At 67.0% G+C, this 57671-nt stretch carries 50 protein-coding genes and 1 pseudogene (1 of these 51 only partly in view); 23 read left to right on the top strand and 28 right to left on the bottom strand.

What is annotated here, in order from left to right:
• Window positions 1–248 carry the end of a nuclease-related domain-containing protein gene (locus tag ACFQGD_RS10995; protein ID WP_345399470.1) on the top strand. 823 nt of this gene lie to the left of the window's left edge, so the window shows 248 of its 1071 coding nt (coding positions 824–1071); the start codon falls outside the window, past its left edge; its stop codon occupies window positions 246–248.
• Between the two features lie 112 nt (window positions 249–360).
• Here the strand turns inward: ACFQGD_RS10995 and ACFQGD_RS10990 are convergent, their stop codons facing one another.
• The 3 genes from ACFQGD_RS10990 to ACFQGD_RS10980 are packed head-to-tail and all read right to left on the bottom strand — an operon-like array spanning window position 361 to window position 6156.
• Window positions 361–3447, bottom strand: coding sequence for a type I restriction endonuclease subunit R (locus ACFQGD_RS10990; RefSeq protein WP_345399467.1), 3087 nt, complete (start codon window positions 3445–3447; stop codon window positions 361–363).
• Window positions 3448–3449: 2 nt separating this feature from the next.
• Complete coding sequence (locus ACFQGD_RS10985; RefSeq protein ID WP_345399464.1) at window positions 3450–4649, bottom strand: restriction endonuclease subunit S; 1200 nt, start codon at window positions 4647–4649, stop codon at window positions 3450–3452.
• Entirely contained in the window at window positions 4642–6156 is a 1515-nt protein-coding gene (locus tag ACFQGD_RS10980) for a type I restriction-modification system subunit M (protein ID WP_345399462.1), read from the bottom strand. Before ACFQGD_RS10980 ends, ACFQGD_RS10985 begins: the two co-directional genes overlap by 8 nt.
• 676 nt (window positions 6157–6832) lie before the next feature.
• Here ACFQGD_RS10980 and ACFQGD_RS10975 point away from each other — a divergent pair.
• Genes ACFQGD_RS10975 through ACFQGD_RS10965 form a run of 3 tightly spaced genes read left to right on the top strand, consistent with a single transcriptional unit; the run spans window position 6833 to window position 9332 of the window.
• On the top strand, window positions 6833–7054 hold the full coding sequence (locus ACFQGD_RS10975; RefSeq protein ID WP_345399459.1) for a FitA-like ribbon-helix-helix domain-containing protein: 222 nt from the start codon (window positions 6833–6835) through the stop codon (window positions 7052–7054).
• A complete protein-coding gene (locus ACFQGD_RS10970; RefSeq protein WP_345399456.1) occupies window positions 7051–7434 on the top strand; it encodes a type II toxin-antitoxin system VapC family toxin in 384 nt (127 codons plus the stop codon). Before ACFQGD_RS10975 ends, ACFQGD_RS10970 begins: the two co-directional genes overlap by 4 nt.
• Complete coding sequence (locus tag ACFQGD_RS10965; protein ID WP_345399453.1) at window positions 7431–9332, top strand: FUSC family protein; 1902 nt, start codon at window positions 7431–7433, stop codon at window positions 9330–9332. The genes ACFQGD_RS10970 and ACFQGD_RS10965 overlap by 4 nt, the downstream gene beginning before the upstream one ends.
• A 31-nt stretch (window positions 9333–9363) precedes the next feature.
• Here the strand turns inward: ACFQGD_RS10965 and ACFQGD_RS10960 are convergent, their stop codons facing one another.
• The 6 genes and pseudogenes from ACFQGD_RS10960 to ACFQGD_RS10935 form a co-directional block, all read right to left on the bottom strand.
• Window positions 9364–10074: a GntR family transcriptional regulator gene (locus ACFQGD_RS10960; protein ID WP_345399450.1), complete on the bottom strand. Its 711-nt coding sequence runs from the start codon at window positions 10072–10074 to the stop codon at window positions 9364–9366.
• Window positions 10075–10087: 13 nt separating this feature from the next.
• Window positions 10088–11863 carry a gamma-glutamyltransferase family protein gene (locus ACFQGD_RS10955; protein WP_345399447.1) on the bottom strand — a complete coding sequence of 592 codons (1776 nt, stop codon included), beginning with the start codon at window positions 11861–11863 and terminating at the stop codon, window positions 10088–10090.
• 103 nt (window positions 11864–11966) lie between these two features.
• On the bottom strand, window positions 11967–12338 hold the full coding sequence (locus tag ACFQGD_RS10950) for a hypothetical protein (RefSeq protein WP_345399444.1): 372 nt from the start codon (window positions 12336–12338) through the stop codon (window positions 11967–11969).
• 16 nt (window positions 12339–12354) lie between these two features.
• Window positions 12355–13986 carry a hypothetical protein gene (locus tag ACFQGD_RS10945; RefSeq protein WP_345399441.1) on the bottom strand — a complete coding sequence of 544 codons (1632 nt, stop codon included), beginning with the start codon at window positions 13984–13986 and terminating at the stop codon, window positions 12355–12357.
• Between the two features lie 55 nt (window positions 13987–14041).
• Window positions 14042–14900: pseudogene (locus ACFQGD_RS10940) on the bottom strand (IS5 family transposase).
• Window positions 14901–15494: a hypothetical protein gene (locus ACFQGD_RS10935; protein WP_345401263.1), complete on the bottom strand. Its 594-nt coding sequence runs from the start codon at window positions 15492–15494 to the stop codon at window positions 14901–14903.
• 178 nt (window positions 15495–15672) lie between these two features.
• On the opposite strand from ACFQGD_RS10935, the gene ACFQGD_RS10930 reads away from it, so the two are divergent.
• The gene (locus tag ACFQGD_RS10930) at window positions 15673–15954 is read left to right on the top strand and encodes an Lrp/AsnC family transcriptional regulator (protein WP_345401260.1); all 282 of its coding nucleotides are present in this window, start codon (window positions 15673–15675) and stop codon (window positions 15952–15954) included.
• A 6-nt stretch (window positions 15955–15960) separates the two neighbouring features.
• Here the strand turns inward: ACFQGD_RS10930 and ACFQGD_RS10925 are convergent, their stop codons facing one another.
• Window positions 15961–16797, bottom strand: coding sequence for a PP2C family protein-serine/threonine phosphatase (locus ACFQGD_RS10925; RefSeq protein ID WP_345401257.1), 837 nt, complete (start codon window positions 16795–16797; stop codon window positions 15961–15963).
• Between the two features lie 308 nt (window positions 16798–17105).
• Here ACFQGD_RS10925 and ACFQGD_RS10920 point away from each other — a divergent pair, with 308 nt between their 5' ends.
• Window positions 17106–17384, top strand: a complete 279-nt coding sequence (locus ACFQGD_RS10920) for a hypothetical protein (protein WP_345401254.1) — start codon at window positions 17106–17108, stop codon at window positions 17382–17384.
• Between the two features lie 12 nt (window positions 17385–17396).
• Here ACFQGD_RS10920 and ACFQGD_RS10915 read toward each other — a convergent pair whose 3' ends face one another.
• The 4 genes from ACFQGD_RS10915 to ACFQGD_RS10900 form a co-directional block, all read right to left on the bottom strand.
• Window positions 17397–17954 (bottom strand): FAD-dependent oxidoreductase, encoded by a 558-nt coding sequence (locus tag ACFQGD_RS10915; protein ID WP_345401251.1) that lies wholly within the window; start codon window positions 17952–17954, stop codon window positions 17397–17399.
• 156 nt (window positions 17955–18110) lie between these two features.
• Window positions 18111–18797 (bottom strand): DUF429 domain-containing protein, encoded by a 687-nt coding sequence (locus tag ACFQGD_RS10910; protein WP_345401248.1) that lies wholly within the window; start codon window positions 18795–18797, stop codon window positions 18111–18113.
• A gap of 142 nt (window positions 18798–18939) precedes the next feature.
• Window positions 18940–19902: an Acg family FMN-binding oxidoreductase gene (locus tag ACFQGD_RS10905; protein WP_345401245.1), complete on the bottom strand. Its 963-nt coding sequence runs from the start codon at window positions 19900–19902 to the stop codon at window positions 18940–18942.
• 72 nt (window positions 19903–19974) lie between these two features.
• A complete protein-coding gene (locus ACFQGD_RS10900; protein ID WP_345401242.1) occupies window positions 19975–20421 on the bottom strand; it encodes an SPW repeat protein in 447 nt (148 codons plus the stop codon).
• A gap of 207 nt (window positions 20422–20628) precedes the next feature.
• On the opposite strand from ACFQGD_RS10900, the gene ACFQGD_RS10895 reads away from it, so the two are divergent.
• A complete protein-coding gene (locus tag ACFQGD_RS10895) occupies window positions 20629–21531 on the top strand; it encodes an oxygenase MpaB family protein (RefSeq protein ID WP_345401239.1) in 903 nt (300 codons plus the stop codon).
• A 37-nt stretch (window positions 21532–21568) separates the two neighbouring features.
• Here ACFQGD_RS10895 and ACFQGD_RS10890 read toward each other — a convergent pair whose 3' ends face one another.
• The 4 genes from ACFQGD_RS10890 to ACFQGD_RS10875 all read right to left on the bottom strand — a co-directional run bounded on the left by ACFQGD_RS10890 (window position 21569) and on the right by ACFQGD_RS10875 (window position 25664).
• Window positions 21569–22543: an Acg family FMN-binding oxidoreductase gene (locus ACFQGD_RS10890; protein ID WP_345401236.1), complete on the bottom strand. Its 975-nt coding sequence runs from the start codon at window positions 22541–22543 to the stop codon at window positions 21569–21571.
• Window positions 22544–22652: 109 nt separating this feature from the next.
• Window positions 22653–23948, bottom strand: coding sequence for a TMEM143 family protein (locus tag ACFQGD_RS10885; RefSeq protein ID WP_345401233.1), 1296 nt, complete (start codon window positions 23946–23948; stop codon window positions 22653–22655).
• Between the two features lie 93 nt (window positions 23949–24041).
• Window positions 24042–24947 carry a universal stress protein gene (locus tag ACFQGD_RS10880; RefSeq protein WP_345401230.1) on the bottom strand — a complete coding sequence of 302 codons (906 nt, stop codon included), beginning with the start codon at window positions 24945–24947 and terminating at the stop codon, window positions 24042–24044.
• 138 nt (window positions 24948–25085) lie between these two features.
• Window positions 25086–25664, bottom strand: a complete 579-nt coding sequence (locus ACFQGD_RS10875; protein ID WP_345401227.1) for a CBS domain-containing protein — start codon at window positions 25662–25664, stop codon at window positions 25086–25088.
• A gap of 264 nt (window positions 25665–25928) precedes the next feature.
• Between ACFQGD_RS10875 and ACFQGD_RS10870 the strand changes: the two genes are divergently transcribed.
• The 3 genes from ACFQGD_RS10870 to ACFQGD_RS10860 all read left to right on the top strand — a co-directional run bounded on the left by ACFQGD_RS10870 (window position 25929) and on the right by ACFQGD_RS10860 (window position 28149).
• Window positions 25929–26633 carry a response regulator transcription factor gene (locus ACFQGD_RS10870; protein ID WP_345401224.1) on the top strand — a complete coding sequence of 235 codons (705 nt, stop codon included), beginning with the start codon at window positions 25929–25931 and terminating at the stop codon, window positions 26631–26633.
• A gap of 112 nt (window positions 26634–26745) precedes the next feature.
• Entirely contained in the window at window positions 26746–27258 is a 513-nt protein-coding gene (locus tag ACFQGD_RS10865) for a hypothetical protein (RefSeq protein WP_345401221.1), read from the top strand.
• 3 nt (window positions 27259–27261) lie between these two features.
• Window positions 27262–28149 (top strand): hypothetical protein, encoded by an 888-nt coding sequence (locus ACFQGD_RS10860; protein ID WP_345401218.1) that lies wholly within the window; start codon window positions 27262–27264, stop codon window positions 28147–28149.
• 20 nt (window positions 28150–28169) lie between these two features.
• On the opposite strand, the gene ACFQGD_RS10855 is transcribed toward ACFQGD_RS10860, so the two are convergent.
• Both ACFQGD_RS10855 and ppsA read right to left on the bottom strand, forming a co-directional pair.
• The gene (locus ACFQGD_RS10855) at window positions 28170–30881 is read right to left on the bottom strand and encodes a cation-translocating P-type ATPase (RefSeq protein WP_345401215.1); all 2712 of its coding nucleotides are present in this window, start codon (window positions 30879–30881) and stop codon (window positions 28170–28172) included.
• Window positions 30878–33253 (bottom strand): phosphoenolpyruvate synthase, encoded by a 2376-nt coding sequence (ppsA, locus tag ACFQGD_RS10850; protein ID WP_345401212.1) that lies wholly within the window; start codon window positions 33251–33253, stop codon window positions 30878–30880. The genes ACFQGD_RS10855 and ppsA overlap by 4 nt, the downstream gene beginning before the upstream one ends.
• Before the next feature lie 169 nt (window positions 33254–33422).
• Here ppsA and ACFQGD_RS10845 point away from each other — a divergent pair, with 169 nt between their 5' ends.
• Window positions 33423–34427 (top strand): Acg family FMN-binding oxidoreductase, encoded by a 1005-nt coding sequence (locus ACFQGD_RS10845; RefSeq protein ID WP_345401208.1) that lies wholly within the window; start codon window positions 33423–33425, stop codon window positions 34425–34427.
• Between the two features lie 74 nt (window positions 34428–34501).
• Window positions 34502–35848: a GAF domain-containing protein gene (locus ACFQGD_RS10840; RefSeq protein WP_345401205.1), complete on the top strand. Its 1347-nt coding sequence runs from the start codon at window positions 34502–34504 to the stop codon at window positions 35846–35848.
• A 16-nt stretch (window positions 35849–35864) separates the two neighbouring features.
• Here the strand turns inward: ACFQGD_RS10840 and ACFQGD_RS10835 are convergent, their stop codons facing one another.
• Both ACFQGD_RS10835 and ACFQGD_RS10830 read right to left on the bottom strand, forming a co-directional pair.
• Window positions 35865–36272: a CBS domain-containing protein gene (locus tag ACFQGD_RS10835; RefSeq protein ID WP_345401202.1), complete on the bottom strand. Its 408-nt coding sequence runs from the start codon at window positions 36270–36272 to the stop codon at window positions 35865–35867.
• 138 nt (window positions 36273–36410) lie between these two features.
• Window positions 36411–37997 (bottom strand): peptide chain release factor 3, encoded by a 1587-nt coding sequence (locus ACFQGD_RS10830; RefSeq protein ID WP_390183698.1) that lies wholly within the window; start codon window positions 37995–37997, stop codon window positions 36411–36413.
• Window positions 37998–38284: 287 nt separating this feature from the next.
• On the opposite strand from ACFQGD_RS10830, the gene ACFQGD_RS10825 reads away from it, so the two are divergent.
• Entirely contained in the window at window positions 38285–41497 is a 3213-nt protein-coding gene (locus tag ACFQGD_RS10825; protein WP_345401196.1) for an arabinosyltransferase domain-containing protein, read from the top strand.
• Window positions 41498–41610: 113 nt separating this feature from the next.
• On the top strand, window positions 41611–42975 hold the full coding sequence (locus tag ACFQGD_RS10820; protein ID WP_345401193.1) for a WS/DGAT/MGAT family O-acyltransferase: 1365 nt from the start codon (window positions 41611–41613) through the stop codon (window positions 42973–42975).
• A 46-nt stretch (window positions 42976–43021) separates the two neighbouring features.
• Here ACFQGD_RS10820 and ACFQGD_RS10815 read toward each other — a convergent pair whose 3' ends face one another.
• Window positions 43022–43885, bottom strand: coding sequence for an SAM-dependent methyltransferase (locus ACFQGD_RS10815; protein WP_345401190.1), 864 nt, complete (start codon window positions 43883–43885; stop codon window positions 43022–43024).
• A gap of 195 nt (window positions 43886–44080) precedes the next feature.
• Window positions 44081–44881 carry a GGDEF domain-containing protein gene (locus ACFQGD_RS10810; RefSeq protein ID WP_345401187.1) on the bottom strand — a complete coding sequence of 267 codons (801 nt, stop codon included), beginning with the start codon at window positions 44879–44881 and terminating at the stop codon, window positions 44081–44083.
• A 156-nt stretch (window positions 44882–45037) separates the two neighbouring features.
• Here ACFQGD_RS10810 and ACFQGD_RS10805 point away from each other — a divergent pair, with 156 nt between their 5' ends.
• The 3 genes from ACFQGD_RS10805 (at window position 45038) to ACFQGD_RS10795 (ending at window position 47350) form a co-directional block, all read left to right on the top strand.
• Window positions 45038–45277 (top strand): DUF397 domain-containing protein, encoded by a 240-nt coding sequence (locus ACFQGD_RS10805; protein ID WP_345401184.1) that lies wholly within the window; start codon window positions 45038–45040, stop codon window positions 45275–45277.
• A 70-nt stretch (window positions 45278–45347) separates the two neighbouring features.
• A complete protein-coding gene (locus ACFQGD_RS10800) occupies window positions 45348–46256 on the top strand; it encodes a helix-turn-helix domain-containing protein (protein ID WP_345401181.1) in 909 nt (302 codons plus the stop codon).
• Window positions 46257–46357: 101 nt separating this feature from the next.
• Window positions 46358–47350: an alpha/beta hydrolase fold domain-containing protein gene (locus ACFQGD_RS10795; RefSeq protein ID WP_345401178.1), complete on the top strand. Its 993-nt coding sequence runs from the start codon at window positions 46358–46360 to the stop codon at window positions 47348–47350.
• 6 nt (window positions 47351–47356) lie between these two features.
• Here the strand turns inward: ACFQGD_RS10795 and ACFQGD_RS10790 are convergent, their stop codons facing one another.
• Entirely contained in the window at window positions 47357–48769 is a 1413-nt protein-coding gene (locus ACFQGD_RS10790; RefSeq protein ID WP_345401175.1) for an amidase, read from the bottom strand.
• A gap of 10 nt (window positions 48770–48779) precedes the next feature.
• Window positions 48780–49706 (bottom strand): D-2-hydroxyacid dehydrogenase, encoded by a 927-nt coding sequence (locus tag ACFQGD_RS10785; protein ID WP_345401269.1) that lies wholly within the window; start codon window positions 49704–49706, stop codon window positions 48780–48782.
• 177 nt (window positions 49707–49883) lie between these two features.
• On the opposite strand from ACFQGD_RS10785, the gene ACFQGD_RS10780 reads away from it, so the two are divergent.
• The 4 genes from ACFQGD_RS10780 (at window position 49884) to ACFQGD_RS10765 (ending at window position 53357) form a co-directional block, all read left to right on the top strand.
• Window positions 49884–50633 carry a maleate cis-trans isomerase family protein gene (locus ACFQGD_RS10780; RefSeq protein ID WP_345401172.1) on the top strand — a complete coding sequence of 250 codons (750 nt, stop codon included), beginning with the start codon at window positions 49884–49886 and terminating at the stop codon, window positions 50631–50633.
• A gap of 90 nt (window positions 50634–50723) precedes the next feature.
• The gene (locus tag ACFQGD_RS10775; protein ID WP_390183699.1) at window positions 50724–51482 is read left to right on the top strand and encodes a maleate cis-trans isomerase family protein; all 759 of its coding nucleotides are present in this window, start codon (window positions 50724–50726) and stop codon (window positions 51480–51482) included.
• Window positions 51472–52185: a GntR family transcriptional regulator gene (locus tag ACFQGD_RS10770; RefSeq protein WP_345401166.1), complete on the top strand. Its 714-nt coding sequence runs from the start codon at window positions 51472–51474 to the stop codon at window positions 52183–52185. Before ACFQGD_RS10775 ends, ACFQGD_RS10770 begins: the two co-directional genes overlap by 11 nt.
• A 233-nt stretch (window positions 52186–52418) precedes the next feature.
• The gene (locus ACFQGD_RS10765; protein WP_345401163.1) at window positions 52419–53357 is read left to right on the top strand and encodes a S1 family peptidase; all 939 of its coding nucleotides are present in this window, start codon (window positions 52419–52421) and stop codon (window positions 53355–53357) included.
• Between the two features lie 141 nt (window positions 53358–53498).
• On the opposite strand, the gene ACFQGD_RS10760 is transcribed toward ACFQGD_RS10765, so the two are convergent.
• Entirely contained in the window at window positions 53499–54968 is a 1470-nt protein-coding gene (locus tag ACFQGD_RS10760; protein ID WP_345401160.1) for an NAD-dependent succinate-semialdehyde dehydrogenase, read from the bottom strand.
• A 206-nt stretch (window positions 54969–55174) separates the two neighbouring features.
• Between ACFQGD_RS10760 and ACFQGD_RS10755 the strand changes: the two genes are divergently transcribed.
• The gene (locus tag ACFQGD_RS10755) at window positions 55175–56428 is read left to right on the top strand and encodes an aspartate aminotransferase family protein (RefSeq protein ID WP_345401157.1); all 1254 of its coding nucleotides are present in this window, start codon (window positions 55175–55177) and stop codon (window positions 56426–56428) included.
• Between the two features lie 7 nt (window positions 56429–56435).
• Window positions 56436–56936, top strand: coding sequence for a DUF3830 family protein (locus tag ACFQGD_RS10750; RefSeq protein ID WP_345401154.1), 501 nt, complete (start codon window positions 56436–56438; stop codon window positions 56934–56936).
• Between the two features lie 92 nt (window positions 56937–57028).
• On the opposite strand, the gene ACFQGD_RS10745 is transcribed toward ACFQGD_RS10750, so the two are convergent.
• Complete coding sequence (locus ACFQGD_RS10745; RefSeq protein WP_345401151.1) at window positions 57029–57616, bottom strand: helix-turn-helix domain-containing protein; 588 nt, start codon at window positions 57614–57616, stop codon at window positions 57029–57031.
• Window positions 57617–57671: the final 55 nt, after the last annotated feature.

Raw genomic sequence — 57671 nt, 5'->3', positions numbered from 1 at the left:
TGCTGCCCAGGTGCGACGTGCACGGCATCGTGCTCATACACCCCAACCGCAACGGCGCCGTCACGATCTCCGCTCACCCGGGTGCAGGCGTGCAGGCTCTCACCTCGGAGCAGGTCCTCCTCGACGTCTGTGCCTGGTTGGCCGAACAGCCCTACGTGATCGACACCCGGGCCGTTGCACTACTGAAAAGCATGACCCACTCCTGTGGCCCGGTTACGGGCAGACCGGCCGCAGGGGCCAACAAGTAACCGATACCCGACGATTGGCTGCTGAATCGGCTCCAACGAACGAAGCGAGTAGCGCCCGGTCCAGCGATCAGAAACCCTTGCTCCTATTGGAAGCACACAACCTCGGAGAGGATCAGTAATTTTCTCGCACGTACTCGTAGGTCCTGTTGAACAGCTCGCCCTTCACGGGCAGGCCGAAGTCCTTCAGTGTGCCGCGGAGTTCTTTACGCACGCGCTTGTCTCCGGTGTCGCTCTCGGTCCAGCCGGAGTAGGCGACCTCGACCACGATGGCATCGATCCGGTCCACAACCTCGGGGACGATCTGGTGCAACCCGGGAGGGGTGTTCTGCTCGACGATCTGAGTGAGTGCCCCACGTTTGGGGTCAGCGAGACGTTCGACCTCTTCGAGGTTCCCGTCTTCGGCGGCCCGGTCGGCTGCGACGACGTCTTGGGCGATCTTTAGCGCCTGCTCCAAGAATGCGAGGGAGTCTTCGACATTTGTGATGGACTTCTCGCGTAGCTTCTCGATCCGCTCGGCCAGCGACCTGTAGACGGGACTGTCTGACTCCGCGAGGCGTCGTTTCAAGCGAGCCTCGATACTGTCGAGAACCTCCTGATAGATGTCGCCGGGCTGATTCTCCGGTGATTCGTTCTCGGGGATCTTTAGTTGCTCGGCGATCCTCTTGACCAGTTCGAGCCCGGCGGCGTCCAGAGTTACATTCTTAGCAGCGCTCCCTCGGACCCGAACATTGTCCATGTGGCCGTGGATCAACGCGGTTGTCTTGGCACCGAGTCGTTCCCAGAGGAAAGCTTTCGAGACGTCTTTCGGGCGAATGGACTCGTACACCTTGGCAAGCCAGAGATGCTGGTTCCTAAACGGACTCAACATCGGATGCGGATCGAGGAACTCCCACACCGTCTGCAAGGCGACGAACGTTTCGATGAACTCGGTCCGCTGCGGAGTGCCTTCTTTGATTCGTTCATGTGCCTCGGCGAGCGCCTCGAACGAAGAGTCGCTGGTATCGATGCCGTCGAACAACGCCATCAGGCGGGTGAGATCCTGAACGAACTTGCCGGCCAACTGAGAGGCGTCGGTGACGTTGAGTTCTCGCTCCTCGGCGCTCTTGGCCTCCGGGCCGCGGATCGCCTCGCCGATAGCCTTGGCCAGGCCGATGTAATCCACGACCCGGCCATATGCCTTCCGTTGCCCAGTGATCGGGTTCTTCCAGGGCCGGTTCGGACGAGTGATCGTCTGAAACAGGTTCGCACCCTTGGCGGGCTTGTCGAGATACAAGACGCCTTCGATAGGAGCATTGAAGCCGGTCATCCACTTGGCGGTGACGACGACGAACGACAGCGGATCCTCCACTTTCTTGAACCGCCGTTTCAACGCTTCTTCCTGTTCTGGTGTCAGGAGGTACTGCTTGCGCTCCTTCGGGGTGTCCTTCGAATCGGCTACGTGCATGACAATCGCAACCTCACGAGGGTGACCGTCCGGCATGCACGCGCCACGACGGTCTAGCTCGGCCTCGATAGCCTTTGCGTAAGCCACAACAAGTTGCTGGTTGAAGGCGACCACCTGGGCCTTTTGTCCGAGCGGGGCAACATAGGTGAGGTAGTGGTCGACAATGTCGGCGCATACCGCAGCAATTCGTTCCGGGTTCGACAGGATCGTCTCGATGTGCGAGGCCTTCCCCGACAAGTAGACTTTCTCGTCTTCGTCTAGCTCTTCTTCGGCGGCCAGCTGATCGAAGGCTTCGTCCAAGTCGTCCTTGTCCAGGTCGAACCCGACCGATCGGCCTTCCACAATCACGGGCTTGGTAAAGCCGTCTGCGATGGACTGTTCCGGGGTGTAACGGGACATGACGAAGTCCGGGTCGTCCGGGTCGCCAAACAGGCGGAACGTCGACCGGTCCTTATCTTCGATAGCCGTGCCGGTCGCGCCGAAGAACTTCGCGTTCGGGATCGCCTCTCGCCACGCCCGCCCCAACTTTCCTTCCTGGGACCGGTGAGCCTCGTCAACCAGCGCAATGATGTTCGACCGGTCATTGAGGTGACCGGCTTCGGCAAACTTGTGCACCGTCGTGATGACGATCCCGGGCTCGTTCTTGCGTAACATCATGCGTAACATCCGTCGCAGATTGGCCTTCGACTCCGCGACCGTCATACGTGGCATCCCGGCCGTCTCGAACATCTCGGCCGTCTGTCGCACAAGATCGGTACGATCAGCGATCACCACGACCGTCGGCGGAGCACCGTAGAAGTCCACGATCTTCGGGTCGCGCAGAAGCCGGGCCGCTGCGAAAGCCATGAGTTCGGTCTTACCCGAGCCCTGATGATGCCAGATAAGGCCACCTGGACGGTCGGCGAGAACCTTGTCGTGGATGGCGAGAGCCGCCTCGAACTGCGGGTAGCGCGGCAGGAACTTCACATCCGTTTCCGAGGCGTCCCGCGCGTGCCGAAACATCGCCAGGTCCTTCAGCATTGGTAGGATTGTCTGCGGCGTCAGCAACAGCCGGGCTGCCCGCTCAACGCGCGCAAGCCCGGTGAGCTTCATGGGCGCGTCCTCGGAGGAACCCCACGGGGACCAGAACTCCGAGTCCGGGTCCGGGAAAGTCCGGACTGGAGCCATCCGGAACTCGAGGCCCTCGGTCGCCACCACAAACAGATTCGGGGCGAAGAACTGCGGGTACTCCTCTTCATAAATGTCGTGGAGGTCCCTCGCAGCGTTGACCCACGACACCTGATGCTTAACGGGTGTCTTCGTCTCGGCAACGACCAATGGGAACCCATTGACGTAATAGACGACATCAAAACGTCGCTGCTCCGCAGCACCCGTAATCGTCACCTCGTCGGCGACCGTGAACCGATTGCTAAACGGATCTTTGAAATCGATGAACCTGCGGGGAACATGCTGGCCATCAACCGTTACGAACGAATGGTCGCCACGTAGCATCACGGTTAGCAACTCGTTAGCCGCCACGAGCCCATTCTGGGCATCCAGGATGGCCTGCTCCACTTCGTGCAGCACCATATCGGCCGACTCCGGGTCGTCGGCCAGATCCGGGTTCAACGCCAGAAGGGATTCCCGAGCCCACGACTCGATCACCACATCGTGTGTGTCCCGCGGCAGGTCAACGCCTCGGACGTGTTCCCAACCGGCTTCCTCAGCCCACTCGACCAGGGATCTTTGGATGGTGCTCGCCTCGGTAAAGCCCACGGTCAGGACACCGCATCCAGAAAAGCGTCGTACGACTCGGGAATCTCGATCTCTTGGCTGAGCAGGCCGGTCAGTAAAGCCGAGCGGTAGGTGCGGAAACGTGCGAGCTCAGCTTCAAGGTCATCCACGGCGGCCTCCAGCGCACGGAGCTCAGCGACGGCCATCTGCTGGGCCGCAAGGTCAGGCAGGAAGACGGTGGTCTCCATTAGTCGTTTGCGATTGAGTGTGCGGTTCCGGCCCGCACCACCCGGTGAGCAGTTGCCCAGTAGGGCCACGCCATCTGTGGTTGTGAAATAGTAACGAAAGAAATCGATCTCGCCGTCGTCAATGCGTCGGTATGTCGGGAATCGGTGCGAGCCGCAGTAGCCTTCAAGTCCATCAGGCATCAATGCAACGGCCCCTTCCCAGGCGAAGACGATGTTGATGACGAGATCGCCGGGCTCGACCCAGAATACTTTTTTGGATCCGAGTTCCTCCCCGGTTACAGGTTCCTTGGTGAAGATGCCGCGACCGTGTGAACGAACACCAATCTGCCGGTACGATACTGTTGGGTCGACCACGATCGGGCGCTTGATCTCAGCTAGGACGCTGCCAAGCCGACAGGGGGTTCCTTCCCTAGTGAAGTCGCCGTACACCTCGTCCTTACGGCGAGCAAAGGTCACGCGCAACTTGTCGACCTCATCGGAAAGGGCGACCAGATGCCCGTCTACAGCCGCCATCAAATTGGCGATGCGCCGCTGTTCGGAAATCGGCGGAAGAAGAACCGGGATGGCGGCAAGCGTCTTCGCGGAAAGCTCGGTTTGATTCGTGCTGCCAGATTGGAAGGATTCGAGATCAGCTTGACGGGCCGACAAGTTCAATGCCACAAATTCTGGAGTTGCCTTATCCTGGTCAACCCTGACGATCGCCACGTGGCTATCGACGGTGACCGGCTCATTGATTCGTGGGGCAAGGCTAGCTCGTCCAAGTGTCCCACGCCCAGTCGAGTTGACGAGCACATCCGAATCGGTCAAGAGTGCCCAATCATTGACTGGACGTTTATCCGCGTCAGTCCTCCGGGCAAACGACAGGTCCACGCGATTTTCAGCGCGCACGCACTTCTGGTTAAGAACGAGGAGCCCGTTGTCCGCATATAGTGGCGCCTTCCCCCGCTTGACCACGAGCGAAATATCTCGCAGAGTTGTTTCGCGCCACTCACTCACCGGGAACTCCGAACACGCTCAAGTCGATTCCCGCAGCCGCGAGTCGGTCAAACATAACGGTCTCAGTCTCCAGTCGCTTCTGCCTCGCGTCGGCGTATGCCACGAGAGCCGTGCCCAGATCCGCGGTTTCCTCGGCGGCGACCTTGATGTACCGGCTTATATTGAGGTCGAAGCTGTTGTCCTTGATCTCGTCAAACGAAACCAACCGGACGTTCGCATTGCTTTCGTTATCGGAGGCTTCACCAGTCATGTAGGCGTGGATGAGAACCTTGATGTCATCGCCGGTCATCCGGTTTCGGTTCTTATCTTTCACGAACCTGGCTGAGCCGTCGACAAACAGGACACTGTCTTTCCGATCTCCGGATTTCTGATCCCGAAAGACGAGGATGCAAGCCGGGATACTCGTCGAGTAGAAGAGGTTCGGAGGTAGCCCGACGACCGCCTCAAGGAGGTCCTTCTCGATGAGACACTGCCGGATCCGAGCCTCGGCTCCACCCCGGAACAGGACACCGTGCGGCATGACGACTCCGACACGTCCGCTACTCGGCCTCATCGACGAGATCATGTGCTGGATGAAGGCATAGTCGCCGGTCCTTGCTGGGGGCACACCGCAAAAGGCACGTGGATCGGCTGGCCATCGGTCGGCTCCCCAGTCAGCCAGCGAAAAGGGCGGATTGGCGATCACCGCATCGAAGGTTCGAACGGCACCCTTGGCATCCTTGAAGGCAGGGCTGCGGAGCGTGTCTCCACGCTTGATGTCGAAGTCCTCGATCTCGTGCAGAAAGAGGTTCATCCTCGCGATCGAGGCGGTCGTCAGGTTGACCTCCTGGCCGTACACGCGCAAGGTCCGATGGTCCTTGCCCGCGTCTCGAACCTGGTTAATCGTCGCCACCAGCATGCCGCCCGAGCCGCAGGTGGGGTCGTAGACGGACTCGCCCGGTTCGGGCTCAAGGATGCCGACCAGCAGGGTGACAACTTCGCGCGGCGTGAAGAACTCACCTGCCTTCTTGCCGGACTCGTCAGCGAAGTTTTTCAGCAGGTACTCGTACCCGGCGCCAAGCAGGTCGTGCGAGACCGTGGACGGGTCGAGCCGGACCTCGTCGAACGCCTTGATGAGGCTGAGCAGGGAACGTTCAGGCAGCCGATCCTTGTTACCCCACGCGGCGTCACCGAAGATGCCGGCCAGGTGCTTTGGGTTGGCCTTCTCGATTCGCTGGAACGTCTTGCCGATCTCAGCACCGAGGTTGGTGACCTTCGTGGTGACCTCGCTCCAGAGTGTCCCCTCGGGCATGTCGAAGCGGTGGTAGTCCGCCTCGATCTCGTCATCGAGATCGTCTCCGTAGTCGTCGAGTGCCGTGTCATGTTCATACACCCACGTGTCGCTGATCCACTTCCAGAACAGCATCGGAAAGACGTAGGTCTTGAAGTCGGCGGGGTCAACCGGCCCACGAAGCGCGTTCGCCGCTGCCCAGAGACGGGACTCGAGTTCTTGCTGGGTGATCGTCACAGGTTGCCGTACTCTTCCTTGGTCGCTGGTCGCCCTATTCTGCCGGATCACTGGGCCTGGGTGGCTACCTCCAGGCCGGTGTCGCGCGATGGATCCGAAGTCCCTGGTACGGGCGATGTCCAGTACCGGATAGCCAGGCAGGGAAGGACCACGTGAGCGGGGATAGGGCGTCACCGTTGGCCCGGGAGGCGGGATGTTGTCAGTTACCTCGCACGTTGCGGCCACGAGCGGACCAAGCGAATCGATCGACAACCCCTGGTACTCGAGCTCCTAGCCGCAGTCCACACCGCTGAGGACCGCCTTAGCACAACAGCGAGCATCTGCTCAGCATCTTCGTGCTCCCCATCCACAGCCTGTCAGGGGCCGCAACCCGTTCCGGCATCGCCACCCCGCCCTAGCCAGCCCGGCCATCACCCAGAGTCACCTTTGCGGTTTCGGCGGGCGGGTTGGCGGTATCCGTCGCGCCGAACCTTCGCGTGAGGGGCCTTCACTGAGACCGGCAAGCCGCTGACCAGCAGGTTTAGGTTCGTATACTGGCTTGTTGGGTGCGCTTTCGCGAATAATCTTCATGTTAGCTCCGGTCAGTGAACGCACTGCCGGAGCTTTTTCGTTGTGACCGACGGCCAAATCCCATTCATGCTAGCATCTTGCTAGCACGCTGCTATCATATTGCGACATGAGAACCCTCTATCTGCGGAACGTGCCGGACGACGTCGTCGCCCGGCTGGAACGGCTTGCTGCTCGTGATGGCACGTCGGTCAGCGCGGTAGCGATCCGCGAACTGGCGGATGTGTCGCGCCGAGCGGACAACGCCGAACTGCTGGGGGCACTCCCCGACTTCGACATCGACACGGCGACCATCGTCGACGATCTGGACGCGGAGCGAGCCGATCGGTGATCGTCGTCGACGCATCAGCGGCACTGTCCGCGCTGCTTCGCGCGGGTGAGGCACGCCGAACACTCGCCGCGGAACAAGTGCACGTCCCGCACCTCATCGACTCCGAAGTGGCCAGTGGCCTACGTCGGCGGGTCGCCGCGGAACAGCTTCCCGCCGACGCCGCGTGGACCGCATTGCGCGTGTGGCAACGGCTCGGGGTGACGCGCTACGCGGCTTTCAGCCTGTTGCATCGGGTGTGGGAGCTTGGCGACAACATCTCGGCTTACGACGCCTCCTATGTGGCGCTCGCCGAATTCCTCGGCTGCCCGCTGGTCACCGCGGACGCCCGGCTCGCCAGGGCGCCCGGGCCGCGGTGCGTATTCACTGTGGTACCAAGTTGATTGGCGAGCGACCCGAGCCGTCACCTCGCCCGCTGAGCGAGGTCGCCGCACCGCATTGGCTGGCCCATCTACTCAGCACGACCAAGGTCCCGGTGCATTGGGGGCAGTTGGTGCGCGCCGCGGCGGCGTTGTCCGTCCCGATCGCCATCGGCACCGCCACTGGTCATACCGGAGTAGGCATCGAGGCCGCGCTCGGTGCGCTCTGCGGGACGTTCGTCGCTCGTCGTGGGCCGTACCGGTTCCGGCTGCGGCACATGGGTTGGGGGACGCTAGCGGGCGCCACGGGCTTCCTTACCGGTGGGGTCGCGGCCGGCAACGGCTGGGTGACCAGCGCCGTGATCGTCGCACTCGCCGTCGTCTCGGCGGTGATCTCCACAGTGGGAGCCACCGCATCCGCCGCTGGCCTACAGTTGCTGATCTTCGCCATCCTAGGCGCGGGCCAGCCACTGACCAGCGGACCGTATCTCGCCACCGGGTGGTTCCTCGCCGGCGCCGCATGGGCGGTCTTGCTCGCCATCGCGGCCTGGCCAGTGCGAGCCACCGCGCCGGAACGGGCCGCCGTCGCCGCGGTGTACGAGCAGATGGTCGCGATGCTCACCGCGCGGCAATGGCGGGAAGCCGCCCTGGCACGGCAACGGCTCACCGCCGCGCTCAACGACGCCTACGACGCCCTGCTCACCGCACGATCCCGGCTCGAAGGCCGCGACGAGACGTATCGCAGACTGTTCACACTCCTGTCCAACACCACGCCCGTGATCGAAGCCGCCGTGGCCGCGGTGAAAACCCGGCATCGGACACCACGCCACGAGATTGACATCCTCCGCGCCATCGCCGATGCGATCCGCGCCGATCGCCCGCTGCCCGATCCCAGCCCCACGCCGGAGACGGCCCTCGGACGCGCCATGCACGATCTGCGCCGCGACACCGACACGGACGCCCACACGACGCCGCACACCCGCCGCTCGTACCGCGACCGACTGACCACCTGGCTGGACGACGCGCTCGGCGGACCAGCGACCTGGACCCACGCCGCACGGCTCGCGGCCTGCATCGCCCTCGCGGAGATCGCCAGCAGGCAACTAGATCTGGAGCGCTCCTACTGGGTAGCACTGACCGTGGCGCTGGTGTTGAAGCCGGACTTCGGATCGGTGTTCGCACGCGCCGTCCTCCGGGCGGGCGGCACCGTGATCGGAGTTCTGCTCGGCGCCATCGTCCTGCTCGTCGAACCACGCGATTGGGCGCTGCCGCTCGCCGTCGCGGTCCTGGCCGCACCGCTGCCCCTCGCCAAGGAACGCAACTACGGCCTCTTCGCCATCTCGATGACCCCACTAGTCATCGTGCTCGTCGACCTCACGCAGGCGGGCAGCGCGACATTGCTGAGCGCACGGCTCGTCGACACCGCGGTCGGCTGCGCCATCGTGCTGGTGTTCGGCTACCTGTGCTGGCCGGGCAGCAGACGTCCCCAACTCGGAACCCAGATGGCCGCCGCGACGGACACGCTGGCGCACTATGCCGCGCGCGCACTGGCCGCACACCCCGCGGGGCATTCCACGCTGCGACGCACCACTTACCGGACGTTGTCTGATCTCCGTGTGGCGGCACAGCGACTGATCCCCGAACCGTCGCGCGCTGGCCGTAACGCCGCCGCCTGGTGGCCCACGATCATCGGCCTGGAACGACTCACCGACGCCATCACGCGCGCGGCCGTCGACACGCCATCACCCGCGGCGGACGTCGATCAGGTCGTCACCGCGATTCGGGAGATCGCGGCCGCCATCCGCGCTGACCGTCCACCGGCCGACCAGCCACTGCCAGCCGCCGGCCCCCTCGCCGTGGTGGCCGCCGACATCACCGCCCTCTACGGCGCACTGCGCGGTCCCCTCGCTGCCCAGGAGTGACATCTCGAGGACTTGTGCCAACCCACCGACTTCAGCGCCGAGATTCGAAGTGTGCCGAGATCAGGTCGCGTGCGGTGTCCATGTGGGCGACAGCGAGCTCGCGGGCCTTCTCGCCGTCACGGCTCTCAATCGCCTCGGCGATGTTCGCGTGCTCATCGGCGTTCTGCGCGAGCAAGCGGGGATCCGACCGCAACGCCAGCCAGGTGATGTTGCGTGGCAACCTGTGGTGCAGCATCTCGGCGGACTTCTCAAGCTGGGCGTTGCCGGCGGCGTCGAAGATCGTCGCGTGGAAGCCGCTGTTGGCCCGCTGCCACAACGCTCCGGCTCCGTCCTCGCCCCGGCGGACCATCTCGACTACCTGCCGGAAGGCGTCGACCGCGGACCGTAGATCGACCATCCGCGGTTCGGTAATGCGCGTCGCGGCACGAAAGGCCGCGTGTCCTTCCAGAACCCCGCGTACCTCTGTGACCTCGATGATGTCCAGCAGCGAGGGATAGCGCACCCGAAATCCTCGGTTGGCGATGCGCTCCACGACGCCCATCGCCTCGAGTTTGTTGAGCGCGAGACTCACCGGCGTCCGGCTGACGCCGTACTCCTTCGCCACTTTCTCCTGCCGGATCCAGGTGCCGACCTCGAACTCGTTGTCGGCGATCCGCTCACTCAACGACGTAGTCAAGTACTCGACGACGTACGAGCGCTGGGGTCCGCTGCGCGCGGGCGTCACGTTCTCGGCGCCTTCCATCGACGACCTTCCGTTATCGACCGGTCGCATACCCTTGGCGGCCGCGCGGATTCGCCGCCGCGAACAGCTCATTCGTCGCCGCATCACGGGCAACGGCGGACAGCCGGCCGAGCGACCACGCACCGGAGAGCGTGATGCGGTGGCCACGGTCCCGGAGCTCGTTGACCACTTCCGCCGGCAACCGGTCCTCCAGCACGAGGCCTCCCGGCGTCCACTGGCGCGGCCAGAAGGAACTCGGCAGGTGCGTCGTGTGGAACGTCGGGGCGTCAATGGCGTCCTGCATCGCGTTTCCCTGGATGTATCTGCGCAGCAGGTACGGCAGCTGCCACTGGTCCTGCTGATCGCCACCTGGCGTGCCGACGGCCTCGATCGTGACGCCGTCGCGGCTGATCAACGTCGGCGACAACGTGGTACGCGGCCGCTCGCCCGGCCGCAGCGCAGAGGGAGCGGTGGGGTCGAGCCACATCATCTGTAGGCGGGTTCCCAGGCAGAACCCGAGCTCGGGAATGGTCGGGGACGACTGCAGCCAGCCCCCAGATGGCGTGGCGCTGACGAAATTGCCGTGCCGATCGACGACGGCGAGATGGCACGTGTCCCCTCGGGTCTCCCCCGACGCCCGCACGGTCGGCTCGCCGACGCCAACCGCGTGCGGGTCCACATCGGTTCGTAGCGGCGGCACGTAGGGCTCGCCGCCGTCGGGCGCGCCAGGCCGCCACTCCATCGACGCCTCCGGTCCGATTATCCGTGCCCGCGACGCGATGTAGTCGGGATCGAGCAGCCGCTCGATCGGAACGCTGCCGCGCCATCCGTAGTAGGCCTCGCGGTCGGCGAACGCGAGCTTCATCGCCTCGGTGATCGTGTGGATGCCCCGCGCGGTGGCGGGATCGACGTCGTCGTCGGGGAAATGACTCAGGATCGCCAGCGTCTGCAGTAGGACGGGTCCCGAGGACCAGATGTCGGCCTTGTGCACGGTGATATCGCGGAAACGCAGGTTCACGGCACGTTCGTACGACGGCTGGAAGGCACGCAGATCCGACTCGCGGATGACGCCTGCGTGCTCGATGCCGTCCGAATGCTCGTGCGGCATCCGCACGAACTCGTCGATCGCCCGAGCGACGAAACCACCCTGCCACTCCTCGATGGCACGCGTGATCCGTTCCTCGCGTGAGCCGCCAGCCGATCCAGCCCGCGCGAGGCGCTCAAGCGTCCGCGCGTAGACAGGATTGACGACGCGATCGCCAGGCTCTGGTGGACGTCCGGACGGAAGCCACGTCGCTCGCGACGTCGGCCAGCTCCGGGTGAACAGTTCCGTCACGGTCTCCAGAGCGGAACACAGGCTCGGCGCGGCGGGCACGCCCGCGTCGGCGTAGTCGATCGCGTACTGGAGTACGTCCGGCAACTCCCAGGTGCCGTGATCCCGTAACAACCCGAACAGGGCCACGACGGACCCTGGCACCGCCGCGGCCAACGCACCCGCGCCCGGCACCGCGTCCAAGCCTTCCACACGCATGTGTTCCACGGTCGCTCCGGCGGGCGCCGGGCCCTGCCCACCGACCACCGTCGGACCACCGTTCGCCGGGGAGATGAGCGCCACCATGTCCCCGCCAGGACCGTTGAGGTGCGGTTCAGCCACGTGCAGGACGAATGCGCCCGCGACCGCCGCGTCGAAGGCGTTCCCGCCCCGCTCCAGCACGCTCTGCGCACTCGCGGTCGCCAGCCAGTGGGTCGACGCGACCATCCCGAAGTGGCCTCGTAGCGTCGGCTTCGCTGGCACGTCCCACGTCGACATGGCCGGCATTATCGCATGCAATTCGCTAGGATTGCATGCGATTTCGCACCACTCAGCGGCATATCGCCACAGCCAACACCGGAAGCGCGATCAGCGCCTCGCCTTAGCCGAACGCGTCCCTGACCGCGGTGACCAGCGCGTCTACCGCCGTCACCAATGGCGTCACCGGCCGGACGAACGCGGCGAGCCCGCCAAGCAGGCGTTCGAGCCTGCTCCGGTCCGGCTCCGGACGTGCCAGTTCCTCACGCACGCGACCGTGCGCCAGTTCCGCCGCGAGCGCATCGGTCTCGGAGAGCTCCGCGCGGTGCCGTGCCAGCAACGTTCCCACCTGGTCGAGCAGCGCTTCGACGTCTGGACCCGATGACACGGTGTTGTCGCGGCTGACAGCGTGCGCATTCGGACCGACGGCCTGATTGCCGACGTGACTGCTGCCCCCGGATTGCTGAATGCCGTAGTTCGTCGCTTCTCCGTGCATGATCTGGCTCCTGGATCTAGTTTGGCCGCCCCGCGTCGGGCTGGGTTCCCGTCGCCGCCACGGACGACTGTGTGGCGTTCGCACCGGCGCCAACCGCCTGGTTGCCGATCGAGCTGATCCCACCGGTCTGGATGACGCCCTGGTTGAGGATCGTCATCTGACGGTTGCGGAACTCGGTCGTGTCGACGTCGTGCTCGTCGAGGAAGTCGAGCACCGCGGACAGCGCGTGCCGCTCGACGAGCTTGAGGTGCTTGGCGGCATCGGTGGTCTGGAAGTAGTCGTGATACTCCGTGTCCATCGCCAGCTCGCGCACACAGCCGCGGGCACCGTAGTCGTAGCCGAGGTCCTGAGCGGCAAGCGCACGGGCGCGGGCACGCTCCCGCTCCCAGCGTCGCGACAGCAGCTCCCGCACGATACTGACCGGAGCGCGCGCCAACGTCCCAACCAGTCCGGTCGCCGCCCCGGCGAGCACCTGTCCCATCTGATCGGCACTGAATGTCTCGGTCAGCCGGTCGACGTCGTGATACGGCTTGCGCAGCGGACCGAGCACGGCTTGGTCGCACCGCACATGCAACAGCTTGCCCTCGGTGGAGAAGTGCAGGAACGTCGTCGCTACCACCTCCGCGCCCCAGGACGGCACCCGCACGCAGAGGTGATGGCGAGCAGGACCGCTCGGGTCAGCCGCGATTCGCTCCACATCGGACTCGCTCAGCTCCTGAGTGGGCATGCGGTCACGTTCCGGCAGCACCTTCGGGTACCGCGTGAGCGCATCGCCACGCAGGAACACTCGATCGGTCACGGTCAGGCCGGACAGCTGATCCGGATCGGCGCCGAGTGTGTCGAGCCGTCGCCGCACGAAGTTGATCAGCGCCAACACGTCCAGCGGCACCAAGTCCGAGCCGTTACTCGAGGAACGGTCCTCCTTGCGGCGCGTCGGCAGCGCGAACGACCAGTGCGACACGACAGGGCCGTAGCCCACGAACGGCGAGAAGCCGTGGTAGATCGTCGTGTTCCCGCCGGACGACCGCTCGACGTCGTTCAGCCGGTCGGCCGCCCATGCCCGCGACGCGGGTAACGCGGGCGCATCCGACGCGTCGAACCCGGCTCGGGAGAGTGTTCGCACCAGAATCTGACGGGTCTTCATCTCGTCCGCCACCACGACGCCGTAAGCCGCGAGAATGGCCAACACCGACAACCACGGCATCCCGACCGGCCAGCTCGGCGGTGCCGCACTGCTCTCCGTGGTGTCCAGTACGGACACGAGCTGAGCTGTCACGAGCAGTAGCACGGCGATGGATGCCAACGCCAGGACGACATCGCGGATCCTGCCGAACTGGGCGGTCGCACTCAGCCAGCCACCGAGCGGAAGCAGCAAAACCAACGCCAGGATCAGCCACAGCGGCGACAGAACGAACGCGAGCAGGAGCAAGCCCAACAGCAGCCAGTCCCGCCGGAACCGCTGGCTCTGCGCGTCAAGACAATGCCGCAGCACCGGACTCAGGGAGAACCCCACCGACGGCGCCACCGCATGCAAGTCGTTGCCAAGCAAGGCGGACACGACCTTGTCGCTGAACTTCTCGTCCGTCCGCGCCGCCGCGCACAGGTAGCGCGTAACGTCGTCATTCGAGAAGAAGGAATCGTCTGACATCGATGTCCTCACCATGTCGATTCGCCCTGTGCGCGACTAGAGCGTGTCTCCCGATTCATCGGGCGAGCATGACGGTGGCGGCGAGGAGTACGCCGCCGAAGTAGGTCCGCGCGTACTTGTCGTAGCGGGTCGCGATTCCGCGCCACTGCTTGAACCGGCCGAAACCGCGCTCGACGGTGTTGCGCTGCTTGTAGAGCTCGGGGTCGAAACCCGGTGGCCGACCACCGGCGGACCCCTTGTCCTTACGGCGTTTGGCCTGGTCGGAGCGCTCGGGGATGGTGTGCCGGAGGCGTCGCCGCCGCAGTTCGCGGCGAGTCGACGGGTGTGAGTAGGCCTTGTCCGCCAGCAGGCGATCCGGCCGGTGCCCGGTCGCGGCCAGGGCCTCGAGCAACGGCGCCAGGCGCGGATTGTCCCCGGCTTGCCCGGCGGACAGCAGCATGGCCACCGGGCGGACACCGGAGGTGACCAGGGCGTGGACCTTGGTGGTCAATCCGCCGCGCGAACGACCGATCGCGTGGTCGTCCGGCTCGGAAATCTTGTCATTCGACCTGGCCCCCTGTGTGGTCCGCGGAGGGCGCGCCGGCGGCATGCTGGTGCGCCCGCACGACGGTGGAGTCCACCGACAGCAACCAGTCCAGCTTGCCCGTATCGGCGTGGTCGGACAGCACATGCTCGAAGATCCGCTCGTACGTGCCGTCGCTTGACCAGCGGCGATGCCGCTTCCACAAGGTCTGCCAGGGGCCGAACTCAGCGGGCACATCACGCCACGGCGATCCGGTGCGAAAGCGCCACGCGATCGCTTCCAGCACCTGACGGTGATCACGCCAGCGCGCACCACGCCGCCCAACATCAGACGGCAACACCGGCTCGATCGACTCCCACAACTCGTCCGTGATCACACCAGTTCTGATCATTCACCGATCATCAGCGAACCACCGGCCGATATTCGGGAGACACGCCCTAGTCGGGAACGTCGGTGCCACTCGGGAACCGGAAGCGGCCACCGCCGCGACACCAAGAATCGCGCCGAACAACACCCCGAAGATCGCGGCATCGAAGAGCAGATTGAGCACGAAGTAGTGCTCTGTCGGTTGAACTGGACCCGATATCAGCGAGGGCATATCGGTGACCAACGATGCGAGCACTATGCCGGACACCGAGGCGATCACCGCGCCCAGCACCGTTACCCCCGTCGTAGCGGCGAATGTCGCCATCTTCGACGCCATCACCGGCTGAACCGCGCGGTTGAGTCCGAACACAACCAACAGGACGAACACGATCGTGCGAATATCGGCCATCCAGAACCCCCACACACCGACGCCCTCCAGATCGATGTACCAACGTGGGAAGAAGAAGTAGCTCGCCAGCATGCCACCGACATTGTCGTGCTCGCCGCCCACAGTTGACGCCGTCCGCGATACCCATGGGTTGCCGACGAGCAGCACATAGACCAGCAACGTGCCGACCCCAGGCGCGAACTGACGACGCGCTCCCCCAGCGGTGATCATCTGCCCGACGTTAGCGCCGAGCACTGGACCGTCGCGACGTCCATCCGAGTTATCACGAAACCCGGCGTGCCATCCGCGACCAGCCGCGTGAGTAAGGTGGCGATGACCTCGTCACTACCGACTTCCCGACGGCACGAGGTCGTCAGGACCCGCAGCGACACAGACCAAGGAGCGCCCCGTGATCACCGCAATCGTGCTCATCAACGCTGACACGGACCGGATTCCCGAGGTCGCGGAGTCACTGGCCGACCTGGACGGCGTCAGCGAGGTCTTCTCCGTCACCGGCGAGTTCGACATCGTCGCGATCGTCCGCGTCCACGAGCACGAGGAACTCGCCCAGGTCATTCCTGGCAAGGTGAACAAAGTCGACGGCGTTCGCTCGACCGAGACCCACATCGCCTTCCGGACCTACTCCAAGCACGACCTCGAAGCGGCGTTCTCGCTCGGCATCGACAGCTGAGGTGGATCAGCACCAGCTCGCGGCCGCACCAGTGACGATCGGTGAGCTCGACACGTCGGGATGCCCTTCGACCACATCGGCGACAGCGCATGTGACGTTGTCCGACGATCCCGCTTCCAGCGACGACGTGGCCAGCCGGGCGACGGCGGTCGCAGGTGACCCAGCGGTCAGTTCCCCCGTGATCTCGTCCTCGGTGAGGACGTCGGACACACCGTCGCTGCACACTAGATAACGATCGCCGGGGACGGCTCTGAACACGGACAGGTCGAAGTTCGCCGCGCCGCGCCCGTCGAGCGCGCGCAAGATCATCGAACGACGAGGATCCGCGGCCGCCTCCTCTTCGGTGATCTTTCCAGCGCTGAGCAACGACTGCACGAGCGTGTGATCGGTGGTGAGCTGCCGCAGCACCCCATCACGCAGACGGTATGCCCGCGAGTCACCGATGTGCGCCACGGCGAGCCGGTTGCCACCCGAACACAGCAGCGCGGTCAGCGTGGTACCCATCCCTCGCAGGTCCGGCCGCTCCGCGATCATGTCAGCCAGGCTTTCATTGGCCGTCTGCACCGAGTTCGCCAGCGCGTAGACGATTTCCTCACCGGCGATGTCGCCGTCAAGGGCGGCCAATGTTCTGATGGCGACCGAGCTCGCCACCTCACCGTACGCATGCCCGCCGACACCGTCAGCGACCGCCACCAACGCCTGCCCCGCATAGGCGGAGTCCTCGTTATTGCCGCGTACGAGGCCGACGTCGGAGAGCGCCGCACTGCGCAGCGATAGCGCCGTGCCAGTCGATGCCTCGTCCCGACGTCGCTGCGACCTCAGCAGTTCACCCAGCTTCTGCACGTCGGCAGTCTAGACATCCTTCTCCGTTACACCAAATGGCCTAGTCGATACATCGATCCGTCGGAACACGGCCAAGCCCGCGTGTTTTCCCGCAACAGGTCCCGACGCGCGATGAGGGTGGCGCCTGGCCGCGCGACGTCGTGTTAGCCTGTTGCCATGCCGCGCTACACGACGCCAAGGCGAGACGTACTGAGGCGCGCCAGCTGAACCCAGGTCGCTGGCGCGCAGCGCTGTCGACCGCGGACACGTGGACATCTTCCCGGGACCTGGCCCGATTCCCCGTTAGCTCACAGCTGTGGAGATTCGCTATGTCCCTCTCGCCTGCCTATACGCCGTCGAGCACCCCGTCGTTCCTCGCTCGCCGCCGTATCGCCACCTACTTCACCGGCGGCACCAATGGCGTCCTCACGCTCGTGACCGCCCTGCAGCAGCGCGGCTTCACGGTCCATGACATGTCCGTCGACATCCGCGACGGCGTGCCGGAGAGCAGCATGGTCTGCACGGTCATGGTCACCAGCACCGACATCGACCTGCTGCTGGAGCATCTCAGGGACCTGCCGTCGGTCGTCTCCTCCGAGCTGGTGTAGCTCGGTAACGGCCTACTCGCCGTCCTTCGGCGGCGTGTCCCAGTCGTGGACGTCCTTGCCCGCTTCCCGCGACAGGATGTCGAGCGCGGCGACGGCGCCAGCACCCGCGGAGATGATCGCCTGGCTGCGGCTGGGCCTCGCGAGCCTGCCCACCGCGTAGACCCGATCGACGTTCGTCCGGTTTTCGGTGTCAACCCGCGCGCGGCCGTCAGCGATGTCCACGCCGAGCTCCTCCGCGAGACCCCGCGTCGCCTTGGCGCCAGCGAGGATCACGTAGTCCGCGTCCTGTGTTGCGTCGCCGGCGTGGACGGTGAAACGCCCATCCTGCCGCGTAATCGACTCGACCTGCTCGTCACGGAGATCAGCGCCGAACCCCGTGACTTGCGTGCGCGCAGCGGCTTGGAAGTCCGTGCCGCTCATGTCGTCAAGGCCCAGGTAGTTGTGCAGCTGTGCGGCGTGCATCGCCGTCTTGTCCTGACCATAGACGATGGCCTCGTGGCCGTTCTTCGCCAGGAACAGGGCCGCGCTGAGCCCGGCTGGACCGTCTCCGATGATCGCTACCGTCGTCATGGCACCGAGGATGGCAGACCGAGCACACGATCGCCGAACGGCCTGGGCCCGAAAGGCCATCAATCAAGCCGTCCGCGCCGATCACGAAGACTGGATCGCAACGGTCCAGCGATGGGCCGACGCGGCCATAACGGCAAGCGCCTCGCACTAGGACGTTCAGCTCCAGATCGCGGCGGGCCAGCCGTCGCTGAACACCTCTGGTGGATCCGGCATCGTGACAGCACACCCGACCGCCACCCGGTGGGCGCTCCAAGCGACGACCGCCGCGTCGAGGACATCGTCGACGCCAACTCCGCGCCCCACCGTGCCCAGCTCCTCATCGGTCACAATGCCCGCTTCCCGCAGCAGCTTACGACGTCGTACCACACCATCGTGAGTCCGTTTCCCGACGTCAAGCGGAGCGCCCGCCAGGTGAGCGAAGGACACTTCCGGGTGCACCTCGACGACGTCGACTGCCGCCTGCCGCGCCCAGCCGTCCACCTCCAGCAGCTTGGGTTTGAGACCGTATGCTTGAATGGACATGCCCTGACCAGTCAGTTCGCGGTTTCGGGCGCTGGCGGAAGCATGATCGGAACACCCGAGGGCCGACCGAGTCGGCGTCATGAACACCGAGGACCGCAGTCGCCAGACGGCTTGCCGTGCGAGTTGGTCTGCCTGACGCGGACCGTTGTCGGGAAGCCCGATCGGCATGTCGATTCCGACGACCGCTACTGGACCGTCGGCACTGGCCTGATCGACGAGAGCGGCGATTCCCGATGCGACGTGCGCGGTCATCCGGCCGTTGTCCAGGACGATACCGACCCAGCCCACTCGACACGCATCGACACCGAGAACTCGAACCACTAAGTCAGTGTGCCGTGAACGTTACGACGACCGCAAAGCAGCGCGGGCGAACGTGACGGCGTCCGTACTGGGCCGTGGTCGTCACGGCTCGTCGGGGTTTCACCAAGGGACGCCGACGAACGCCTGACCACGACACCTGACATCACTCAGGAGGCGCCATGACGTCCGCCACCGGACGTCGTGGGGTTGGACCTACCGGGTAGCCGTAGCCGATCCGCAGCAACGTGTGTACCTCACCCGCATCGCGGAACTCCGCCACCAGCTCCCGCCGGGTCTCCGCCACTTCGAACGGCTGCGACAAAAACGACGCGCTCAGCCCGAGCGTGCACCCAGCAAGCAATGTGCGCTGCATCCCTGCGCCCGCCACGACATCGAATCGGGGCCCCGACCCGACTGTGGTCACCGCGACCAGCAACGGCTGCTGCTCGAACAACCGAGGTGGCAGTGGGTTCGGGCGGTAGTACTTCCGCAGTTCCAGCAGCTGCCCGGACAGCGGCGTCGGCCCCACCGCGTCGGTGGGGATGCCATCACGACGACCGGCTGGTCCACCGAGCCACCGCTTGATCTCGTGCTGGTATGCCCCGTCGTTCTCCATGGCTCGTTCCGCGTCGCGGATGAGACGAACCAAGGTGTCGTACCGCTCCGACGCGTCGACAAACACCAGCTCAGCGCCCTCGGTGCGCGCGGCGGCGGCGAGTTTGGCCCGCGCGTCCGGTAGGACGGAACGCTCCAGGAACGGGTGGCGGTTCGTGTGCCGCTTGGTGATGGCGTCGGCTAGCTGTTGGTCCACATCGGACGCCTTGCGCTCCCCCGCGACCCGGACGGTGGCGAGTAGATCCCGTTCGGCGGGGTCGGGGAGCAGGCGCGTCAGGCCCACGCGATTCCGCGCCCGCAATGCCACGCGCAGGTTGCACAGCGCCGCACCGCACGCCAGGCGCGCCTCCCTCGCCTCAGGGTCAGCGACCGTGAGCACGCGGTCCCGGTCAAGCCACAACGAGATCGTGGCGCCGTCGACTTCGAAGAGCCACGGCTGGGCATTGAACGGCGACGGCGCGCGCACGGCGGCTTCCAGCGCCATGTCGATGGCCTGCTGGGCGGTCGTCATGTTCTTAGCCTCCGATTAGATCGCCCCATGAGAAGGTGGCCGGGCTCGCGCTCCGGCCACCGGTACGCGTGATCAACGTGCCGAACGCCGTGCCAGGTACATCGGCAACATCGCGATCAGCCCAAGCACCACCACTGCCGCGCCACCGAGCACGTTGCTCAGCACCGTTTCGGTCGTGGTCTCGGTGCCGATGACCAGCCACAAGGAAATGATCGTCCAGGCTCCGAGCAATGGGCACACCCAGAGCAGCCGGTGGGTGCGCTCGTACGCGGCCGCGAAGCCGGCACCGAGCACAGCGACAGCGAGCCCGATGACGAGGTTGTTCCTCGCCAACCCGGCTGACGTCTCGCTGAACCCGATGATCCACGGCGACAGGGCCACGTACAGCCCGGCGAGAACGGTGAGCGCGTCCGTCGCCTGCGCTGTGAACGATTCGGCCATCCGGTCGTACCGTGCGCTCATCGCCACGATGTCCGGGTGGTCCGTCATCTTCGTCGTGGCACGAGTTCCTTCCGTCATCACGTCACCTCCATGAGGGGTCATCCCGGGTACACGACTCCGCGGGACATACATCAACCCAATGCCGCACGTCAGGATCAGTGCGAGGGCCGCCAGGCCCAACTTGCCGGGACCAAAGCCATGTGTCGCGCACACTATTGACACACTGCCAACAATTCGCTTTCATGGTGCTGGCGGTGCCGGACGGCGCCAACGGGAGGTTGCACCATGAGCTCGGTACCCCCATCGCCGGACGAAGCACGCCGATACGTCGTCGGACCGGATTCGCTATCGTGGGCACAAGCCAGCGACGTCCGCAGGCTCTTGCTCGCGCCGTACGCGCTCATCCTGCAAGTCGCCCACCCGACGGTCGGCGCGGGCGTCGCCGAACACTCGAACTTCGTCAACGAGCCATGGCAACGGCTCACCCGCACGTTGGACTACCTTGATCTGCTGATTTACGGCGGTGACGACGCGATCCAGACCGCCAGCCGCGTCCGCGACATGCATAAGCGCATCAAAGGCGTGCGCACCGACGGCACCAAGTACCACGCGCTCGAACCGCGGGCGTACGCCTGGGTGCACGCGACACTCATGCTCGCGATCGTCCAGCTGCACAACCGGTTCATCCGAGAGCTCGACCAGGCCGACATCGAGGCCTCATACCAGGAATGGCTCGGTCTCGGCCGCCTGCTTGGCATCAGGGAGGGCGACCTGCCGCCGGACTGGGCTGGCTTCCAGTCCTATTGCGACACCATGATGCGCGAGGAACTTGTCGACAACGAGACAGTGCGGCTGGTGCTGCGCACGATCCGCAAACCAGGCGCGCCACCCGGATGGCCGTCCTGGCTGGGTTGGTTGTGGCGAGCTGTGCGCCTACCCGCGGGATACCTGCTGACGCTGACCGGCGCGAGCGCGTTGACGCCCGAGCTGCGAGAGCGGTTCGGCGTGCGGTGGAGCCGGAGCAAACAGCGACAGGCCGACGTCCTCGCCGCGCTTTCGCGGGCGACGACCCCGATCATGCCGCGCCGGGCACGCGTGTCCGGCCCGACCTACCTGCGTCTGCGGCGTAAGGCCATCGCACGAGACGAGTTCGCCCCGGACAGCTACCGCCAAGCCGCGATGCGGTGAATGACGCTCACCCCGTTGAGGGCGGGGGAAGCTCCATTCACTGTACGTGACCACCGGTGTCGATGACCTCGCTGACGGTGCGGCGGGGCGTCACACCGGTCGGATAGCCGTAACCAATCCGCAGCAAGGTGTGCGGGTGACCGTCCGAAGCGAACGCCTGGGTGACCTCGTCCCTGAGATCGGGCACTTCGAACGGCTGCGACAGGAACGACGCGGACAACCCGAGACTGCACGCCGCGAGCAGCGCACGCTGCATCCCGGCCCCCGCGATCACGTCGAAGCGAGGACTGGCGCCCGTCGTGACGACGGCGACAAGCAGTGGCTGCTGTTCGAAGCGACGCGGCGGTAACGGGTTGGTCCGGTAGTAACCGCGCAGCCGCACCAGCTGGTCGTCGACCGGGTCCGGACCGATCGCGTCGACCGGGACGCCATCGTGCCGATCGATCGGGCCACCGAGCCAGTACTCGACCTCATCGCGATACGCCTCGTCGGCGTCCAGGCGCTGCTCCGCCTTGCGGATGAGCTCGACCAGCAGGTCGTAACGCTCCGAGGCATCCACGAACACCAACCGTGCGCCCTCGGCACGCGCCGCTGACGCCAGCGTGACACGAGCGCTCGCACTGACCTGGCGGTCGAGGAACGGGTGTCTGTTGGTGTGGCGTTTGGGAATCGCGTCGGCGAGCCTGCGTTCGCTGTCGGTCGCGGGCCGTTCCCCCGCGATCCGCACCACCGCGAGCAGGTCGGGGTCGTCGCGGTTCGGCAGCAAGTCGACCAGGCCGACGCGATCGAGCGCGCGCAGCTGGATCCGCACGTTGCACAGCGCGGCGCCACAGGCGAGCCTGGCCTCGCGCGCATCAGGGTCAGCGACCTCGAGCACGCGTGCCCGATCGAGACGGAGCTCGATCCGATCGCTGTCGACGTCGAAGCGCCACGGCTGGGTGTTGAAAGGCGACGGCGCCCGGACCGCTGCCTCGAGGGCCAGGGTGGTCACGGACGTCTGTGAGGCGATCATGGCTTTCCTTCCACGGGAACTCTCGCCACCTATCGTGCGCCACGTTACGAAGAGTGACAGCGGAAAATCGTCACTACCTGGCAGGACCAAATACCGCTCTTGGCACTGGCTATCGGCCGGAGGAACTCGCGATGTCGGCCAATTCGTCGTTGTACGAGAACACGTTGTCCCAGATATGATCAATCCGTCGTTTCGCCTCCGGCAACGACACAACGGAAACCGACTCATCGTCATGGTCGATGAGGAGCTTCAGACGGCGTAGCGTGCGCAGGCCATCATCGACGTCGAACCGCACCGGAACACCGGATCGCCGCTCCAACCAGCGATCGGCTCGCGCCCCCAGCTCATCGACCGTCAGCGGGGCATCGGAAAGGCGAAGCAGATGATAAGCGATCACGGCTTCCTTGACCTTGGATTCCTCCGCCGCGTCGAGGATATGATGGAAAACCCCCGCGTCGTTGTCGAGGTTGCGGAAGTACAGGCTTTCCGATAACACTTTCATGAATTTGATTTTGCGGTTCTTGAACTTGGTGAACTGCCGCCAGAGATATCCGCCGAACGCGGCGAGACCCGCGCCTAACGAGATCAACGCCGCCTGGTCGAGATCGACCGGTTGGTCTCGCAGCCCGAGCCAGAACGCGAGCAACAAGAACAACACGCCAAGCGAGGCGATCAGCTTGGTGACCACGACGACGATCCCGGAGACCACAGCGGGCACCCCGATCAGTAGCTTGTCGATCGGCCGCATGCGCACGCCAACGTTGGGAAGCAACATCTCAAGGTCGCGGCGAGGAACATCCTGGAAAAGCTTGAGCATCACCGCGCCGGGCTCGAACGGCAGCTCGTCGCGCTTTTCCTCGTCGACGTTCTCGGGGAACGCGACGTAGAGCAGCACCTTGTCGTAACTGACGAACTCGACGGTCTTGCGACGCAGCCCGAACCAGTGCGGCACCTTCGCGGTACGATCCGTGGCGCCCCTGCGGTAGATCAGGACGTCATCGATGGCGTCGTGGTCGACTTCCATGCGCACCTTGAGCAGCGAGTGGTCGCTGATCGCCCTGCCGAACTCGTCGGCGCCGACGAGGGTGAAGTTGGCGTCCTCGGCGAGCGCGCGGAGCCCGTCGACCAGCTTCCGCTTGGCCTCGGCGCGCTCGGCCGTCGTGACGGGTTCGCTGGTGCGGGCGTCGACGTCAGGGGCGAACGCGTGGTAAGCGTCCTTCAGCTCCTCGATGCGCGCGCGGAACCGGTGATGCAGCAGGCTGGCGAGGATCTCGGTGAAGGCGAGGAACGGCTTGCGGTCGTCTTCTGCCAGCTCATCGGCGCAGAGCGTGATGACGCTGCGCTTACGGAACGGGATGAAGTACTCGCCGGTCACCGTGGGCCCTTTCGCACGACAGTCGGACATCTTCGAACCATACGAGCGCACCAGGATCACACGACGCAACGCCCCGCGACACGGAGGTCCGCGGGGCGCTACCGATACGTCAGAGCCGAGACGTCACTCCCGGTCCTCAGCGGGACGCACGACCATGACAGGGCACTTGGCGGCGTGGATCAGCGCTTGGCTGTGCGAGCCGAGCAGCAAACCGGCGAACCCGCCACGTCCCCTGCTGCCGACGACGACGAGCTGCGCCTTCTCACTGAGCTTGAGTAGCTTCTGGTGCGGCCTGCCACGCTCCACGACCCGCTCGACGCTCACGTCGGGGTACTTCTCGCCCCAGCCCGCGAGCCGTTCGGCCAGCATCCGCTCGGCGACGTCCTGCACGGTGCCCCATTCCTCAGCGAACCGCTCCGGCGTGAGCATCTCGGCGGCGTCGCCGTCGAACCAGGTGTGTACCGCGGTCAGCGGCGCACCACGCAGCGATGCCTCCTCGAAAGCGAACGACAGCGCGGACTCCGACAGCGGACTGCCGTCGATGCCGACGAGGACTGGGTCGCGCTCCGGTCGCGAATCGGCGTCCTCACCACGGACGACGACGATGGGACTGTGCGCGTGGCTGGCGACCTTCACCGGCGTCGACCCGAGCGCGAGACCGGCGAGGAACCCGCCGTGGCCGGACGCGCCAAGCACCGTCAGTCGCGCGTGGCGGGACTTCTCGATCAGCACGGGCGCCGGGTCGCCGTTATCGGACACGGTCTCGACCTCGATGTCGGCGACCTGCTTCGCGGCATCTTCCGCGGCGGCGAGGATCTCGATTCCCTGCTGGGCCAACTTCTCGCGCAGCTCGCCGGACGGCGGCCACGCGCCGACATACAGGCTGGGCAGGCCAAGCGCGTGGACCAATCGGAGGGAGGTGTGCCGGTGTGCGGCGTCCCGCGCGCCCCATCGAACGGCCGTGAGCGCCGATTCCGACCCGTCCACTCCCACTACGACCGGATAGTTCTCCGGAACGACGTCATTCATTGCTTTCTCTCCCTCGTGTTCCTGATCGCTCCGGGGTGCCCGGAGCGCTTACATGTCAGCCTGCTCGCGGTGGCGATGCGGCTGCTACGGGAGTTGGTCACCAAGCCGAGGTGACCTTCTCCCCGTCGTGGCCCCGGGTCACGATGTGACGCCTGAGGTGGCGAAGTTCGTTTCCACCGTGGTTACCCCGAGCACCGTCCTCGCAAGCGCGGCGGCGACAGCCCGTTCTGCCTCGTCCGCGAAGGCGCCGCTGATAGTGACCGCTCCGCCGGACACCGTGACGTGCCACCCGTCCCGTTTGCCGCTGTAGTCGTCGAGCAGCGCACGCACGTGCGTCGCGATGGTGTCGTCGGACCGCACCAGTGGCCGGAGTAGGTCGTGCCTGCTGATGACACCGACCAGCACGCCATCCGTCACGACCGGCATGCATCGCAGTCCGTCGGCGAGCATTCGCCGTGCCAGCTCGGTCACGTGCGTCTCCGCGTTGGCGACCTCCACCGGTGTCGACATCATCGCGTCGACGCGCAGCTCGCCTGATGCGTCCATTCCGTAATTCAGCGCGTCCGCCTCGGTGAATATCCCGACCACTCTGCCGTCGTCGTCGACGACAGGCAGCCCCGCGTAGCCACGCTCGCTGAGCAGCGCGATGGCGTCGCGTACGGAGGTGCTCGGATGCACACTCACCGGTGGGGTCGTCATGATGTCCAGCGCCCGCATGGAATTCTCCTCCCGCGCACCTGCTGTTTCGTGCTACGTCCGACGCTAGGCACGCGGGTGGCAACGCACCGTTGTCATCGGTACTCAGCTGTCGGGACCTTCGACCCGCCGGATGGGCCGGTGGATACGAGACCGGCCTACGTATGCTCGTCACGTTTGCACTTTTTGACGGTGTCTTACCAACCGTCCGCACTGTCATAATTTCGCCACCTTCTGATGCTGTCCGTGACGTCGTGGTGACATCAGGTGGCGAGGGGAGCGCGAGTGGATCCGGGGACCGAACGGCATACGCGTGTCGTGCTCTGCGCGCGAGACGGCGCGAACGCGACCGGGCTCGCCGCGGTACTGAACACTCACCGGGACCTGACCGTCGGAGCGATCGGGCTGGACGCGGCCACCGTCGTCTCGCTGTTTCCCCGCGAACGGCCGGACGTCCTTGTCGTCGACACTTCGGTCGCCGCGGCGGACGTGTTGTCGTTGAGCGCGCTGGCGCGACAGCCGGACAGCAGCGTGCGGGGCGTCGTCCTACTCGCCACCAGCCTGCCGGACGGCGACGGGGTTCTCGCGACGGCCATCCGCCGTGGGGCGCGCGGGATCGTGACACACGATGGGCCGGTCGAGCACATCGTCACCGCCATCGGCGCGGTGGCTTCCGGCGGCGCCTACATCGAGCCATCGCTGGTCGGACGGGTGCTTGACGCGCTCACCGACGTCGGCTGCGGAGAGTTTCCCGCCTACGCCACCGCCGCGCTGACACCGCGCGAACGGGAAGTGCTCGACCTGCTGAGCACCGGCAGGTCCAACGCGGACATCGCCGACAAGCTGGTGCTCAGTGTCAGCACCGTCAAACATCACGTATCGAGCGTGTTGCGCAAGCTCGGGTTGCGGAGCCGTGTCGAAGCGGTCGCGGCGGCACAGGACGCGTGGCGCGAGCCAACCAGCAAACGTGAGAACTATTCGTACTTTTGACCTATTCTCGGTAATCAACCGACCACGTAGCGTACTGGCTGATCTACAGATCACCCGAGACAGCGACCGGCCGCGATCGGCCGGTCGCGCCCGCGACACGAGGGAGGCTCTTGTGGGAAAACTCGGACGTACGCTGGTCGCGATCGCAGCGCTCGCCATGGTGGCGGTCACGGCACCCGCCATCGGACATGCCGAACCGAGCGACGACAACCCCGGCCGCGCGCAACGACAGCTACCGACACCGGCGGACCCCGCCTCGGTGACGCCCGCCCCGCGCGGTGAGTTCTCGACCGCGGCCCTTCGCGACGGATACTGGCACCAGGGCGAGTTCGCATTGTGGTCGCGGCCAGGCTACGTAGGCGACATCTACGACACCAGCACCAAGTACCACAAGACCTACTACGGCCGGTACTACGTCAACTCGGCCATCACGCTGTACAACACGGCGAGCAGCACCGCGAACGGAAACGAGCACTACCGCGTCATCGCGACGAATTCTCCCGAGGGCAAGGGCGACCGGCTCAAGCACCTCAAGTACCCGTCATGCAACAACGTCACCTGCTACGCCTACACCGACCTTGGGTGGGCGGACAACAGCTTGAAATCTCACTTCCGACGTTCCTGAAGCATGCTGACGCGCGCCGCACTCGTCGTGCTCGCGGCACTGGCGGCTAGCGGATGCACGGCGCCGGCCTCGCCGAGCGAACTGCCCCCGCTCGGCGAGGTCCCCGTCATCAGAGACGCCGATGACCTCGCCGCGCTCGACCTGCCGCTGGACCCGTATCACGTCGACACCGAGCCGCTACTCGACCGAATGAACCGGGCGTGGGATGTCCTCGTTCAGCGCTGTATCCGCCGCTACGGGCTGAGCTGGCCCACCTCGCCGGAACACGTGCCCCCGGAAGGCCCGGAGCACATGGAGCGCTACGGCATCATCGACGCGGCGGTCGTGACCGAGTACGGCTACCACCAGCCACCGCGGCCCGGCGTGAAGAACGGCGAGGATACCGGCCAGTCGTGGTCCGCCGACGCCGACGCCGTCATGACCGGCAGGGTGGATCGCCATGACGGCAAGCCCGTGCCCAACGGTGGCTGCAACGGCGAGGCGATGCGGGCGCTCGGCGCGGAGTTGCCCGAGAACGGTCCGCCCAAGGCGCCGCTGTCTCGCAGACTCGCCGGCCGCGCCTACGAACAGGCCCTCGCCGACCCCCGGTTGGATCCGGTTGTCGCGGAGTGGCGCGAGTGCATGACGGCGGCGGGCTACGACTACGACTCCCCGCTCGACGCCGGCGAAGACCGGGCCTGGTACGTCAAGTCCGGCCCTTCGAAGCGGGAGATCGCCACGGCACTGGCCGATGTGGACTGTCGGGCGCGGACCAACTACGTCGGCATGTTCTACGCGCTCGATGCCGCCTACCAGCGGGAAGCCGTGGCGGCGCACCGCGCGGAGTTGCGCGAGCTGCGCGAAGCCGCGGAGGTGATCGACCGCAACGCCCGCCGGTTGCTGGGAGAGTAGACGAGGCACCCAAGGACTCGCTATCCCGTCGTGTACTCGGCCCGCCGGTCACCGCGTCGCCAGATCGCCTTGTCGACTTCCACCAACACGTAGGTGGCCGCCGCGACGGCGAGCACCATCAGCCAGCCCGAGACGTCGAGCGGCGCCGTGTGGAACAGCAGGTGCATGACGCTCCAGTACGTCATCGCGAGCTGCAGCGCGGTCATCGTCGCGATCCCGGCGAACAGCCACCGGTTCCGGGTGCCGGGCAACATCCGGTCGAACGATCGGCAGCTGATCAGGAACGCCATCTCGGCGAACACGAACACGTTGATCGCGGCGGTGCGTGCGACCGGCTCGGCCATGCCCGCGGCGAGCTGCAACTCGAACACCCCGAACGCACCGACCACCAGCACCACGGATACCAGCAGGATGCGCCGGATCAGCCCACCGGTGAGCAGCGGCTTCGACGGTGGCCGTGGCGTGCGACGCATGATGCCGGCTTCCTTCGGCTCGAAGGCTAGCGTCAAGCCGAGGAAGCCCGCCGTGGTCAGGTTGATCCACAGGATCTGCACCGGCAGGATCGGCAGCGCCGTGCCCAGCAACACCGCCGCGACGATCACCAGGCCCTCCCCGATGTTGGTCGGCAACGTCCACGCGATGAACTTGCGCAGGTTGTCGAACACCGAGCGGCCTTCCTCGACGGCCGCCTCGATCGAGCTGAAGTTGTCATCGGTGAGCACCATGTCCGCGGCGTCGCGGGCGACCTCGGTGCCGATATCGCCCATCGCGACCCCGATGTCCGCACGGCGCAGCGCGGGCGCGTCGTTCACGCCGTCACCAGTCATCGCCACGACGTGCCCAGCGCGCTGCAGCGACTCCACGAGCCGCAGTTTCTGCTCCGGTGACACTCGCGCGAAGACGTCCGCCGACGCGGCGACATGGTCGAAGTCGGCTCCAGACGTCGCGGCGAGCTCCGCACCGGTTACCACCACGGGACCGGTGGCGGCGCCAAGCCCGACCTTCGCCGCGACCGCCCGCGCGGTCTCGGCGTGGTCCCCGGTGATCATCGTGACGCGGACGCCCGCGTCGAGGCAGGCGCGTACCGCGTCACCAACTCCCTCGCGCGGCAGGTCCGCCATCGCGACCAGCCCGAGTAGCGTCAACGTACCCGGCAACTCCGCCTCATCAATGCGCCGCACGTCCTCCGGCGGCTGGTACCGCGCGAAGGCCAGCACCCGCAATCCGGACGTCGCCAGCCCGTGCGCCGCCGCCTGCACCGCACTGGCGTCGAGCGGGACGACGGCACCATCGGCGTCCAGCGCGTCGCGGCACATCCGGAGCACCTGCTCCAGCGCGCCCTTCACGTGACCGGTGACCGTGCCGCCTTGCTGCTCGTGCAGCGTGGCCATCATCCGTCGGCTTGACTCGAACGGCAGGACGTCTATCCTGCGCTGCTGGCGTCGCAGGTCGGTGAAGTTCAGGCCCGCCTTAGCCGCCACGGTCAGCAACGCGACCTCGGTTGGATCGCCCACCGGCTGCCAGCCGTCGTCGCCTCGGCGGAGCTCCGCGTCGTTGCACAACACCCCGGTTTCCAGGCACGCCATGAGCGCGGGATGCCGTTCCGGGTGGATCGGCCGTTCGGCGTGGTTGACGGTGCCATCGGGCGCGAAGCCGGTGCCGCTCACACGGTAGAACTCGCCGCCCGCGACGACCTCGGCGACGGTCATGGCGTTCGCGGTGATGGTGCCTGTCTTGTCCGAGCAGATCACCGTGGTGCTCCCGAGTGTCTCCACTGCGGGCAAGTGCCGCACGATCGCGTGGCGACGTGCCATCCGCACCACACCGATCGCCAGCACCACGGTGACAGCGGCGGGCAGGCCTTCCGGGATCGCGCCAACCGCCAGCGCGACGGCGGCGATGAACATGTCGGTCGCCGCGCTGCCGCGCAGCATGCCGACCGCGAACGTCACCGCGGCGATCGCCATGATCACCGCGGTGAGCTGCTTACTGAACAGCGCGAGCTTGCGGGTCAGCGGTGTCAGTGGTGCGGTCGCCGATGCCACGAGCCCCCGCACCATGCCGATCTCGGTGGCCTCGCCGGTGGCGACCACGACAGCGGTGCCGGTGCCGTGAGTGACCATGGTGCCGGAAAAGACCATGTTGGTCCGCTCCGCCAAGGGCACGTCACCGGCGACCACATCGGAGGACTTGCGCACCGGCCGGGACTCCCCGGTCAGCGCGGACTCATCGCACTTGAGGTCATGCGCGGCGACGACCCGCGCGTCCGCGGGCACCCGATCACCCGCGTCGAGCAGCACCATGTCGCCCGGTACCAGCTCCTCGGACGGCACGACCATGCGCCTGCCGTCACGCAGGACATGGCAGTCCATGCGCACCAGATCGGAGATGGCGTCGAGCGCCTGTCGTGCCTTGTTCTCCTGCACGAAGCCGACGATCGCGTTGAGTAGCACCACGGCGGCGATGACCCCGGCGTCAACGTAGTGTCCAATCGCGATGGTGACGGCCGACGCCGCGATCAGCACGATTACGAGCGGGTTGGTGAACTGGTCCAGCCAGCGCCGGAAGAGACCCCTACCGCGATGGCGGGGCAGCGTGTTCGGGCCGTAGCGCTCGCGTAGGTCGCGCACTTGCTCGGCGGTTAACCCCGTCGCGGTGTCGGTGCCCAGTTCGGCGACGACGTCGTCCGGGGAGCTGCGGTGCGCCGCAACAGGGCCCGTGGTCGCGGTCATCGGGCCTTGTCCAGTAGCAGGCGCAGCTCGGCGGCGGCGATGGCAGCGCGAGTCGTCTCCAGCGCGTCGGGATTGACCGACATCGACGTAATGCCCATCCGCACCAGGCGTTCCGCGAAGCCCTGCCGGGTGGACGGCGCCTGCCCGCACAGCGACACCGGGACGTCGAGTCGTCGCGCGGTGGTCACGATCTGCTCGATCGCGGTGAGCACGGCGGGGTCAGTCTCGTCGAACAACTCCGCGCACTCCTCGGAGTCGCGGTCAACGCCGAGGACGAGCTGGGTCAGGTCGTTGCTGCCGATGGACACGCCGTCGATGCCGAGCCCGACGTATTCCGGCAGCCAGTACGTCACGGACGGCACCTCCGCCATGATCCAGCGGTGCAGGTCACGCTGGGTGCCGAGCGGACTGGCGTCGATCGCCTCAAGGCAGGCCGCCAACTCCCAGCGAGTACGCACGAACGGGATCATCAAATGCACGTTGGGATGCTGCTCGCGCACCCTGGCGAGCGCGTCGAGTTCGAGGGCGAACAGATCCGGTTCGCGGATGTAGCGGTAGCAGCCCCGATAACCGATCATCGGGTTGCGCTCGATCGGCTCGTAGTCCGCACCCCCGATGAGTTCACGGAACTCGTTGCTGCGCAGGTCGGTCAGCCGGTAGATCACAGGGCGCGGCGCGAACGCCGCACCGATACGCCCCACCGAGGCCGCCATCGCGTCGACGAAAGACCCCTGCTCGCCACGTGCCAGCAGGTCACGAGGGTGCCTGCCGCCCAGTGCCTCGATGAGCAGGAACTCGGCACGCAACAGTCCGACCCCGTCGACGTCGCGTGCGGCCACCGACTCGGCCGCTTCCGGCATCGCGAGGTTGACGTAGAGCGCGGTGCCGGTAACGGTACGTCGAGGTGTGGCCGGGGGCTCGGTCACGACGCGCGCGGGAGCGGTGTGGTTGGCCGTGCCCGAGGTGACCTCCCCCGCCGAACCGTCGACGGTCACCGTGGTCCCATCGACAAGGGTGGTGGTCGCGGTTCGCGTGCCTACCACGCACGGGACGCCGAGCTCGCGGGCGACGATCGCGGCGTGGCAGGTCATGCCGCCGCTGTCGGTGACGAGTGCGGCGGCACGGCGGATCGCGGGCAGCCAGTCCGGATTCGTCATCGCGGCGACCAGGACGTCACCCGCCACCAGCCGCCCGCTCTCCTCCGGTGATGCGAGCACCCGCACCGCCCCGGAAGCCGTTCCCGGCGACGCGCCAAGGCCGCGTGCCAGCACCTTGCCGGTGCTGTCCGGCGCGCCGGCGACGGCTTCATCGTCATTGACCCCACCGGAGGCACACGTCGTGGCACCCCCCTTGCCGCTCACGCCGGAGCGACCCGCCGGAGTGGCGGACATCGTGGTGATCGGGCGCGCCTGCACGAGCCAGACCTGCCCGGCCGCGACGGCCCACTCGATGTCCTGCGGCGTCCCGTAGTGAGCTTCGACGTCCAGCGCCAGTCTCCCGATCTGGCGTAGCAACTCGTCGTCGAGTACCCGGCCCGCTGCTTGTTCCGGGTCGAGCGCCACCTGGCTATCGCCGCCGTCAGCACCACGCACGATCACGTACTCTTGATGCCCACCGTGGACGTCGAGCACCTTGAGCCCCGGCTTGGCCAGGACATAGGTGTCCGGCTCGACGGCACCGGACACCACCACCTCGCCCTGACCGCGCGCTGCCTCCACCACGAGCCGGTCGGTGCGACCGCTGCCAGGGTCGGCGGTAAACGCCACACCGGCGGTCTCGGCGGCGATCATCCGCTGCACCACGACGGCCATCGCTGGCGGCTCGGTGAACCCACGCGCCGCCCGATACGCGACGACCCTCGGCGAGAACAGGGATGCCCAGCAGCTGATGACCTTGCCGACCACGGCGTCCTCGCCGCTGACGTTGGTGAAGCTGGCGTTCATACCCGCGAACGACGCGTCCGCACTGTCCTCCCCCGTCGCCGATGACCGCACCGCTACCACGACGTCGTCACCGAGCGCGTTGTACTCGAGCAGCAGTGCGTCGCGCACCTCAGGCGTCATCCCCGACTTGCGAACCAGCTCAGCCATCCGCTGGCAACGGCGTCGCAGTCCATGCTCGTCGCTTGCTGCCAGCGCCAGCGCTTCGGCGTGCAGCGCGGCGAGGTCGGCTGCTACCCCGCCCGCGCGCATGGACTCGACATAGGCCTGCCGCAGCACGACGAAGCCGTCCGGCACCGGCAGCCCCGCGGCGATCAGTTCGCCGAGGTTGGCGCCCTTGCCGCCGGCCTCGGCGTCGTCGCGCAGCGTCAACTCCGCGAACGGTCGTGAGGACTGCTTGCAGGTCCGAACCATCGACGGCCTGTCGCTCATGTCGTGTACCTCCCTGACGCGATGTGCCTCCAGACCACCGCCGACGGGGTGCCGCGTGACAGGGGACGTCGTCCCGGCGTCACGGGGCCTTCGGCCCTAGTACGCCCGGTTTGCGCCGCCGAATCATGGCGAACGAACGCACCAGCACCGCCAGCAAGGAGCAGGACCGATGAGTGTCACGCAACCGGATCGCGACACGGTCCTTGGCGCGATCGAACTCGCGATCAGGGCACCGTCCATACACAACACCCAGCCGTGGCGCTGGGAAGTCGGCGACAGGACGGTGCACCTTTATGCGGACTGGGACCGACAGGTGCACGCCACCGACCCTGACGGGCGTGACCTCGTCGTCAGCTGCGGAGCCGCCCTGCATCACCTGCGAGTCGCGCTCCGCGCCTCCGGCTGGCAAACGACGGTGCACCGGATACCGAACCCGGCCTATCCCGCGCACCTCGCGTCGATCGAACCGCACCGCTACGCGCCGACGGACGACGACGTCCTGCTGGCGGGCTCGATCATGCGCAGGCGCAGCGACCGCAGGCCGCTGTCCTCCTGGCCAGTGCCGCCGAGCCACATCGACCGTCTGGTCGCCACGGCGGCGAAGTCCGGTGCGCTGCTGGTGCCGATAGCCGACGACGTGACACGAACCAAGTTGCTCGCCGCGATCGGCGAAGCGGCCGTGCGTCAGGAGAACGACCCGGACTACGCGATGGAGATCGCCGCGTGGAGCGGGCGCGGCCCGTTCGCCACGGATGGCGTGCTCGCGGCAAGCGCACCCGCCGAGCACAGCACCCCATCGGCGATCGCGATGCGCACCTTCCCCGGCGGCACGCTGCCGCCCTATGTCAGCGACGACGGCGCCGAGGAGGCGACCGTGCTGCTCGCGCTCGCCACCGCGGGCGACGACACCGTGTCCCGCTTGCGCGCGGGCGAGGCGGCCAGCGCGGCGTTGCTCGCCGCCACCGAACTCGGCCTCGCCAGTTGCCCGCTGTCGCAGGTACTCGAAGTCGCGGACACCCGCCAGGCGATCGCTACCGACGTGCTGGAAGACGCGGCCATGCCGCAACTGCTCCTCCGCGTGGGATGGGCACCAACCACGGCGGGCAAGCTGCCGTCCACGCCTCGCAGGCCACTCACCGAGGTCGTCGCCGAACTCGGCTCCCATGAACGCTAAGCGGCGTCGAGAGTCGTCGGCTCTCGGGACTTAAGACCCTCTCGTGACGTCGCGCGGCGCGGGAATCTGGCGGCATGACATCCGAGCGGGACCAGCAGACGAGAGAAGCGCTGGCCGGGCTCGAACTGCACGAGCTGCTGCTGGGAGTGCGGCAGCGAGTCACGCGCGCCATCGATGCCCAAGACCAACTCGACGACCTACTCGAGGCGATGCTAGCGGTGTCGTCGGGGCTCGACATCGACGTGACTCTGCGGCAGATCGTGCGATCGGCGATAACCCTGGTCAACGCAAGCTACGGCGCCCTCGGCGTGCGTGGCGAGAACGGCGCACTCAGCCGATTCATCCACTACGGGCTGGACCAACACGCCGCGCGCGGCATCGGATCGCCACCGAAGGGCCACGGCCTGCTCGGGGAGCTGTTCACGGCGGAGCGACCGGTGCGGCTTGACGACATCGCCACCCACCCCACGCGGTACGGGTTTCCGCCGGGCCACCCGCCGATGCGCTCCTTCCTCGGCGTGCCCATCACCAGCAAGGGCGCGGTGTTCGGCAACCTCTACCTCGCCGAGAAGGCCGCTGGTGCGCCGTTCACACAGGACGACGAGGCGATTGTTGAGGCGCTGGCCGCGGCGGCGGGCATCGCGATCGACAACGCCCGGCTCTACGAGAGCGTCCGACGCAAGCAGCGCAGGCTCGCCGCCGCCAGCGAGATCAGCACGGAATTGCTCGCCGGCACACGACCGGAGGACGCTCTGCCGCTGATCGCACGTAAGGCTGCCGATCTGAACCACACGCCGACCGCGATCGTGGCGGTACGCGACGAGCTGAGCCAGAGCGAGCGGCCAACCCTCGTCGTCGACGTCGCCCTCGATGCTGGTCCGGACGTCGCCACCGGGACCGTGCTGCTCACCGACGGGTCGCTGTGCGGGCAGGTGTTCCACGCTAACGTCGGCCGCCGCGTCGACGACCTGCCGTTGCCAACCGAAGCGGGGACGGTTGCCTCGTTCGGACCGGCGTTGCTCGTACCACTACGGGCGTCGGGCACCTCATACGGGGTGTTGATCACCGCACGCCAGCAAGGTGACGCGACATTCACCGATGAAGATCTCCAGCTGGCGGAGGCGTTCACCGACCAGGCCGCGCTGGCGTACCAACTCGCCCGCACCCACGCCCGCACGCGAGAACTCGACGTGCTCGCCGACCGCGATCGCATCGCGCGGGACCTGCACGACAACATCATCCAACGGCTGTTCGCTACCGGGTTGTCGTTGGAGCGCACCGGGCTGCTCGATCGGAGTGCCGAGGTCCGCGAGCGCGTCGCGACCGCGATCGACGGCCTGCAGGAGATCGTCACCGAGATGCGCGGCACCATCTCCGACCTGCACAGCGGCACGGCACGCACCGCAAGTCGCAGCCCCTGACGGTAACCGCCCTGAGCTAGCGAGCGGGCACCGTGTCCACGGCGGGCGCCGCGAGCCTGTCCGGCCAGCGCAGCAAATCGGACCTGGTCACGAGGCCGAAGACCATGCCACCTTCCACGATCGGCACGCAGCTGAGCTGGTACTCCAGCATCAGCCGGGCGACGTCGGCGACATCGGCATTGGGACTGGCGGACTCGACCTGCTTGGTCATCACCGATTCAACGGTCATGGTGTCGTCGCCCGCGAGTGTCACTTCGGAGTACAGCGCGTCGGCCTCGGAGAACAGGCCAATGAGGCGTCCGTCGTCATCCACGACGGGCAATGCGGGTAGCGCCCGCTCGGTCAGCATGTCGATGGCGTCGGCGATCGGGGTGTGTAGGCCGACGGTGGGTACTGGTCGTGCCATGATCTCGGAGGCATGCATCTGGGTGTCCTCGCACGATCGGTCGAATCGGTGTACCTACCTACAGTAGGTGTCGGCAAGCGAAAATGCACTTGCCAACCGTCCCCATTCGGTAGGGCTTTCGGCCATGCCCACCCCAAGGATGGCTCGGCGTTGACTTCAGTCGGTACCCGCGACCAGGTGCTCGACCGCCAGATCTGGGTGTTGCCGCTGCAACGTGCCGAGCGCGATCTCGTCGGCGAACAGTGCCAAATCCGCGCCGTCCGAGCGGGTCAACACCTCTCCCCTGCGGCTCGCCTCGATGGTCTTGCGATGCTCGCGGTTCGTGAGCAGCCGGACGGTGCGGTACGGCAGGCGCTCGAGTTCGACCCCTACCCCGAACTCGACGTCGAGCCGGTGGGAAGCGACCTCGAACTGCATCGGGCCAACGGCGGCGAAGATCGGCACCCCTTCGCCCCTGCGGTCGGAACGCAGGACCTGGACAACGCCTTCCGACTCCAGCTGGTCGACGCCCTTACGGAACTGCTTGGCGCGCCCGAGGTCGCGGGGCCTGGCGACGGCGAAGTGCGCGGGCGCGAAGCTGGGTAGTCCTGGGAACTTGACCTTCGGTTTGCCCTCGTAGAGCGTGTCGCCAACCCGGAGCGCGGTGGCGTTCACCAGGCCGATCACGTCACCGGGATAGGCCTCGTCCATGGTCGAACGCTGCTGACCGAAAACCTGCTGCACGTACTTCGTGGCGAACGGCCGACCTGTTGTCGCGTTCGTCACGGTCATGCCGCGTTCGAACCGGCCGGAGCATACCCGCGCGAACGCGACCTGATCCCGATGCGCCGGGTCCATACCGGTCTGCACCTTGAACACGAACGCGGAGAACGGCGCGTCGAGCGGCCGGGGCTGGTCGTTCACGTCGGGCCGAGGCTCAGGGCGCGGGGCTAGCTCGACCAACTGGTCCAGGAGCTGCTTGACGCCGAAGTTGAGCACCGCGGCCCCGAAGAGCACCGGGGTAGCCGAGCCGTCGAGGTAGCGGTCGACGTCGAACTCGCCATCCTCCGCGACGACCAGCTCGGACTCGTCGAGGGCGTCCTGCCACGCCTGCCCCGCGTCAGCCTCGGCTTCGGCCGCGTCGAGGTGCTGCTCGCCCGCCGCGGTCGCACCGCCCGCCGTGCGCTGGTACTTGATCATCGTTCCCGCGCTCAGGTCGACGACACCCTTGAAGTCACCGGCGATGCCGACCGGCCAGGTCAGCGGCATCGGCGTCAGGTTGATCCGCTGGGTCAGCTCCTCACACAGCTCTATCGGGTCGAGACCGGGACGGTCCCACTTGTTGATGAAGGTCAGCACCGGGATGCCCCGGTAGCGGCAGACATCGAACAGCTTGAGCGTCTGCGGTTCAAGCCCCTTCGCGGCGTCGAGCAGCATGACCGCGGAGTCGACGGCGGAGAGCACCCGGTAGGTGTCCTCGGAGAAGTCGGCGTGGCCCGGGGTGTCGAGCAGGTTGATCACGGTGTCGCCGATGGTGAACTGCAGCGCCGCCGAGGTGATCGAGATCCCTCGTTCGCGTTCCATCTCAAGCCAGTCGGACGTGACACCGCGCCGGTCGCCCTTGCCGTGCACCGCCCCGGCGTTGGTGATCGCCTTGGCGTGCAGCGCGAGCGCCTCGGTCAACGTCGACTTACCCGCGTCCGGGTGGCTGATGACCGCGAATGTGCGCCGACGACGTGCTTCTCCCGCGATGTCGTGGGTCACCAGCGATCGAACTCCGTTCCTGCGACAAGTGCTCATACGAGGTTAGGCCGTGGCCAGCGATCCCGCTCACGTGGGGTGTGCACCGACGGTGAGCCCATACCGGGGGTGCGTTAGCGTGACGTGCGATGTCGGGTTCACGAAGGGATACGAGGGGCGGCGTAGAGACCGCCGACGAGGTGGGGAACCCGAGCTCAGCGGACGCGACGGCACCAGCGGACACACCGGGCCGGTCCGGCCGTCGCTCGCTCCCACATCGGCGTTGGCGGTTGCTCGCGACCGTCCTCGGCATGCTCGCCACGGCCTGCGCGCTGGCGATCCCGCTACTGCCGGTCACATTCGACACGGCGCGGATCGAATGGCCACACGCGGGTGACACCAGCGCGGTCAACGCGCCCTTGACCGGCTACTGGGCCCAGGACATCGACGTCACGATTCCGTGTGACACGGTCAAGGGGCTCGACGACACCGCCGCCACACGGGGCATCCTGCTGTCAACCGTGCCGCGCCAGCGCATGGATACCGGCGCGGGCATGTACCTGCGGGTCAACAACGGCACATTCACGACGGTCAACCGGGGTCAACAGATCGTCTCGCAACGACTGCCGCCCAGCGGCTGCGACATCGGGTACTCGTCGACGGCCACCCGCACGGTGATCACCGTCGCCGACACCGTCGTTTTCGACCAGGGAGGCGACATCCGCCCCCGCGTGGTCGGCATCTACACCGACATCTCCGCCGAACGCCACCCCATCGACGGTCTGCACGTGTCGATCACCCCGGACACTCGGTACCAATCCGCGCCGACGGTATGGAAGTCCGCGACCACCATCGTCGGGGCCCTGTCGCTAATCGGGTGCTTGATCGCGGTGAACCGGCTCGACACCCGCTTCGCCCGGCGCGCACCCCGCTGGGCACCGCTCGGCTGGTGGAAGCTCACCGGCCGCGACGTCACCGTGATCGGCGCCCTCGGCCTCTGGGTGATCATCGGCCCCGTCACGTCGGACGACGGCTACATCCTTTCGATGGCGCGAGTCGCCGACGACGCGGGCTACCTGACGAACTACCACCGCTGGTTCGGCGTCGCCGAGGCGCCGTTCGGCTGGTTCTACCACCTCACCGAGGTCATGACCTGGGTGTCGACGGCGCCGCCCTGGATCAGGCTGCCATCGTTCCTGCTCGCGGTGATCGCGTGGCTGCTGATCAGCCGCGAGATCCTGCCCCGGCTGGGCACGCAGGTGCGCAACTCGGCGGCGGCGGGCTGGGCCGCGGCCGCGGTGTTCCTGGTGTGGTGGATGCCGTTCAACAACGGCGTACGCCCTGAGCCGGTCGCCGCCGTCGGCGCGCTGCTCGCCATCGCGGCGGTGGAGCGCGCGCTGGTCACGCGGCGACTGTTGCCGCTATGTCTCGGCGTCCTCGCGGCGGCGCTGACACTCGCGGCGACGCCGACCGGGCTGATCGCGGTCGCGCCGTTCATCGTGGCCGCGAAGCCGCTGTTCCACCTGCTCCGCCAGCGGGCACGAACCGGCTGGGTCGGGGTGCTGACACCGATCGCGGCGGCGGGCTTCGCCGTGCTGATGGTCGTCTTCGCCGACCAGACGCTCGCGACCGTCGCGGAGGCCACCCGGCTGCGCACCCAGGTCGGACCGAGCCTGGCGTGGTTCCAGGAATTCTCCCGCTACGATCTGCTGTTCGGCGGCGGTGGCGGCGCGGGCGACGACTCACTGACCCGCCGGTTCCCCGTCCTGCTGCTCCTGCTGTGCACCATGACCTGCCTCGTGGTGATCCTGCGCAGGGGACGGATTCCCGGCGCGGCGCTCGGACCGAGCCGCAGGCTGATCGGCACCGTGGCGCTGTTCTTCGTGCTGCTCGCGCTGACCCCTACGAAGTGGACGCATCACTTCGGCGCGTTCGCCGGCGTCGGTGCGGCGATGGCGGCGCTCACGGCGCTGGCGACCAGCCAGTCCGTGCTCCGCTCCGCCCGCAACCGCAACGCGTTCCTCGCCGCCCTGCTCGTGGTCGCCGCGCTCGCGACGACGGGACCGAACTCGTACTGGTTCGTCTCGCAGCTCGGCGTGCCGTGGGCGACATCGGCCCCGACGATCGGCCCGCTCAAGGTGTCGACGATGCTGCTGCTCGCCGCCGTGGTCGCGGCGGTGGGGGCGCTGGTCCAGAACATCCGCACGCAACGGCCTGGCGCGCCGCCCCGCCCGCCGGAGCGTCGTTCCCGCGCGCTCGCGCTCAGTTCCGCGTCGCTGACGATCGTGTGCGGACTGTTCGCGCTTTCGGAGTTCGCCACGGTCGCAACCGCCGGCTACAACCAGCGCGACAGCTACAGCCTCGCCACCGCCAACATCGATCATCTGCTGAGTTCGAGCTGCAACATGTCCGACCACGTCCTCGTCGAGGAGGACCCGGTGGCGAACGTGCTGCCAGGGTATCCACCAGCACTGCAACGCACCCTGCCACCACAGGACGCCGAGGACGCCGAGGACAACGAGGACGCCGAGGACACCGACGGCACGACGAACACAAGCACCGCGAACGGCACCACTAACGGCAGCGCCAACGGCGCGAGCGCCTCGAACCACGGTCGCGACACGAAAGCAGCAGGTAAGAAGCCGAACGACGGCGCGACGGTACTCGTCGAAAAACCCGACGAGTACCGGATCTCCACCGTTGGTTTCCACAACCGCTCGGTCGGTAGGGACGACCCGCTCGGCGCGCCACCGCAGGGCTTCAGTCCCGAACTCGTGCCGATGTGGAGCAGCTATGACCACCCGCAAGGCGCCACCGGCACGTTGCGCTCGCACTGGTTCCAGATCACCGAGGAGCAGCTGAGCAAGCAGCTGGTCGTCTCGGTCGCGGGTGGGCAAGGCGCCGGGCTCTCCCTTGCCGCCGAGTACGGGAAGCGCACCCCGCGCGGCATCGAGATCCTCGAACGCAAGCGGCTGCCCGTACCGTTCGACGCCGCGATGAGCTGGGAGGACTCCCGCATCAGCCAAAATGACGTCGACAGCGAGGCCACGGCGGTGCGCATCGTCGCCACCGACAACGACCTCACCGACGAGGGGTGGATCGCCGTCACCGCGCCGAGGGTGCCGTCGTTGACGACGCTGACCGCCCGGATCGGCGCGAACCCGGTCTACATGGACTGGCCGACGTCGTTCGTCTACCCGTGTCTGCGGCTGCCCACGACCCACGACGGCATCAGCGAGATGCCCGCCTACCGGATCACGGCGGGTGAGCTCGCCGCCGAGGCGGGTTGGGCGGACAGCAGCGCGGGCGGCCCGCTCGGGTGGATGGAGCTGGTGGCCGAGGAGTCCGAGGTGCCCAGTTTCCTCGCGGGCGAGCCAAAACAGTCCTGGGGCCAGCTCAAGCAGATCGAGCCGCTCGAGCAGGGCGTGCCGCCGCACGTCGTCCGGGACACCGAGGTGCATTCCGGTTGGTGGTCGCCAGGACCCGGTCCGATGCAACCGGATGGCAGAACGCCGACGCGATAACGCGCGACGAAGGACGCAACACAAGGGACATAACGCGGTAACGCGTCGCGGTCGCGTGCGGACGTACGATGATGACCCGCGCGACATCGACCCCGACACAAGGTGGTTCGCCCATGCAACTGATGCCGATTACCGACTCGATGTTCCTGCTGATGGAGTCGCGTGAGCACCCGATGCACGTTGGCGGGCTGCAACTGTTCACCAAGCCGGACGGCGCTGGCGACGACTACGTCGAGTCGATCTACCGCGACCTGATCGAGCGCGCGGAGGTCGCGCGGCTGTTCCGGAAGCGGCCGATGAGTCCGGTCAACACACTCGGTCAAGCGTTCTGGGCCGAGGACACCGAGCTGGACATCTCGTACCACGTGCGGCGCTCCGCGCTGCCGACGCCAGGCCGGATCAGGGAACTGCTCGAGCTGACCTCCCGGTGGCACGGCACGCTGCTCGACCGGCACCGGCCACTGTGGGAAACGCACTTCGTCGAAGGGCTCTCGGACAACCGGTTCGCGATCTACACCAAGGTGCACCATGCCCTGCTCGACGGCGTGTCCGCGCTGCGGCTGATGCAGAACGCGCTCAGCGACGACCCGTCCGCGCGCGACATGCGTGCGCCGTGGGAGCTGCGGCCGGGCAAGAAGCGCCCCAAGACCGGCGGCGGTTCCCTGCTGCAGCGAGTGACGGGGCTGGCTGGCGACTTCGCCGGATTCGGGCCCACGGCGGTGCGTGCGCTCACCGAAGCCGCGCGGGAGCACTCGGTGCCGCTGCCGATGCAGGCACCGCGCACGATGTTCAACGTCTCCATCGGAGGCGCGCGGCGGTTCGCGGCGCAGTCGTGGCCGATCGAGTCGTTCCGTCGCATCGGCAAGGCGACCAACACCACCGTCAACGACGTCGTGCTCGCCACGTGTTCCGGCGCGCTGCGGGACTACCTGATCGAGCACCGCGCGCTGCCCGACGCGTCGCTGACCGCGATGGTGCCGGTATCGCTGCGCAGCAGCGAGGCGGCGGCCGACGGCGGGAACGCGATTGGCGCGATCCTGTGCGATCTCGCCACGAACGAGCAGGACCCGGCACGTAGGCTCGCTCGCATCGCGGCGTCGATGAGCGGCGGCAAGAAGCTGTTCGCGGGCCTGAGTCCACTTCAGATCCTGTTGCTGTCGGCGCTGAACGTCTCGCCGCTCGGGCTGTCGCCGATCCCCGGCGTCGCGGACCATACGCGTCCCGCGTTCAACCTGGTGATCTCCAACGTGCCGGGGCCGAAGGGACCGACGTACTTCAACGGCGCACGGCTAGACGGCGTCTACCCCGCATCGATCTGCCTTGACGGCCAAGCCGTCAACATCACGCTGACCAGTAACAACGACATGCTCGACTTCGGCATCACCGGCTGCCGTAACAGCGTGCCGCACCTGCAGCGGATGCTGCTGCACCTCGACACCGCGCTGTCCGAACTGACCGCGGCCGCCGGGATTAGCTAGCGATCCGACACAGTGCCGGTCGGCGTCGCCATCACGATCTTTCCTGTCACGACCCTTTCCTCAGGACGCCACCGTATTCGTACACCTCGGTATTGGTTTCGGTGACTCCGACGTAGGGATGCAGGTCGGTGGGAACCGGCTCCAGTGGCGGCTGCGTGGGGTCGGGACGCCAGTCTTTGAGGTTGACGAGTCCCGGTTCGACGGGGTGCAGCCCGTCGAAAAAGGCATCCAGTTCGGCGGGAGTGCGGGTTTGCCAGGGAATACCCTGGCCGTTGAGCTTGGCGGACATGAGCGCGCCTCGGTCGGGGTCGTCGATGACGACCTGGGAGACGGCGAGGTGGCTGCCTGGCACCGCCACGTCGTCGATGATGTGGCGTAGCGCGTAACGAGGGGAGATCGGATCGGTGTCCTGGAGATGGTGGCCGACCGACAGGAACAGCACGGCGACCGGCTCGCTGAAGTCGATGAGCCGGCGGGTGTCCGGGTGTTCGAGGATCGTGTCTGGCTCACGCATGTCGGCGGTGATGACGGTGGTCCCCGCGTTGTTCGCCAGCAATGCCCTGCCGTGAGCGAGCACGATGGGATCGATGTCGACGTAGACGACGCGGGCGTCGGGGGCGAATCGCTGCGCGACCTGGTGGACGTTGTTGTCGGTTGGCAGGCCGCAGCCCATGTCAATGAACTGGGTGATGCCCGCCTCTTGGACCAGGTAGCGCACGGCGCGGTAGAGAAACTGGCGGTTCTGCCGGGCGATGTCGACGCACCCGGGGAATTCCCGCACGACGGTCAGAATGCTGTTGCGGTCGACCTCGTAGTTGTCCTTGCCGCCCAGCATCCAGCCGTAGGCCCGTGCGGAGGTGGGCTTGTCGAGCGGAACATCGATCTCAGCGGAATGGTCGTTGGTTGTCATCGCGCCCTTCGTTCGCCGCCATCTTCGCGAATGGTTTTCGGGTGACCATAGCGGCGCTGAACCAGCCTCAGGAACCCACCCAGCGTTGGCTATCGGGACATGTTGGCGGGCGTCCACACCACACGCCGCGGCGCGGGTGCTGAGTCATCTGGGAGGTTGAGCGGGTCCTGTCCGATCTGCCAGCGGCCGTAGTGCTCAAGACACAAACCTCGGCCGATTGGGTTTCGTTCGCACTGTCGGCGACGGCAGAGCGCCGGTGATTCCGCGGTAGGGATAGGGGTGGACATCGTCGGTTCTCCTCTCGGTCGTGACCAGCTGATCATCCCGCCAGCCAGGTTCGGTCGCGTCAGCCAGTCGATGACGTGGTGCCCCAACCGGCTGCGAGCGCGCCGCGGTAGGAGCGTGCTGGGCGTGCGTGGCGGCGTTCTTGGCGCGGTACATGGCCCTGTCGGCATCGGAGAGCAGATCGTCGATCCGGTGAGCGGGCTGGATGGCGACACCGACACTCGCGGTGATGGTGATATGCCGGTGGTCGGCGAGCTGGATCGCACCGATGCTCGCGGTCAGTTCGTCGGCGAGCCATCGGGCGTAGTGGCCCGCCTTCGCGGCGTGGGGGTAGCTGTCGAGCAGAACGACGAACTCGTCACCGCCGACCCTGGCGATACAGGTGATTCGAGCGGGTACCGCGCTGATGCGACGGGCGATCTCTACCAGCACCTGGTCGCCGACCGGATGACCATACTGGTCGTTGATCGGTTTCAACCCGTCGACGTCGAGCGCGATCGCCGCGACGTGCTCGCCTCGGTCCGTGGCGGCTCGCAGCTCATCGATCGCACGTCGTAACCCGGCACGATTCGCTAGGCCAGTCAACCAGTCGGTCCGCGCGGCGCGTTCTGCGGCCAGCAGTCGCCGTTCCAGCGCGCGACCACGCCGCACAGCGATGACAAGCCAGAACGCGAGAGCGCCGATCACCCCCAGCGCCGCGGTCATGATCATGCCGTGCCTCCCCCAGGATCGCCCCGCGCCTGCTGTGTTCCTCTCCGCTGTTACTGTGCCGAACGTACCTTGCAGATGCAAGAACGTTCGTAAGAACAGACGCAAGAACGGCCCGATGCGACCAGCGCCGCGGGGAGGCCACGAAAGGCAGCAGCCATGGCAACAGACCGAGCCAACGATCACGCCCGCTGGCCCGGGGTGGTCTGGCGCAAGAGCACGCGCAGTAACCCGAGTGGCAACTGCGTGGAACTGGCGTGGTTGCCTACCGGGGAGATCGCACTCCGTAACTCGCGCGACCCGCAGGGTGCCGTGCTGGTCTACAGCCGCGCCGAGATCGGCGCGTTCATCGCGAGCGCGAAGCAGGGCGACTGGGACGACCTGGTCGGCGTATCGTGAGCCCCTACTGACCGTTGCGTCATCACATGTCTTTTATGGCACACTAGGGCTTTTCCGCCGAGGAGCGCACATGGTTAGCCCACCAGCAGGCCGCAGACCCGCCGATGAGCCGGTATCGCTTGCCCTATCTGGCGGCGGCCCCACCGTGCTGCGAATCACACTCGGCGGCCAACTCCGTCAGCTCCGAAAGCGGCAGGGAATCAGCAGGGAAGCCGCGGGCGACGCGATCCGCGGGTCCCATGCCAAGATCAGCCGGCTGGAACGTGGTCAGGTCGGATTCAAGGAACGTGACCTGCGCGACCTGCTCACCCTCTACAAGGTCACCGACCCCGACCAGCGCGAGGCACTGCTGGCGCTGGCCCGCCAAGCCAATGAACCGGGTTGGTGGCATCAATACAATGATCTGCTGCCGTCCTGGTTCGAGACCTATCTCGGGCTCGAACAGGCGGCTCGCGTCATCCGAAACTTCGAGAACCAGTTCATCCCCGGCCTCCTGCAAACCGCCGACTACGCTCGCGCGGTGACCCTACTCGGGCACGCGAACGAGCCCGAGTCCGAAATCGACCGACGGATCGAGCTGCGGATGCAGCGTCAGCGGATCCTCACCGGCGACAACCCGCCCACCCTGTGGGCGATCATCGACGAGGCGGCGATGCGCCGAGCCATCGGCGGCGCCAGCGTCATGCGCGCCCAGATCGATCACCTCATCGCGGCCACCGACCTGCCCAACGTCACGGTGCAGGTACTGCCCAACTCCGTCGGCGGACACGCCGCGGCGGGCGGCCCGTTCAGCCTCCTGCGCTTCCCCGACACCGACCTGCCCGACATCGTCTACCTCGAGCAACTCACCAGCGCCCTCTATCTGGACAAGCGGCACGACATCGAGCAGTACCTCAAGGTCATCGACGTCCTTTCCATCCAGGCCGCGACCCCGGACAAGAGCCTCGACCTTCTCGCCACCCTCCGCGCGGAGCTCTGACCCGCCGTGCCCCGTGCCACGGAACCAGTCTCCCCGTTTCGGATACCGAGAGTATTCCGATACGGTGGGCACGGCAACAGCAATGGCGCTGGAGGGACAACATGGCCATGCGGCTACAGGACGGCACCAGGATTCCGCGAAGGGCTCAGTCCCCTTGGAGTGGACTGAGCTACCGGTCACGGCTGCTCTACGCGGCATCGTGGGCGGCGGGACGTTCGGTGTTCCGTCTCGGGAAGTTGACGCCGAACAGCATCGCCACGCTGCAACGGCTCGACCGGCTCGCCGCGCGAGCACCCGCGCCGCGCAACGCCGCCATCACGCCGAAGTCCTTCGACGGCTTCGACGCGGAATGGGTCCGTGCGCGCCGCGCCGATCAACCGCACACCGACGGCACGATCCTGTACTTCCACGGTGGCGGATTCTTCTTCTGCGGACTCAACACACATCGTCGCGGCATCGCGGCGTTGTCGTCGTCCACCCGGCTGCCCGCGCTTTCTGTGGCCTACCGGCAGCTACCGGAGACGCCGATCCCCGGCTCGGTCACCGACTGCCTCACCGCCTACCAGCACCTGCTCGATGAGGGAGTGCCCGCTGACAAGATCGTGTTCGCCGGTGACTCTGCTGGCGGCTACCTGACCTTCGCGACGACGCTGCGCGCCCGCGAAGTGGGGCTGCCACTGCCGGGCGGCATCGTGGCGACGTCACCGTTGCTCGACATCGACTCGAGCGCGCGGATCGCCCACGCCAACGCCCGCCGTGACACCTACATCCCGACGAACCGCCTCGCCGAGTTGACCGACTTCTGGCGTGGCGACCCCGAGCACCACGAGCCACCGATATCACCGGTCAACGAGGACCTCACCGGGATGCCGCCGTCGCTGATCATGGCGGCCGAGTCCGAAGTGCTGCTGTGCGACGCCGAGACGATGGCGGAACGGCTGTGGGCGGCGGGCGCGTCCTGCAAGCTGCAGGTCTGGCATGGCCAGGTGCACGCCTTCCCCGTCCTTGGCTACTTCTCGCCGGAGACCCGCGCGGCGCTACGGCAGATCGCGGCGTTCACGCGGGAAACCATCGGCGAATCCGGCGACGACTGACTCACCTCAACGCAGCTCGCCCGCGGGAACGTCGGTGCGCCACGGCTGGACATCCTGCACCAGCCGGGCGACCGCGAGCACCAAGTCGTCCGAGTGGCGAGGACCAACAATCTGCAACCCCGCTGGCAGGCCGTCCGAAGTGAACCCGATCGGCACGCTGATCGCGGGCTGCTGGGTGAGATTGAACGGGTAACTGAACCGTGTCCATTCCCACCACTTGGTGTATGGCCCACCGGGCGGTACGTCGTGGCCCGCCTCGAACGGCCGGATCGGCATCATCGGCGTGATCAGCACGTCATAGCGGGTGTGGAACTCGCCCATGAGGATGCCCAGTTCGCGGCGCGCTTGGTCGGCGGCGAGCCAGTCCATCGCCGAGTAGGTCAGGCCCTCCCGCCACGCGGTGACCAAGCCGCGGTCGATCTTCTCCTCGGCGCCCTCGGGGAAGGTATTGAGCCACTTGGCCGCGCCGGTGTACCAGAGAAGCTCGAACGTGTCGGCCGGGTCGGCGAAGCCCGGGTCGGCGTTCTCGATGAACAGCCCGGCCTCTTCCAGCGTGTGGACGGTGCGTGAGGCCAAGTCCGCGATCTCGGGGTCGACGTCGACGTAGCCGAGATCGGCCGAGTAAGCCACGTTCAGCCCTCGGACGTCGCGGTGCACCGCCTCGCGGTAGCTGGCGGTCAGTGGCGCCAGGGCCGTCGGGTCCCGGTGGTCGCGCATGGCGAGGATGTCCATGAACAGCGCGATGTCGTCGACCGAGCGCGCCATCGGTCCCGCGTGCGCGAGCGCGCCGAACGGGCTCGCCGGGTACAGCGGGATGCGGCCATACGTCGGCTTGAAGCCGACCACCCCGCAGAACGAGCCAGGGATGCGCACCGAGCCACCCGCGTCGGTGCCGACCGACAGCTCCCCCATGCCCGCCGCGACGGCCGCCGCGCTCCCGCCGCTGGAGCCACCGGACGTCTTGCTGGTGTCGTAGGGGTTGCGGGTGATGCCCGCGACCCTGCTGTCCGTGGTGGCCTTCCAGCCCAGTTCGGGCGTGGTGTTCTTGCCGAGCACGACCAGCCCCGCCTCACGCATCCGCGCCGCGACCGGGCTGTCGACCTCCCACGGCTGGTCAGGGTCGACGCACAGCGAACCGCGAAGCGTCGGCCATCCCGCGGTGAGGAACATGTCCTTGATCGACGCGGGCACGCCGTCGAGCCAGCCGATCGGGTTACCTTCCCGCCAGCGCTCCTCGGACGACTTCGCCTGCGCGAGCGCGTGGTCCGGGTCGACGAGGCAGTACGCGTTGATCTCACCATCGCGGCGTTCGATCGCGTCGAGCGCCGCCTTCGTCGCCTCAACGGGGGACACCGCGCCCTGCGAGTACGCGACCGTGAGCTCGCTCGCCGTCAACAACGTCCCAGCACTCGCGGTCATGCGCTCCTCCTCATCGGGGCTCGGCGCCCATTGGCACGTAACCCAGTTTCTTGTCGACGACGTTGTCGAGCCGCTCCCCCGCGAGCCACTTCTCGAAGTTGGCGACGAACAGCTCGGCCAGCGTGTCCTTCCAGCCGACGACGTCGCCCGACATGTGCGGGGAGAGCAGCACGTTGTCCATTGTCCACAGCGGGCTCTCGGCTGGCAGCGGCTCGGTCTCGAAGACGTCGAGCGCGGCACCGGCCACCTCGTCCGCGCGCAACGCGTCGATCAGGTCGTCGGTGACAACGAGCTCGCCCCTGCCGACGTTGATGAACCGGGCGGTCGGCTTCATGGCGGCGAACACCCGCCGGTCGAACAAGCCCTTGGTCTTCTCGGTCAGCGGCGCGACGGCGACGACGTAGTCGGCCCAGCCGATGTGCTCGGCGAGGTCGTCGGATGCGTGCACGGCACCGAAGTCGGGGTCGCCCTCACGAGCGCGCCTGCCGACTCCGGCTACCTTCAGCCCCGCCGCGGTGAGCATCCGAGCGATCGAGCGGCCAATCGGGCCAGTACCGACGATCAGCGCGCGCTTGCCACCGACCCGCTCGGTCTCGCGATGGCGCCAGGTGCCCGCGCGCTGCAGGTCCAGCGAGCCGGCGAAGTCCTTGGCGAAGGCGATGACCAGGCCGAGCACGTACTCGGCGATCGGGTTGTCGAACACGCCGCGCGAGTTGGTGAGCACGACGTCACTGTCCCGCAGCTCGGGGAACATCACGGGGTCAACGCCCGCGCTCGCGATGTGCAGCCACCGCAGTCGATCGGCGGACGGCCAGGCGTCCGGCACGGCGGTCGAGAGGAAGTCCCAGACGAAGAGGATGTCGGCACCCCGCAGCGCGTCCGGCAGCCCAGCGGCGTCGGCATACCGTACGGTCGCGGCGTTCTCGACCGGCTCCATCCCGCGTGGTCGATCCTGACCGCATAGGACGGCGACGACAGGGGCACTCTCAACGCGGTCACCGGCTCCCACCACGTTGACACCGTATGAGTTGATCGTATGATTGTCAACAATCCGAGGGATCCCCCGGGGCAGCAGCGAAATAGCCTTTTCCAACGACCACCGAGGGGGTGAGCCTTGGATCTGTCCGGACTGGACTTCCCGTTCAGTGAGGGCCCGCTCGCGCAGCGCGGGATCGGGGTCATCGCGCCGTTCGACCTCGCGCTCGAACGCGAGCTCTGGCGCTGGGTGCCGATCGAGGTGTCGCTACACCTTGCCAGAACGCCCTACGAACCGGTACCGGTCAGCCTTGACATGGCGAACCTGGTCAGCAACGCGCGGCACGTCGCGGCGGCCACCCGCGACGTGCTGCACGTTGAGCCGGAGGTCGTGGCCTACCTGTGCAGTTCGGGCAGCTTCGTCAACGGCGTCGACGGCGAACGCGAGTTACGCAAGGTCATCTGCGACGCGGGCGCTCCGGACGCGGTGACGACCTCTGGCGCGCTGGCCGAGATCCTGCAGCGGCTCAACCTGCGTCGCATCGCGGTGCTCACCCCGTACGTCGAGGATCTGACGACGAAGCTGCACGACTTCCTCGCCGAGCTCGACGTCGAGACCGTGTCCAGCGACCATCTCGGCCTCGGTGGCGGCATCTGGCGGGTCAGCTACCGCACCATCGCAGAGCACATCATCGGCGCGGACCATCCCGACGCCGAAGCGATCTTCGTCAGCTGCACCAACCTTCCCACCTTCGACATCATCGATCCGCTCGAACAGTGGCTTGGCAAGCCGGTGCTGACCGCGAACCAACTCACGATGTGGGCGTGCATGGTCCGGATGGGTCTGCCGGTCATTGGCCCCGGGATGTGGCACAGCGAGGTTGCTTAACTCGAACGGTGTAGCTTTTACTAGGATTGTCGACAATCCTCACGGAGCGACCGCCCGGTAACGTCGTGCGACGCCAAGGGCGGCTAGGAGGTGCCGGTGACCGCACCGAGGACAGTGCCCGAGACAACGATCGGTTTCATCTACCCCGACCACGCGGCCGAGGACGACTACCCGCTCGCGCAACGACTGCTCGGCGACGTCGCCCAGCTGTCGGTGACCCACATCTACGGCACCGACCTGCACGCCGTCGCCGAGCTCCTTGACCTGGGCAGCGAGCAGCGACTCGCCGAAGGGGCGGCCCAGCTCGCGCCGCTGTCCCCCGACGCGGTGGTGTGGGCCTGCACGAGCGGTAGCTTCGTGTTCGGCAGGGACGGCGCCGCCGAGCAGATCACCAAACTCGCCGCCGTCACCGGGACACCAACGTCGAGCACCTCGTTCGCGTTCACCCGGGCGTTGCGCGCGCTCGGGCTGAAGCGCGTCGCGATCACGGCCAGCTACCCCGACGACGTCGCCGCGCTGTTCCAGGAGTTCCTCGCCGCGGAAGGCGTCGACGTCGTCCAGCTGTCCAGCGCGGGCATCGACACCGCAGCCGAGGTCGGCAACCTCCGACCCGACGAGGTGGCCGAGCTGATGACCCAAGGCGACCACCCCGACGCTGACGCACTGCTGATCCCGGACACCGCGATGCGCACCATCGCGCTCATCGACCCGATCGAGCAGCGCATCGGCAAGCCCGTGCTGACCGCCAACCAGGTCACCATCTGGGAGGGCCTGCGGCTGGCTGGCGCGCCAACCAGGGCGGACGGGATCGGCAGATTGTTCCGCGAGGGAGACGCCGATGCTTTCTGACATCGAACCGGTCAACCGCGAGTCGACGGCGTCCATCATCGCGCGGCAACTTCGCGACGCGATCATGACCGGCGCGCTACAGCCTGGCACACAGCTCGGCGAGGCGGAACTGGCTGCGCGGTTCGAGGTCTCGCGCGGCCCATTGCGGGAGGCGATGCAACGGCTGGTGTCCGAGGGGCTCCTGCGCAGCGAGCGGCACCGGGGTCTGTTCGTCATCGACCTCGAACCCGGCGACGTCTACGACATCTACGCCTCGCGGGCGGCGATCGAGCGCGCGGCGGCCATCCGCATCATGCGAGGCGACACCGACAGCGCGGTGGCCGTGCTGAGCGAGGCGCTCGACGAGATGGTGTCGGCGGCCGACGACCCAGACCCGAACGCGTTGCCGGAGTCCGACCTGCGGTTCCACGAGGCGCTGGTGCGAGCGTCCGGCAGCCGGAGACTGGTCCGAATGGCGCGCACGCTGTTGATCGAGACCCGCATGTGCCTCGCGGCGTTGCAGCGCACCGATCAGCACGGCGACGACAGGGTCGCGGAACACACCGAGATCATCGAGGCGATGAAGGCGGGCGACGAGCAGCGGGTCCTAGAGCTGCTCGACGCGCACATGGAGGACGCGATCACCCGCCTCGCCCCTGGCAGCAGCCTGCACTCCGGCCCACCACCGTCAGTACCGGCGGACGGCGTGGACATCGCGGGCTGAGTGGGCGCCAGGGCGGGGACTCGACGGCGCGCAACGTCGATGAGCGCCCACCGCCCTCGACGGCGTGCCCACAACGCCGACGGCGCGAGTGTGAGCACATTCGGTCGTGCTAGCGACCAAACTTACTCACGCTCGCTGCGTGGATGCCCACGCTTCTTCACTCGTTCGAGTGACTCCGCACTGTTGCGCTCGTTACACGGAACGACCCCGTCGGGCAGACAGAGGAGAGTTCCGTGCGAGTCACGCGCAAGCACACGGCGGTCGGCGCCGCGATCGCCACCGCCGTCGCCGTTGCCGCCACCGTGGTCCTGACGCAACCCGCGCAGGCCATCGTCGGCGGCGAGCAGGCAGCAGAGGGCCAGTACCCGTTCATGGCGTCGCTGCAGGACGGCGACTTCCACTTCTGTGGCGGTAGCGTCGTCGCACCCGACTGGGTGCTCACCGCCGCGCACTGCGTCGAGGACGCCACGCCGTCCGACCAGGACGTCGTCGTCGGCAAGACCGATCTGGACGCCGAGGGAGGCCAGCGCGTCGACGTCACGGAGATCCACGTGCACCCCGACTACGACGGCACTCATGACGCCGCCCTGCTCAAGCTCGCCGAGTCCGTGTCGGTGCCGATCATCCCGCTGGCCGACGCGAACGACGACGACCTCGAAGCCGAGGGCACGCCGCTGACCGTGGCGGGCTGGGGTACGGAGTTCTTCGGCTCACCGACGACGCCGAGCCACCTCAAGCGCGCCGACGTGGAGGCGGTCGCCGACGACCGTTGCGAGGGCATGACCGGCAACGGTCTGGCGGGCTTCGATCCCGAGACCGAGATCTGCGCGGAGGAACTGCTCGCCGACTCCTGCCAGGGCGACAGCGGCGGTCCGCTGTTCCACGAACTCGACGGCAGGCTCGTGCAGCTCGGCATCGTGAGCTGGGGCGTCGGTTGCGCGTTCCCCGGCTTCCCCGGCGTCTACGCCGAGGTGAACAACCCGAGCATCCTGGAGTTCATCACCGCGACCATCACCGGCGGCACGTCCCCATCGGATCCGACGTCGCCAGAGGACGACGAGCCACGGGGTAACGGCAACGGCGGCAATAGTGACAACGCGGGCGGCAACGGCAATGGTGGCAACTCCGACCGCGCCGGTGACAACGGGAACGGCAAGGGCCCGAAGGAGTAGTCCCGCACGGTGCCGTCAGAACCCGCTAACCCGCATTATTGATCACGTCCACTCGCGTTGTTCCGCGAATTTGTCCGGATCGCCGGATTTTCCGAGCAACAGCGCGAGTAGACGTGATCAACTCCAGCCCACCAGCCGACGTCAGCTCAGCCCGATGGCGATGTACTTCGTCTCGAGGAACTCGTCGATGCCGACGGTGCCGCCCTCACGACCGAGGCCGGAGTGCTTGATGCCGCCGAACGGCGCGGCCGGGTTGGACACAAGGCCCTGGTTCAGCCCGACCATGCCCGCCTCAAGGTTCTCCGAGACCCGCAGCGCGCGGTTGATGTCCTGGGTGTAGAGGTAGCTGACCAGGCCGTACTCGGTGTCGTTGGCCTTGGCGACGGCTTCGTCCTCGGTGTCGAAGACGTTGATCGGCGCGACCGGACCGAAGATCTCCTCGTGGGTGAGCCTTGCGTCCTGCGGCACCTCGGTCAGCACAGTCGGCTGGTAGAAGTGCCCAGGACCGTCCACACCGGCGCCGCCGGTGAGTACCTTCGCTCCCCGATCAACGGCATCACCGACCAGGCTGGACACCTTCTCGATCGCGGCCTCGTCGATCAGCGGCCCGATCACGACACCCTCCTCGGTGCCGCGCCCGATCGGCTGCGCGGACATCCGCTCGGTGAGCTTGCGCGCGAACTCGTCCGCGACGCCGCGCTGCACGTAGAACCGGTTCGCCGCGGTGCAAGCCTCGCCGATGTTGCGCAGTTTGGCGAGCATCGCGCCGTCGATCGCGGCGTCGATGTCGGCGTCGTCGAACACGAGGAACGGCGCGTTGCCACCCAGCTCCATCGACGTCCGCAGCACCTTGTCGGAGCACTGCTCCAGCAGCTTGCGACCCACCGACGTCGAGCCGGTGAACGACAGCTTGCGGGCCCTTCCGTCGCGAATCATCGGCTCCATCACGCCACCGGAGTCGCTAGTCGTGATGACGTTGACGACGCCTTCCGGCAACCCGGCCTCCGCCATGATCCCGGCCAGCGCGAGCATCGACAGCGGCGTCTGCGCGGCGGGCTTGATCACCGAGGTGCAGCCCGCCGCGACGGCGGGACCGATCTTGCGGGTGCCCATCGCCATCGGGAAGTTCCACGGCGTGATCAGCAACGACGGCCCCACCGGCTGACGGTGCACGAGGAACCGACCCTTGCCGTTGGGCGCGACCGCGTAGCCGCCGTCGATGCGCACCGCCTCCTCGGCGAACCACCGGAAGAACTCCGCCGCGTAGGCCACCTCGCCACGCGACTCGGCGAGCGGCTTGCCCATCTCAAGGGTCATCAGCAGCGCCAGTTCCTCGTTGCGCTCCATGAGCAGCTCGTAGGAGCGCCGCAGGATCTCCCCCCGCTCGCGGGGCGGGTGCTTTGCCCAGCTCGCCTGCGCCGCGACGGCGGCGTCGAGCGCGTCTTTGCCGTCGGCGGGTGAGGCGTCCGCGACCTCGCACAGCACCTCGCCGGTCGACGGATCGTGCACCGGCAGTGTCTTCGAGCCACTGGCCGGGCGCCACTTGCCGTCGATGAAGAGGTCCTTCGCCACCGCGTCGATGACGCTGGATTCGCTGGGCGTCGCGTTCATGTCTGCGCTCCTTATGGGAAGCCGGATAGTCGAGGCCGTACCGGGTACCCGCCACGGGAGTGATTCCGGGTTGATTGCTCGGCGGTCTGAGGCCATGCTATGAACATTGTTGACAATCTACAAGCGTGTGTCACGCCCGGTGCGTGCCCGCGTCCGCCTGCCATGACATCCGCCGTCGGGTCACCCCCGAGCAAAGGAGTACCCACATGTCCCAGCTTTCTCCCCTGCTCAAGCAAGCGACTCCGGTCGTGGTCGACCACGGCGAAGGCGTCTACCTCTATGACGTCGACGGCAACCGGCACCTCGACTTCACCGCGGGCATCGGCGTCACCAGCACGGGACACTGCCACCCGCGTGTCGTCGCCGCCGCGCAGGAGCAGGTCGGCAAGCTGATCCACGGGCAGTACACGACCGTGATGCACCAGCCACTGCGGCGGCTGACCGAGCGGCTCGGCGACGTCCTCCCGCCGGGGCTGGACTCGCTGTTCTACGTCAACTCCGGCAGCGAGGCCGTCGAGGCCGCGCTGCGACTGAGCAGGCAGGCGACCGGACGTCCCAACGTGGTCGTGTTCGAGGGCGGTTTTCACGGCCGCACCGTCGCGGCGGCGTCGATGACGACCAGCGGCACCCGGTTCTCCTCGGGTATCTCGCCGCTGATGTCGGGGGTGTACGTCGCGCCGTTCCCGTTCGCCTACCGCTACGGCTGGGACGAGCAGACCGCGACGAAGTTCGCGCTGCAAGAACTGGACTACCTGTTCGCCACGCAGAGCGCCCCCGGCGACATCGCGGCGTTCTTCATCGAGCCGGTGCTCGGCGAGGGCGGCTACGTGCCCGCGAACACCGAGTTCCTCGCCGGACTGCGACAGCGCGCGGACGAGCACGGCATCATGCTCGTGCTCGACGAGGTGCAGACCGGCTTCGGGCGGACAGGCAAGTTCTGGGGTCACGAGCACTTCGACGTCCGGCCCGACATCGTGATCACCGCGAAGGGCCTCGCCAGCGGCTTCCCGCTGTCGGCGATCGCCGCGCCGACGGAACTGATGGCGAAGGCGTGGCCCGGCTCGCAGGGCGGCACCTACGGCGGCAATGCCGTGGCCTGCGCGGCGGCGCTGGCCACATTGGACGTCATCCAGGACGAAGGGCTGGTCGAGAACGCCGCCGAACAGGGCAGGCGACTCATCGACGGCGCGCGCTCGGTCGCGGACAAACACCCCGAGATCGGCGACGTGCGCGGGCTCGGGCTCATGGTGGGCTCGGAGTTCGTCACGGCCGACGGCAAGGCAGACCCGGAGACCGCCAAGGCCGCCCAGCAGACCGCCGCGAAGAAGGGATTGTTGCTGCTGACCTGCGGCGCGCACATGAACGTCGTGCGGATGATCCCGCCGCTGGTGGTCAACGCCGAGCAGGTCGACGCCGCCCTCGACATCTGGGCGGACGTCGTCGCCGAGGTCACCGGGTGAGGGCATCGTGAGCCGCTACATCACGATCAGCCTGGATAAACGCGGCGTCTCGTGCCGGGCGGTCCTGCTCGACGAGCAGGCCCCCCGCACGTGCGAGGCCGTCTGGCGCGCGCTGCCGCAGGGCGACCAGGCCTACCACGCGAAGTACGCCCGCAACGAGGTCTACACGCTGGTGACGCCGTTCGCCGATCCGGAGCCGGGGCGGGAGAACCCCACGGTGACGCCGATTCCCGGTGACGTCGTGTACTTCGCGTTCGAGCCGTGGGAAATCGGCAACCCCGCCTACGGCTACGAGACGGGCAGCGAGGCGCACAGCGCGGCGGGCGCGACCGACCTGGCGATCTTCTACGGCCGCAACAACCTGCTGATCAACGGTGACGCGGGCTGGGTGCCGGGCAACGTCTTCGCCAGCATCATCGAAGGTCTGGACGACATGGCGGCGGCCGCGCAGGATCTCTGGCTGCGCGGCGTCGAAGGCGAGACGCTCAGTTTCCGCCGCGCCGACTAACCACCGCCGTGTCCGACACTCCCGCACGCGTGTCCGACACTCAGGCACGCGTGTCCGACGCTCAGGACGCTGTGTTGGGCACTCCGACGCCGTTAGCCGCCCCATCCCTTCGGACGCGCGCGCAAATGCGCGCGTTCACCCTGCTTGCCGAACAGGCTGAGGAACTCGACCGGTTCGGCACCAGCGGCACCGAACCAGTGCGGTGTCCTGGTGTCGAACTCGGCGGCCTCGCCGGGTGTGAGCACGAGATCGTGTTCCCCGAGCACCACCCGTAGACGTCCGTTGAGGACATACATCCACTCGTAGCCCTCGTGCACCTGCGGGTCCGGCTCCTTCGGCGGGTCACTGCCCGGGATCACCAGCTTGTAGGCCTGGATGCCGCCCGGCCTGTGCGTCAGTGGCAGCATCGTCATGCCGTGCCGGGTAACGGGACGCAGGTGCACCCTCGGGTCGCCGGTGGGCGGCGCGTCGACGAGTTCGTCGAGCGTGACGCCGTGCGCCTTCGCCAGCGGCAGCAACAGCTCCAGCGTCGGCTTCCGGTCACCGGACTCCAGCCGCGACAGCGTGCTCACCGAGATACCGGTCGCCGTCGCCAGATCGGACAACGTCGTCTGCCGTTGCTTACGTAACGCACGGAGCCGGGGTCCGACCGCGTCCAGCGCGGCGCCGAAGTCGTCCATGCCACTAGTTTGCCAGATCAGCAAAATACTTTGCCAAGTTTGCCGCACCGTCCGC

Source organism: Haloechinothrix salitolerans (genome assembly GCF_042662605.1).
Taxonomy (GTDB): Bacteria; Actinomycetota; Actinomycetes; order Mycobacteriales; family Pseudonocardiaceae; genus Haloechinothrix_A; species Haloechinothrix_A salitolerans.
The sequence above is the reverse complement of the archived record's forward strand: the minus strand, read 5'-3'. Positions and strand labels throughout refer to the sequence as shown.

Coding starts and splice junctions, on each gene's coding strand:
- ACFQGD_RS10890 (WP_345401236.1), bottom strand. CDS start 22,543: ATGATCGCCTCACAGACGTCCGTGACCACCCTGGCCCTCGAGGCAGCG.
- ACFQGD_RS10805 (WP_345401184.1), top strand. CDS start 45,038: ATGGCAACAGACCGAGCCAACGATCACGCCCGCTGGCCCGGGGTGGTC.
- ACFQGD_RS10905 (WP_345401245.1), bottom strand. CDS start 19,902: ATGACGACCGCCCAGCAGGCCATCGACATGGCGCTGGAAGCCGCCGTG.
- ACFQGD_RS10815 (WP_345401190.1), bottom strand. CDS start 43,885: ATGACAACCAACGACCATTCCGCTGAGATCGATGTTCCGCTCGACAAG.
- ACFQGD_RS10860 (WP_345401218.1), top strand. CDS start 27,262: ATGCTGACGCGCGCCGCACTCGTCGTGCTCGCGGCACTGGCGGCTAGC.
- ACFQGD_RS10960 (WP_345399450.1), bottom strand. CDS start 10,074: ATGGAAGGCGCCGAGAACGTGACGCCCGCGCGCAGCGGACCCCAGCGC.
- ACFQGD_RS10755 (WP_345401157.1), top strand. CDS start 55,175: ATGTCCCAGCTTTCTCCCCTGCTCAAGCAAGCGACTCCGGTCGTGGTC.
- ACFQGD_RS10950 (WP_345399444.1), bottom strand. CDS start 12,338: ATGCACGGAGAAGCGACGAACTACGGCATTCAGCAATCCGGGGGCAGC.
- ACFQGD_RS10920 (WP_345401254.1), top strand. CDS start 17,106: ATGTCCCTCTCGCCTGCCTATACGCCGTCGAGCACCCCGTCGTTCCTC.
- ACFQGD_RS10975 (WP_345399459.1), top strand. CDS start 6,833: ATGAGAACCCTCTATCTGCGGAACGTGCCGGACGACGTCGTCGCCCGG.
- ACFQGD_RS10885 (WP_345401233.1), bottom strand. CDS start 23,948: ATGTCCGACTGTCGTGCGAAAGGGCCCACGGTGACCGGCGAGTACTTC.
- ACFQGD_RS10745 (WP_345401151.1), bottom strand. CDS start 57,616: ATGGACGACTTCGGCGCCGCGCTGGACGCGGTCGGACCCCGGCTCCGT.
- ACFQGD_RS10945 (WP_345399441.1), bottom strand. CDS start 13,986: ATGTCAGACGATTCCTTCTTCTCGAATGACGACGTTACGCGCTACCTG.
- ACFQGD_RS10955 (WP_345399447.1), bottom strand. CDS start 11,863: ATGTCGACGTGGGACGTGCCAGCGAAGCCGACGCTACGAGGCCACTTC.
- ACFQGD_RS10840 (WP_345401205.1), top strand. CDS start 34,502: ATGACATCCGAGCGGGACCAGCAGACGAGAGAAGCGCTGGCCGGGCTC.
- ACFQGD_RS10880 (WP_345401230.1), bottom strand. CDS start 24,947: ATGAATGACGTCGTTCCGGAGAACTATCCGGTCGTAGTGGGAGTGGAC.
- ACFQGD_RS10855 (WP_345401215.1), bottom strand. CDS start 30,881: ATGACCGCGACCACGGGCCCTGTTGCGGCGCACCGCAGCTCCCCGGAC.
- ACFQGD_RS10760 (WP_345401160.1), bottom strand. CDS start 54,968: ATGAACGCGACGCCCAGCGAATCCAGCGTCATCGACGCGGTGGCGAAG.
- ACFQGD_RS10825 (WP_345401196.1), top strand. CDS start 38,285: ATGCTCGCCACGGCCTGCGCGCTGGCGATCCCGCTACTGCCGGTCACA.
- ACFQGD_RS10915 (WP_345401251.1), bottom strand. CDS start 17,954: ATGACGACGGTAGCGATCATCGGAGACGGTCCAGCCGGGCTCAGCGCG.
- ACFQGD_RS10900 (WP_345401242.1), bottom strand. CDS start 20,421: ATGACGGAAGGAACTCGTGCCACGACGAAGATGACGGACCACCCGGAC.
- ACFQGD_RS10795 (WP_345401178.1), top strand. CDS start 46,358: ATGGCCATGCGGCTACAGGACGGCACCAGGATTCCGCGAAGGGCTCAG.
- ACFQGD_RS10895 (WP_345401239.1), top strand. CDS start 20,629: ATGAGCTCGGTACCCCCATCGCCGGACGAAGCACGCCGATACGTCGTC.
- ACFQGD_RS10845 (WP_345401208.1), top strand. CDS start 33,423: ATGAGTGTCACGCAACCGGATCGCGACACGGTCCTTGGCGCGATCGAA.
- ACFQGD_RS10810 (WP_345401187.1), bottom strand. CDS start 44,881: ATGATCATGACCGCGGCGCTGGGGGTGATCGGCGCTCTCGCGTTCTGG.
- ACFQGD_RS10935 (WP_345401263.1), bottom strand. CDS start 15,494: ATGATCACCGCTGGGGGAGCGCGTCGTCAGTTCGCGCCTGGGGTCGGC.
- ACFQGD_RS10800 (WP_345401181.1), top strand. CDS start 45,348: ATGGTTAGCCCACCAGCAGGCCGCAGACCCGCCGATGAGCCGGTATCG.
- ppsA (WP_345401212.1), bottom strand. CDS start 33,253: ATGAGCGACAGGCCGTCGATGGTTCGGACCTGCAAGCAGTCCTCACGA.
- ACFQGD_RS10820 (WP_345401193.1), top strand. CDS start 41,611: ATGCAACTGATGCCGATTACCGACTCGATGTTCCTGCTGATGGAGTCG.
- ACFQGD_RS10835 (WP_345401202.1), bottom strand. CDS start 36,272: ATGCATGCCTCCGAGATCATGGCACGACCAGTACCCACCGTCGGCCTA.
- ACFQGD_RS10790 (WP_345401175.1), bottom strand. CDS start 48,769: ATGACCGCGAGTGCTGGGACGTTGTTGACGGCGAGCGAGCTCACGGTC.
- ACFQGD_RS10770 (WP_345401166.1), top strand. CDS start 51,472: ATGCTTTCTGACATCGAACCGGTCAACCGCGAGTCGACGGCGTCCATC.
- ACFQGD_RS10875 (WP_345401227.1), bottom strand. CDS start 25,664: ATGCGGGCGCTGGACATCATGACGACCCCACCGGTGAGTGTGCATCCG.
- ACFQGD_RS10785 (WP_345401269.1), bottom strand. CDS start 49,706: ATGGAGCCGGTCGAGAACGCCGCGACCGTACGGTATGCCGACGCCGCT.